Genomic DNA, 56,542 nt, shown 5'->3' with positions numbered 1-56,542 from the left:
TTTTGATTTGACAAGAAAATTATGCCCGGTAAATGAAAAACGCCCGCTGTGGCGGGCGTGATGGTGAGCAGGGCTGGGGCCGGTGTCAGGCCGTCAGGGTGGCCAGTACCTCGAAATAGTCCGGGAAGGTTTTGGCCACGCATTTGGGGTCGTTGATGATGACCGGCACCCCCAGCAGGGAAACCAGCGAGAAGCACATGGCCATGCGGTGATCGTCGTAAGTGTCAATCTCGGCATCGGCAAGCAGTTGTGCTGGCGGCGTGATGCGGATGTAGTCCTGGCCTTCTTCCACGGTGGCACCCAGCTTGCGCAATTCGGTGGCCATGGCCGACAGGCGGTCGGTTTCCTTCACGCGCCAGCTTTCGATATTGCGCAAGGTGGTGGTGCCATCGGCCGCCAGCGCGGCCACGGCAATGGTCATGGCCGCGTCGGGGATGTGGTTGAGATCCACATCGATGGCCTTGAGCTTGCCCTGTGCTGCCGCTTCGATCCAATTGTCGCCCATGGTGATGGATACCCCCATCTGGCGCAGGGTGTCGGCAAATTTCACATCACCCTGAATGCTGTTGTTGCCCACGCCTTCCACCCGGACCGGGCCTCCGGCCAGTGCGCCTGCAGCCAGGAAGTAAGATGCGCTGGAGGCATCGCCCTCGACATGTACCTCACCCGGAGAGATATAGTGCTGGCCGCCGGGGATGACGAAGCGCTGCCAGCCCTGGCGTTCGACGCGTACGCCAAAACGCGACATCAGGTTGAGCGTGATTTCGATATAGGGCTTGGAGATCAGCTCGCCCACCACCTCGATGGTGGCGGTGTCGCCGGTCAGCGGCAGCGCCATCAGCAAGGCAGTCAGAAACTGGCTGGAAACATTGCCTTTCACCGGAATCACTTCTCCGGCGCGCAGCTTGGCCGGACCGATGGCCAGCGGCGGATAGCCGGGATTGCCCTGGTAGCTGATATCAGCACCGGCAATGCGCAGTGCATCCACCAGATCGCCAATCGGACGTTCATGCATGCGTGCCACACCGGACAATTGGTAGTGGCCCTGCATCAGTGCCAGTGCAGCGGTCAGCGGACGAAAGGCGGTACCGGCATTGCCCAGGAACAGGTCGGCGCTTTTTACCGGGAACTCGCCGCCCACGCCTTGCACGCGGAAGTCGCGACTGTTGCCGATCTGTTCCACCTGCACGCCCAGCAGGCCTAAAGCAGCCAGCATGTGACGGATATCATCCGAATCCAGCAGGTCACGCACCAATGTGCTGCCGCTGGACAGTGCGGCCAGCAACAGGGTGCGGTTGGAAATGCTTTTTGAGCCGGGCAGCTTGATGGTGCCGGCAAGGTGCGGAGTCGGAGTAAGGCGGAGCTGTTCCATGGCGTTGCGTCGGGTCTCTGTAGTGTCTGGGTAAGTTGTCCGGGTTTTCTCTTCACGCACAGCGTCTTGCAGACTGGGATTGTGCGTTGCGGTCCATCACTGTAAAGGGCGTCGGGGTAACGTGCAAACTACAATCTTGCCGATTGGCGGCATTTTTTATCGAATCCGGCCAGAAAATCCGCCCACAACCGTTCCTGATGCGAAGGGGCTGCGGTAAAATCAGCATTTTGGCCAAGCGCCTGTCGCCGCCTGCCTCTGGATGCAAACCAAGCCCATGTCTGTCCCTGTCATTACCATTGATGGTCCCTCTGCTTCCGGCAAGGGTACTGTCGCCGCCATTGTTGCCCAGCGTCTGGGTTTTCATTATCTCGATTCGGGCTCTCTGTATCGCCTGCTGGCCCTGCATGCGCGCAGACAGGGCGTGGCCTGGCACGATGAGCCGGCGCTGGCAGAACTGGCCGGTTCCTTGCCTGCTGCATTCGTGCAAGGGGCGGTGTTGCTGGATGGCAACGACGTCAGCATGGAGATCCGTGCCGAAGAAATCGGCATCGGTGCATCTAAAGTGGCAGCCTTGCCCGCCGTGCGTGCTGCGCTGTTGCAACGCCAGCGCGCTTTTGGGGTGGCACCGGGCCTGGTAACGGATGGCCGTGACATGGGTTCGGTGGTGTTTCCGCAAGCCGCCGTAAAGATTTTTCTGACCGCCAGTGCCGATGAGCGTGCATCTCGCCGCTATAAGCAGTTGATCGGCAAGGGAGAATCTGCTAACCTCCCGCAGATTAAGCAGGACATTATCGATCGGGACAGCCGCGATGCGGCCCGGGCGGTAGCGCCGCTGCGCCAAGAGCCGGACGCCTTTCTGCTCGACACCACGGAGCTGACCATCGACCAAGCGGTTGATACGGTTCTCCGCCGCTTCGGGCAGTACCAGGCCTCCGGCATATGATTTTTTAAAGGGGCATCTTGCTGCATTGCAAGAAAAGCTCTGTGTTCAACCCTAACCCCGCACGCCGCAAGGTGTGCACCGAGAGTAAGCTTGATGACTACCCTCTCCATGGAAAACTTTGCCCAGCTGTTCGAAGAAAGCCTGACCCTTCACGACATGCGCGTGGGCGAGGTGATCACTGCCGAAGTCGTTGCAGTTGATTCCAACTTCGTAACTGTAAATGCCGGCCTGAAGTCCGAATCCCTGATTCCGGCCGAAGAATTCAAGAACGACGAAGGCGTTGTTGAAGTTGCCATCGGCGACTTCGTGACTGTTGCCATCGACGCGCTGGAAAACGGCTTTGGCGAAACCAAGCTGTCCCGTGAAAAAGCCAAGCGTCTGGCTGCATGGGTTGAGCTGGAAGAAGCGCTGGAAACCGGCAAGATCCTGTCCGGCCTGATCTCTGGCAAGGTCAAGGGTGGCCTGACCGTTATGGTCAACGGCATCCGCGCCTTCCTGCCGGGTTCCCTGGTTGACGTACGTCCGGTGAAAGACACCACCCCGTACGAAAACAAGAACATCGAATTCAAGGTTATCAAGCTGGATCGCAAGCGTAACAACGTGGTTGTTTCGCGTCGTTCCGTTCTGGAAGAAACCCTGGGCGAAGAGCGCAAGGCTCTGCTGGAAACCCTGAAAGAGGGTGCCGTTATCAAGGGTATCGTCAAGAACATCACCGACTACGGTGCGTTTGTTGACCTGGGCGGCATCGACGGCCTGCTGCACATCACCGACCTGGCATGGCGTCGTGTGAAGCACCCGTCCGAAGTTCTGGCTGTTGGCGACGAAGTAGAAGCCAAGGTTCTGAAGTTCGACCAGGAGAAGAACCGTGTATCCCTGGGTCTGAAGCAACTGGGCGAAGATCCGTGGGTTGGTCTGTCCCGTCGCTACCCGGCCAGCACCCGTCTGTTCGGCAAGGTAACCAACCTGACCGACTACGGTGCCTTCGTTGAAATCGAACAAGGTATCGAAGGCCTGGTACACGTGTCCGAAATGGACTGGACCAACAAGAACGTACACCCGTCCAAGGTAGTTCAGGTTGGTGACGAAGTTGAAGTCATGATCCTGGAAATCGACGAAGACCGTCGTCGTATCTCCCTGGGCATGAAGCAGTGCCTGGCCAACCCGTGGAACGAGTTTGCCGACAACTTCCACAAGGGCGACAAGCTGAAGGGCGCGATCAAGTCCATCACCGACTTCGGTGTGTTCGTTGGTCTGCCGGGCGGCATCGACGGCCTGGTTCACCTGTCCGACCTGTCCTGGAACGAAGCTGGCGAAGAAGCCGTACGCAAGTTCAAGAAGGGTGACGAGGTTGAAGCCGTTGTTCTGTCCATCGACGTGGAAAAAGAACGCATCTCCCTGGGCATCAAGCAACTGGAAGGTGATCCGTTCAACAACTACGTTGCCATGAACGACAAGGGCGCCATCGTCAAGGGTACCGTGAAGACTGTTGATGCCAAGGGCGCTGTTGTGGCTCTGGACATGGACGTTGAAGGTTACCTGCGTGCTTCCGAGCTGTCCCGTGACCGCGTGGAAGATGCCCGTACCATGCTGAAGGATGGCGACGAAGTGGAAGCCGTGATCATTGCCGTGGATCGCAAGTCCCGCAATATCAGCCTGTCCATCAAGGCCAAGGATGCTCAGGAAGACAGCACCGCCATGAAGAACCTGTCGGTTGACAGCGCTTCTGCCGGTACGACCAACCTGGGTGCCCTGTTGAAGGCCAAGCTGTCCGGCTCCAACGAGTAATTGCATCATGACCAAGTCTGAGCTGATCGCGCGGCTGGCAGAACGTCTTGCCGAGCGCAATTCTCAGTTGGTCTACAAAGATGCTGAGCTGGCCGTCAAGACCATTCTGGATGCGATGGCCAGCAACCTGGCACAGGGTAGCCGCATTGAAATTCGCGGTTTTGGTAGCTTCGACCTGAACTACCGTCCGCCCCGCGTGGGCCGGAATCCGAAATCAGGTAGCAGTGTCTCGGTTCCTGAGAAATATGTGCCGCATTTCAAGGCCGGTAAGGAGTTGCGTGAACGGGTTGATCTGTCCCTGCTGGAGCAGACCCAGGCCTGATTGACGTGACCACTGGTCTAGCAAGCCAAATCAAAGCGCCGCTTTTGCGGCGCTTTTTCTTTGTTTGACCCTGCTGTTGCTTGGGTTGCAGCAGACTATCGTTTAAACTTGCACTCCGGTTACCCTCTCCGAGTAAAAAGCATGCGCTACATCGTGCGTATCATCGAATTGGCCCTGCTGGTTTTCCTGATTGCCGTTACCGTGCAAAACAGCCACATGGTCGAATTCAAGCTGTTCTTCGGCCAGTCCTGGTCGGCACCGCTGATTGTTTTTTTGCTGGTGTTCTTTATTGCCGGTGCTGCCGTCGGATTACTGGCTACCTTCTCTTACTACCTGCGCATGCGCAAGGAGCTGTCCCAGCTCAAAAAGGAACTGCGCAGCCGTCCGCCCAGCAGCAAGGTAGCCGTTGATCCCAGCGATGCACTGGCCGACTAGGCCGGACCTCTCCTGACCCCCGCCCGTTTTGTGCCGCGGTGGGGATTCTTACTCTCCTTGAAGGAAGTTTTCTTTGGAACTGGATTTGTGGTGGCTGCTGCTGTTTCCGGCATTCTTCGGTCTGGGCTGGCTGGCAGCGCGGGTGGACATGCGTACTGTGCTGAAACAGGCCAAATCGGTCCCAACCGGTTTTTTCCGCGGCCTGGATGCCCTGGTGGATGACAAGACCGACATTGCAGCCCAGGCCTTGGCCGAGGTGTCCCGGCAGCAGGGCTCTGCGCCCGAGCTGCAACTGACACTGGGCAAGCTGTATCGCAAGCGTGGTGAAAACGACCGCGCCATCCGCCTGCATCAGCGCATGCTGGAATCATCCGATCTGCCGGCAGAGCAGCGCGATATCGTGCGCAACGAGCTGGCGCAGGATTTTCGCAAGGCCGGCCTGGTTGATCGTGCCGAGGAAATCCTGCTGAAACTGTTGAATGGCAATATGACGCTGGCTGCGCGGCGACAGTTGCTGGATATCTACCAGCAGGACCGTGACTGGAAAAAGGCCATTGAAACCGCCAAGGAGCTACGCAGCGATGCGCATTCCTTCCAGCACGAGGTGGCGCAGTTTTACTGTGAGCTGGCACAAGGCGAGCTGTACCGCTCCAATTATCCGGCTGCCCGCACGCTGGTGGCCGAGGCCATGCAGGTCAATCGCAAATGTGTGCGCGCCAGCCTGATTCTGGGTGATATCGAATTTGCCGAAGGCAAAATCGAAGCGGCTATTGCGGCATGGCAAAACATCGAGAAACAGAATTACGAATACTTGTCGATGGCGGCAGAGCGCTTGTTCGACGCCTACGAAAAACTGGAAAAACCGCAGGAAGGCATTGCTTTGCTGCAGGGCTATCAGAAGACCTTCCCGCAACTGGAACTGACCGACCTGCTGTATCAGAAGCTGTCAGCCTATGAGGGCGAGGAGCGCGCGCTGGAAGTGGCACGACAGTCCGTGCATGCCCGCCCCAGCCTGATGGGGGTGTACCGGCTGATAGAAGCACAGATGGACGAATTGTCACCGGAAGGACGCATGGACGCCGAAGTGGCGCGTGCGCTGATCCAGAAACATGCAGCGCGGCTGACGGTACACCGCTGCAAATGTTGCAATTTCCGCTCGCGGGCCTTCTTCTGGCATTGCCCCGCCTGCGGCGAGTGGGAAAGCTTTACGCCCAACCGCTCGGAAACTCATTGATTGTATTCAGGAAAAGACATGAATCCGCTAATTGCCGCCGGTCTGGATCTGCAACCGGCATCTCCTGTCGTTGTGGCACTGGACTTTGCCGATGCGCCATCGGCTCTTGAATTTGCTGCCCGGCTTGATCCGCAACAATGCCGCCTCAAAGTGGGCAAGGAGCTGTTTACCGCCAGTGGTCGCAGCCTGGTGGAAAGCCTGGCAGCGCGTGGTTTTCAGGTATTTCTTGATCTGAAATTCCATGATATTCCCAATACCGTGGCCCATGCCTGCAAAGTGGCAGCCGATGCCGGTGTCTGGATGGTGAATGTGCATGCTTCCGGTGGCCGCCGCATGATGGAAGCCGCGCGTGAAGGGCTGGCGCATTACAGCCAGCGTCCGCTGCTGATTGCCGTTACCGTGCTCACCAGCATGGAAGCGGCTGATCTGGTGGATATCGGTATCACCGCCTCGCCGCAGGAGCATGTGCTGCGCCTGGCCACGCTGACCCGTGATTGCGGCCTGGATGGCGTGGTGTGTTCGGCACAGGAGGCCCCCATGCTCAAGTCGGCACTGGGGCAGGATTTCAAGCTGATCACGCCGGGCATTCGCCTGGCCGACAGTGCTGCAGACGACCAGCGCCGCGTGATGACGCCGGTGGCTGCGCTGCAGGCGGGGGCTGATTATCTGGTAATCGGCCGTCCGATCACTCGTGCCGATGCACCGTTGGATGTGCTCTGCAAGATCAACGGCGATATCGCCAGCTATCGGGCGGCCCTGTCATGAAAATCACTGTTGTTGGTTCCGGCTACGTTGGCCTGGTGACCGGTACCTGCCTTGCCGAAGTGGGCAACCATGTGCTGTGTCTGGATGTGGATCCTGCCAAGATCGCCACGCTGCAACAAGGTGGCATCCCCATTTATGAACCCGGCCTGGAAGACATGGTGCGGCGCAATGTTGCCGCTGGCCGTCTGTCCTTCTCCACCGATATTGCCGCCACCGTGGCGTTTGGCGAAATCCAGTTCATTGCCGTCGGCACGCCGCCGGATGAAGATGGTTCCGCCGATCTGCAATACGTGCTGGCCGCCGCGCGCAATATCGGCCTGCATATGACTGAGCCCAAGGTGGTGGTGGATAAATCCACCGTACCGGTGGGAACAGCAGACAAGGTCAAGGCGCAGATTGCCGCCACCCTGGCCGAGCGCGGTGCCGACATTGCTTTCAGCGTGGTGTCCAATCCCGAATTCCTCAAGGAAGGTGCGGCCATCGAGGACTTCATGAAGCCCGACCGCATCGTGGTGGGCGCTGAAGACGAACGTGCCATCGAGCTGATGCGCCGCTTGTATGCGCCGTTCCAGCGTAATCACGACCGTATCCTGTTCATGGACGTGCGCTCTGCCGAGCTGACCAAATATGCTGCCAACGCCATGCTGGCCACGCGGATTTCCTTCATGAACGAGCTGGCTAACCTGGCCGAAGACCTGGGGGCCGATATCGAACTGGTACGCCGTGGCATCGGTTCCGACCCACGCATTGGCTACCACTTCCTCTACCCCGGTGCCGGCTATGGCGGCTCCTGCTTCCCCAAGGACGTCAAGGCACTGGTGGCCAGTGGCCGCGAACAGGGCCACGCCATGCGCGTGCTAACGGCAGTGGAAGAGGCCAACGAGGCGCAAAAGCGCCGCTTGGTGGACAAGCTGGTCAAGCGCTTTGGCGAGGATTTGCAGGGCCGGCATTTTGCCATCTGGGGTTTGGCATTCAAGCCGAATACCGATGATATGCGTGAGGCTTCCAGCCGAGTGATTGTTGCCGAACTGGCCCGCCGTGGCGCAACCGTGGCCGCCTATGACCCGGTTGCCGCAGAGGAAGCCAGACGTGTGATGGGCGATACGCCCGGCCTGGGTTTTGCCGATGACATGATGGCTGCGCTGCAGGGGGCGGATGCTTTGCTGATCGTCACCGAATGGAAGATGTTCCGCGCGCCGGACTTCGACGCCATCAAGGCCAGCCTCAAGCAGCCGGTGATTATTGATGGCCGCAATATGTACGACCCCGCCTGGCTGCGTGAGCTGGGCTTCGACTATCAGGCGATAGGACGCTGAAGAGCATGAATCTGTTGCAACAACTTGGACTGGATCGCAGCAAGCTGGCTGCCGACCTTGCAGCTGCCCGCGTCTTGGTGGTGGGGGACGTGATGCTGGACCGTTACTGGTTTGGCGATGTGTCACGCATTTCACCGGAAGCGCCGGTGCCGGTGGCGCGTATTGGCCGCATGGAAGAGCGCGCCGGTGGCGCTGCCAATGTGGCGCGCAATATTGCCAGCCTGGGCGGCAAGGCTTCCATTTTGTCGGTGGTGGGCGATGACGAGGCTGCCACCGCGCTGGAACGCCTGATGAAGGACGATGGCATCACCACCTTGTTCAAAAGGGATGCGGCCATCTCCACCACCATCAAGCTGCGGGTGGTGGCGCGCCAGCAGCAGTTGATCCGGCTGGATTTTGAAGATGCACCCAGCCATGAAATCCTGGCTGACAAGCTGGAACAATACCAATCGGTACTGGCCAGCCACGATGTGGTGATCCTGTCCGATTACGGCAAGGGTGGTCTCACCCATGTGGCGCGCATGATAGAACTGGCACGTGCTGCCGGCAAACCGGTGCTGATCGACCCCAAGGGCGATGACTATGCCAAGTACGCCGGTGCTACCCTGCTGACGCCCAATCGCAGCGAATTCAAGGAAGTGGCAGGCAGTTGGCACAACGAAGAACAGTTGATTGCCAAGGCGCAGGCCCTGCGCAGCCAGTTGCAACTGGATGCGCTGCTGGTGACGCGCAGCGAGGAGGGCATGACCTTGTTCCGCGCCGATGGCGCGCTGCACCAGCCCACCTTCGCCCGCGAAGTATTCGATGTCTCCGGTGCCGGCGATACGGTCATCGGCACCCTGGGCCTGGCCCTGGCTGCCGGTCTGCCCCTGCCGACCGCCATGAGCCTGGCCAATGCCGCTGCCGGCATCGTGGTGGGCAAGCTGGGTACCGCTGTTTGCACCCAGCAGGAGCTGTTTGCCAGCTGATTGGCACGACACCGCATCATGCAGCCGGATGACAGGAGTGATCCCTGCCGGCTGCAAACAGAAAAAGGATGAATCATGACTATCGTGGTGACCGGCGCCGCCGGCTTTATCGGTTCCAATATCGTCAAGGCGCTGAATGCGCGCGGCATTACCGACATTATTGCAGTGGACAACCTCACCTCCGGTGATAAATTCCGCAACCTGGTGGACTGCGAAATTGCCCATTATCTGGACAAGCATGATTTTCTCAATCTGCTGCTGGAAGGCGAATATGAGGGCGAGATCAGTGCCATCCTGCACCAGGGCGCTTGCTCGGACACCATGAACCACGACGGCAAGTACATGATGGATAACAACTATCAGTACACGCTGGCCCTGTTCGATTACTGTCAGCACGAGGAAATCCAGTTCCTGTTTGCTTCCAGTGCGGCTACCTATGGCAAGGGCACCATCTTCAAGGAAGAACGCCAGTACGAAGGCCCGCTCAATGTCTACGGTTATTCCAAGTTCCTGTTCGACCAGGTGCTGCGCCAGCGCATGCAGGAAGGCCTGTCCGCCCAGGCGGTGGGATTCCGCTATTTCAATGTCTACGGCCCGCAAGAGCAGCACAAGGGCCGCATGGCCTCGGTGGCCTTCCACAACTTCAACCAGTACCGCGAACACGGCAAGGTCAAGCTGTTCGGCAGCAATGATGGCTGGGGCAATGGCATGCAAAGCCGGGACTTTGTCTCGGTGGAGGACGTGGTCAAGGTCAATCTGTACTTCCTGGACAATCCGGGCAAGAGCGGCATCTTCAACCTGGGTTCCGGTCGCGCCCAACCCTTCAATGACGTTGCCGTGTCCACCGTCAATGCCTGCCGTCGGCACGAAGGCAAGCCGGCGCTGAGCCTGGACGAACTGGTGGCCCAGGGCATCATCGAATACATCGAATTCCCGGAAGCACTGAAGGGCAAGTACCAAAGCTTTACCCAGGCAGACATCGGCAAGCTGCGCGATGCCGGTTACAGCGCGCCCATGCTGACGGTGGAGCAGGGTGTCGATCGTTATGTAGACTGGCTGATCAGCCGCTAAGGCTTGTTCACCCCGCCAAAACCGCCAGGCTGTGCGCTGGCGGTTTTTTCATGGCTGGAGTGGGCAGGCCGGAATTGGTTATTTGATTAGAAATAACGGTTCGACTGGAAGATAGCGCCAGGTCGTATAATGGCGCTCTCGCAAGGAGACTTCACCGTGTACAAGTATCTGGAAGATTTCGTCGGCCACACCCCCCTGGTACGGCTCAAGCGCATGCCGGGCGACAGCAGCAATATCGTGTTGCTCAAGCTGGAGGGCAATAACCCAGCCGGATCGGTCAAGGACAGGCCTGCGCTGTCGATGATCCGCCGGGCCGAGGCGCGCGGCGATATCAAACCGGGTGATACCCTGATCGAGCCCACCAGTGGCAACACTGGTATCGCGCTGGCCATGGCGGCGGCGATGATGGGCTACAAGATGATTCTGCTGATGCCCGAAGGCTCCAGTGCCGAGCGGGTGCAAACCATGCGCGCCTACGGTGCCGAAGTCATCCTGACCCCCAAGGAAGCCTCCATGCCCGGTGCCATTGACGAGGCACACCGCATGCAGCGTGCCGGACTGGGAGTGATTCTGGATCAGTTTGCCAACCCGGATAACCCGCTGGCGCATTACGAAAGCACCGGTCCGGAAATCTGGGCCGATACCCAAGGTCAGATCACCCATTTTGTTTCCAGCATGGGCACCACCGGCACCATCATGGGCAATAGCCGTTTTCTCAAGGAAAAGAATCTGGCCATCCAGATCATTGGCGTACAGCCGGAAACCGGCAGCCAGATTCCCGGCATCCGCAAATGGGAAGATGAGTACCTGCCCAAGATTTGTGATTTCAGCCGTATCGATCAACTGATTCATGTGTCCCAGCAAGAAGCGGAAGAGACCGCGCGCCAACTGGCACGCGAAGAAGGCATTCTGGCCGGGCCGTCCTCTGGCGGGGCGCTGGCAGTAGCGCTGCGGCTGAACCAGCAACTGGAAAACGCGGTGATTGTGTCCATCGTCTGCGATCGTGGCGACCGCTACCTGTCCACCGGCTTGTTTCCCCTGTAATACCGGCGGTGCAATAGCAAAGCCGTTTCCTGTGGGAAACGGCTTTTTGTTGCCTGCGTGGCGCTTCAGCGGTGAATATCGTGGCTGATAAAAGGCTGCTCAGCACTGGGCATGTTCAGCCAGCCAGGGCGGTGCAGGCTGTTGCGGATGTCCTGGTAGCCGCTATGCCAGTGCTGGCGCATGGTAGGCATGCCGAACTGGTAGTCCTTGTAGTGATCGTCGTAAACCTTGTCCTGGTAAATCAGATGTACCACGTTCAGACGCTGGCAGTTGGCGGCGTGCCGGGCAGCCAGAAAGGCTGGTGAATCATGCGCGTGTTCTGGAACCAAGGCCATCAGCTCGGACAATAGTTCGCGGTATTGCAGCTCCTGGCGCAGCACATCGGTCACCATGCGGGTGCGGCTGGAATACTGGATATCCTTTTGCCGCATGGCTACTTCTTTCATATTGCCGGGCAAGTTGCCGCGTGCGCTCCACAAGTCCACCTGGAAGGCCAGGGTGTTATGGCGGTTTTCCTTGCTGATCAGCTGGCTTAGCGGGGTATTGGAGACGACGCCGCCATCCCAGTAAAACTCGCCGTCTATCTCCACCGCCGGAAAGCCGGGCGGCAGCGCACCGGAGGCCATGAAATGCTCAGGTCGCAGTTGTTGCCGGGTGTTGTCGAAATAGATGAAGTTGCCGGTGCGTACATTGACTGCGCCCACCGATACCCGCATCTGCCGGCTGTCGTTGATCCGGTCGAAATCGGCCAGTTGTTCCAGCGTTTGCTTGAGTGGGCTGGTGTCATAAAAACTGATGTCTGCCGGACTGTTGGCATGTTGCAAGGCCCAGGGCAGGCGTGGTCGATAAAAGCCGTTTTGTCCCTCCAGCATTGAACGCCAGGCTTCCCAGCCGGCCAGCATCTGCTGCATGCTGGTCGGCCAGCGCTCTGGGTCCAGCATGGCCAGTGGCGTGGCGGGCAGAATGGGCGGCTGGCAGATGGTTTCCCAGAAGCGGCGCAATTGGTCCACGCGTTTGCCCGGTGGATTGCCGGCGATGATGGCAGCATTGAGCGCCCCAATGGAAATACCGGCCACCCAGTTGGGATGCAGCTCGGCTTCAGCCAGGCCCTGGTAAACCCCGGGCTGATAGGCACCGAGGGCGCCGCCGCCTTGCAACAGCAGGGCGACAACATGGTATTGATGGCCTTTGGGCAAGCTGGGGCTGTGGTAAAGGCGGTGTTGCGGATCGTAGCCAACGCTCATGCGATACTCCGTCTGCACATCGGTGTGCGGCTGTTGCTGGTTTGCCGTATAGAGGGGAGCCGCCTGCAGCCAAAAGCAGGGGCTCCGCTCATTGCTTGGTGTGCGCTTATTGCATGTACCAGCCGTGGCTGACCACCACCGACTGGCCAGTCAGGGCCGCGCTGGGGAAGGCGGCCAGGAATAGCGCAGTCTGGGCGATATCGTCCACCGTGGTGAATATCCCGTCCACCGTGTCGCCCAGCATTACATGCTTGATGACTTCCTCTTCGCTGATGCCCAGTGTGGCCGCCTGTTCGGGAATCTGCTTTTCCACCAGTGGTGTGCGGACAAAGCCAGGGCAGATCACATGGGAGCGCACATTGAATTCCGCCCCTTCCTTGGCCAGTACCTTGCTCAGGCCCAGCAGCGCGTGCTTGGCGGCGACATAGGCGGATTTCAGCTTGGATCCCTCATGCGAATGCACCGAGCCCATGTAGATGACGGTGCCGCCGCGCTTGTCCTTGTACATGTGGGGCAGGGCGGCGCGCGTGGTGAGGAAGGCACCATCGACATGGATGGCCTGCATTTTTTTCCAGTCGGCAAAGCTGAAATCCACCAGCGGGCTGATGATCTGGATGCCGGCATTGGAAATGAGAATGTCCAACTGGCCAAAGGCGTCCACTACTGCCTGGGTACCGGCATTGACGGCTTGCTCGTTGGTGACATCCATCGCCACGCCCATGGCCTTGCCGCCTGCGGCTTCAATTTCCTTTGCCGTGGCCTGCGCCGCTGCCAGATTGATGTCGGCGATGGCTACTGCAGCCCCTTCACGGGCATAGGTTTCGGCAATGGCACGGCCAATGCCGCTGGCGGCACCGGTAATCAGGGCAACTTTTCCTTGCAGCTTCATGAGGCTTCTCCTGTTTCAGACCAGATAATCAAACTCGACCTTGCCCAGACCCAGGGTCAGATCGGCAACATAATGTTTGGCACCCAATACTTCCAGCACCGGCAGCTCGGCTACCGGTGCCAGCGCATGGGCAAACAATGACAGCGCGGCCGGGCCGCTCCAGGCACCATGTACGGTGACATCCAGCATGGGAAAGCTCACCAGCTCGCAGATGCGCGCCGTGCCATCAACATGGGGGATGATTTTCAGCAGGTAGTTCGGGGTGGTACGCAGGCTTTCGGCAATGGCCTGCCCGTCCAGTTCCCGGTGTTTGTAACCCATGGTGCCGGTGGCCACGCGTACCGGGCCGTAGTTCAACTCGCCCACCAGGGTGTCGGTATGCACTTGCAGACGGGGGCTGGCCATCTTCTTGGGAAAACCCCACAACTCGCGGCCGCCGGCGGTTGGCGGATGGTCGTTCAGGTACATGGCATGGGTGTAGTTGCCCGGCTTGCCCTGATAGGAAACCGGAATCACCTGGCCGCTTTCGGTGTAGTCGCCAAAGCCGGTGGAATCCGGCATGCGGATGAATTCGAAATTGACCACCGGCTCGGACATTTGCAGTGGTTCGGGAATGATGGCGCGTAGTTTTTCCGGATCAGTACGGTAGCTGATGATGAAGAACTCCCGCTGGTAAAAGCGGTAGGGGCCGGGTGGAAAGGCCGGGCTGGTAAATGGCATGGCAAAGGCGTGCTGGCGAATCTGTTCGATATTCATGGCCGTACCTGTAAGGGTGTGTGCGTGGCTGATTGCATGCCGCCATGGTTCGCTGGCGACAACCCGTAAAGGATGTCTGGCGGGGTGGCGCACAGCCAGATGCTGTTGACCGGTCTACCTGTTAGGTATGAGGGATTGCACTGGCATGTCCTGCCCTGTTTTTCACTTGACCGGCAATGCGTCGATTCGGGTTATCATGCGCTATTAATCGCCGCTCGGGCAGGGCTCGCGGTATGGCTTCATTGCGCCGGTGCCAGCCTGCGCCAAAAACCAACAACAGAACAGCACACATCATGTCCCAGCATACCTTTTCCCCGGATGGCAACGCGCTGACCAGTCCCAAGGCCTGGTATCAGGCTGCCAGTGAAAAGCCCGGTTTCATTCACGATGCCGCCCAGGCCGCGGCGATCGAGCAACTGGATGCTTTGTGGCATCAACTGTTGGAGTTCAAGGACAAGCGCAACCGCTTTCTCGGGCGTAGCCTGCGCAGCCCGGATGTGCCGCGCGGCCTGTATTTCTGGGGTGGGGTGGGGCGCGGCAAGAGCTTTCTGATGGATGCCTTCTATGCCTGCGTGCCGTACCGCCGCAAGCGTCGTATCCATTTCCACAATTTCATGGCCGAGGTGCATCGCGAGCTGCGCCAACTGGCCGGTAGCAAAGACCCTTTGCTGGCTTATGCCGACAAGATTGCCCGCGAAACCCGTTTGCTGTGTTTTGATGAGTTCCATGTCAGCGATATTGCCGATGCCATGATGCTGGGCCGTCTGCTCAGTGCCTTGTTCGAACGTGGCGTGGTGTTGGTGACGACTTCCAACTATCCGCCGGACGGCCTGTATCCCAATGGTCTGCAGCGGCAGAATTTCCTGCCCACCATCGAACTGATCAAGCGCGAGCTGGATGTGTTGAACGTGGATGGCGGCAATGATTACCGCCTGCGCGAGCTGACCCGCGAGCCCTTGTTCATGGTGCCGGACGACGCGGCTGCCCAGGCGCGCATGGAAGGCATGTTCACCCGCCTGAGCAGTGAAGAATTGATTGCCAAGCAGGAAATCGAAGTGCTGGGGCGGCAGATTCTGGTGAAGAAACTGGCACCGGGCATTATCTGGTTTGATTTTTTCGCCATTTGCGACGGTCCGCGTGCGCAGACTGACTATCTGGAAATTGCCACCGAATTTCATACCGTGTTCATCAGCGGCATTCCCAAACTGGCGGCCAAGGATGCCTCCATTGCCCGCCGCTTTACCTGGCTGGTGGATGTGTTTTACGACAACCGGGTCAAGCTGATTGCCTCTGCCGCCGTGCCGATTGACGATATTTATACCGACGGTGTGCAGGCCAGCGAGTTTTTCCGCACGGCCAGCCGGCTGACCGAGATGCAATCCAAGAGTTATCTGGAGCTGCCGCACCAGAGTGCCGGCCAGACGCACGATCAGCCGCCGCCGGGTGTGGTGATCTGAGCGGGCGCTGCCTGCATGCAAGGGCCAGACAGTGTCTGGCCGTTTTGCGGTCAGGCTTCCGGAATGTCGTCGATCAGCACAATCAGGTCGGTGACACCGACATCCTCGCCCAGTTGGCACAGCAAGGTGGTGGCCTGGCCGCGGTGGTGGGTCTGGTGGTTGAAGAAGTGCAGCAGCAGCGCATGAAAGTTCTTGCGCTGCGCCACGCCGCGGGTGTTGTGATAGGCCAGCGGCTGGTCAAGATCGCTATCCTTAAGCTCGCTACATAGCCGGATGATGACCTCGTCCAGCAGTTGTCGCCGCGCAGCCAATGCGGGCAGTTGGTCAAACAGCAGGCCGTTCAAAGAGGTGGGCGCTGCAATCGCCTGCAGCGGCTGCAAGGCGGTAAAACCGGCCGGATGCTGGCCAAAGCGTTGCAGCCACAAAGTGTCGGCTACCACGATGTGATTGAGCGTGCCGAACAGCGAGCCAAAAAACGCGCCGCAATCCTGCTGCAAGGCGGCCACCGGCAAACGGGCGGCTGCCTGGTAAAGCTTGTCATTCATCCACTGGTTGTAGCGGGCTTGCAGCGCAAGCTGTTCGAGTCGGTTCATCGTCTCCTCCTGAAAACAGCACGATAACGCAGCATTTGCCGGAATGACAGGCAAAACAAAAGCGGCCATCAGGCCGCTTGTTGCACAGCATTCAAACAGGCGATCAGGCGCGCTTTTTGAATTCGCCGGTGCGGGTGTCGATTTCGATCTTTTCGCCAGTGTTGACGAAGGCCGGAACCTGAACTTCGAAAGTGGTGCCTACCAGCTTGGCCGGCTTCAGAACCTTGCCCGAAGTGTCGCCACGTACGGCCGGCTCGGTGTATTCCACTTCGCGGATCACGGTGGTCGGCAGTTCCACGGAGATGGCCTTGCCATCGTAGAAGGTGACCTGGCAAACATCTTCCATGCCGTCAACGATGTAGCTGATGGTGTCGCCCAGGTTGTCGGCTTCTACTTCGTACTGGTTGAATTCGCTGTCCATGAACACATACATCGGGTCAGCAAAGTAGGAGTAGGTGCAATCCTTGCGGTCCAGAACCACGACGTCGAACTTGTCGTCAGCGCGGTAAACGGCTTCAGAGCCGGCGCCGGTCAGCAGGTTCTTCATCTTCATCTTCACGACGGAAGCGTTACGGCCGGATTTGCTGAATTCGGCTTTTTGCACGACCATCGGGTCGTTGCCTACCATGAATACGTTGCCAGCGCGGAGTTCTTGTGCGGTTTTCATTACGTGTAAAGTCCCAAACTCTTGATTGAACTCGGAAAACGGTTTCCGAAAAACGGGCTATTTTAGCCGGTTTTGTATGAATTGCACCAGCCGCATCCCCAAGTCACCGTGTTGCAGCAGTTTGTCGGGCCAGTGGCGACTGTGGCGGTGCCATTGCGGCAGCCGTTTTTCCAGTTGCTGCCAGGCGGACACCATGCCCCGGCCGTGGTTCCAGGCATGGCTGGCGGCGCGCAGGGCCGTGGCGGTCTCTGCATCCAGCGCGGCGCAATAGTGTGACAAAAAGGCATCAAGCTTCACCAGGTGCGCTGCGTCGTCTTGCGGATAGATGTGCCAGATGAAAGGCCGGCCAGCCCATTGCGCGCGCACGAAGCTGTCTTCGCCGCGCACGAAGTTGATGTCACACGACCACAAGTTCAGGTCGTAACTGTCCTGATCGGTCATCGGCAGCACATGCACGGTGAGTGAACCTTGGCTGACATGCTGTCCGGCCTGTAGTCGCTGTCCCATCACCGCTTCCACATCGGCCAGCACCTTGCCTTCCGGCACCATGCAATGTACCGGCAGCGCGCTGTGCTTCCAGTAATCCAGCAATTCGCGTGCCGCCGGGTTTTCGTAGGCAAACAGGCTGACGCGCCATTCTTCCGGCTGTTTCTCCGGGATATCGAACATCTGCCAGAAGGCGCGCTGCGCCAGGCTGTCCTGCTGCCACTGCTGGCGGGTGTCGATCAGGCCGTCCTCGCACAGCAGGCCGCCGGTGCGATCGGTAAAGCCGGGAAAGAAGAAATGCTTGGTCAGCGGCAGGCGCGGGTGGGGTGAAGCCATGCCATGGCAGCCTTCCACCCAGTCTTCAGCCGACAGGTATTCCAGATTGATCCAGACCGGTTTGACGTCAGCCCGTGCCATGGCTTGTTCCACGGCATCGGGCAGGCGGCAGCCAAAGGCTTCTATCACCACCTGCGCCGGTTGATAGTCGACAAATGCGTCATCTGCGCACCATTGGCATATGCGGATGCCATCCAGCTCCTGGCTGGCCAGGCCCGGCTCCAGCAGCGGGGCAATGCGGCCAAAGCTGGCCAGGTCGTTCACCCACAGGCGGACTGTGTGATCGAAGTCATGTGCCAGCCGGCGTGCCAGCCGCCAGGCAACGCCGATATCGCCGTAGTTGTCGATGACAGTACAGAAAATGTCCCAGCTCAGGGGTTTGGAATAGGGCATGGCATACCGGTGGTTGAAGTGGCTGGCGCAGCATAGCATGTGATGCTGCGTGCTGCTGATGGCTGCCATGCTTGTTGGTAGTCATGACAACTTTGCTAACAACATGTAACTAACGCCATGTGATAAAGCAGTTAAAATGAAAGCTGCTGTTAAACAGAAGATTGTCATGAGCGCAACTGATCAGAGTACTGGAAAATCCACCCCTTCCCGCCCGTCTCGCCGCTGGCGGCGCTGGCTGGCCGGCATTGCCGCCGTGCTGTTGTTGCTGTGGGGGTTTCTGGCGGGTATTGCGCCGGGCATTGTGCAGAGCCAGGCAGCCAAATGGGCATCAGGTATCGGCCGCAAGCTGACGCTGGGCGAGGTATCGATCAATCCCTGGCGCATGGCGGTGGAAATCCGCCAGCTCAAGTTGGCCGAGGGCAAGGGCAGCCCCTTGTTTGCCGCAGACCGGGTGTATGTGAATCTGGACCCCTCCGCCTTGCTGCTGGGGCGCTGGCAGTTGTCGGAATTCAGCGTTGATGCCCCGCAGCTATGGGTGCAGCGTGACGCCCAAGGCCACTGGAACTGGGCGCGTTTCATCAGTGATGCCAGCGGCCCGGCCCAACCGAAAAAAGACGATGGTTCGCCGACCAAATTCCTGCTGCAGGCATTGAACATCCGTAATGGCCAGGTCATGTTCCAGGACCAACTGGCCGGTAGCGACAGCTTCAAGGTGTCGCCGCTGAATCTGGCGCTGACCGATCTTTCCACCTTGCCCGAAGCCGGTGGCTATCGCCTGCATGCCGCGCTGGGCGACGGCACGCAACTGGATTGGAAAGGCAGCCTGCAATTGCAGCCCTTGCAATCCAGCGGCGAGGCCAGCATCCGTGGCTTTACCCTGGCCAGCATCTGGGAATACGTCAAACCGCATTTCAATATTGCCAGGCCGCAAGGCACGCTATCGGTACAGGCCAGCTATCAGTTCGACCTGAAAGGCAAGCAGCCGCAGTTGCAGATCAGCCCCTTCAGCGCCGAACTCAAGGGCTTGCAGATGCAGGCTCCGGGTACCCAGCATCGCTTTGTGCTGCCTTTGTTGCAGCTCAAAGGGGGGCGTTTTGACCTGCAACATAGTCAGTTGAGCCTGCAACAGATCGCGCTGGATGGCGGCAGCCTGGAAGCTCAGCGCATGGCGGATGGCAGCCTGGACTGGCTGGCAGCCTTGCCGGCCAGCCCGGCTGCGGGTGCTACATCCACTGCAAGCAGCAAAGCAGCCCCTGCGCCGTGGCAGGTGAAGGTGGAAGACATCAAGCTGGCTAACTGGCAATACCGCTTTGGCGATGCCGGTTTTGCCACCCCGCTGCAAGTGGCGGCCCGCCTGCCGCTATTGCACGCCCGCTTTGAACTCGACCCTAAACGCGGTTTTGCGGTGGACAAGCTGGCTGGTGAACTGGCCGACATCACACTGGGCAATGCCGCGCAACCCGCCCAGATTGCCCTGGCCAAGCTCAGTGTGCAGCCCTCGCGCATTGTGCAGCAGGGGCGGTTGATTGAACCTGGCAGCGTCGATGTACAGGGTCTGCGCGTAGCGCTGGAGCGCAACAAGCAGGGGCAGTTGAACCTGGCCCAGCTATTTGCCCGGCGTAAGCCAGGCACTCCGGCAAGCCAAGCTGCCACAGCGGCAAGCGAACAGGACAAAACCGGCTGGACCCTGCATTACCCCGTGCTTACCCTGGCTGATGGCGAAGTCAGTTGGAGCGATTACACCTTGTCCCGCCCGGTAAGCGCCAGCCTGCGTGCGCTCAATGCCCGAGTGGAGACGAGTACGCCGCAACAACTGGCGGTGACGCTGGATGGCAAGCTGGAGAATGGCCAGTTGCAGGCGGCACTGCAGTTGGATCCGAGCACGGCAGCCCTCAAGGGGCAGATCAAGGCCGATGCCTTGCCATTGGCCCCGTTTGCGCCTTACGGCCTGTCCACCACCCCCTTGCGCCTGCGTGGCGGTTTGCTCAGTGCGGCGCTGGACGTGGAGTCTGCCAGCAAGGGCTGGAAAGTGGCCGGCAGTGCCGGCATCAGCAGCCTAGCCATCATGGAGCCGGGCGAAAAGCTGCCGCTGCTGGGCTGGAGCAATCTCAAGGTCAACGGCATCAAGGCCCAAAGCACCGCCACCCTGCCGCTGAGCGTGGCGGTGCAGGATGTCCGGCTGGAAGCCTTGTCGGCCCGACTGATTCTGGATGCCAAACGCCAGCTCAACTGGCAGCGCATTTTTGCCGCCAGGTCCGCGGCCACTCCGCCGTCGGCCAAGCCAGTCACGCCAGCGAAGGCCAGTGCGATGCCGCCGGTGGATATTCGCAGCATCCACCTGAACCGCAGCAAGGTGCAGTTTGCCGACCAGAGCATGAACCCCAACTTTGCCACTCAGATGCACCATCTGCGCGGTTCGATTCAGGGCCTGTCCACCCGTCCGGGCCGTACTGGCACCATCACGCTGGATGGTGATGTCGATCAGTACGGTGATGTGCGTGTGCGTGGCGCGCTGGCCCCGATGGCAGTGACTGACAATACCGATGTCACGCTGTCTTTCCGCAATATTCCGCTCAACAACCTCAACCCCTATGCCACCACCTTTGCCGGCTGGCGCATCAATGACGGCCGCCTGACGGTGGATCTGCATTATCTGCTGGACCATCGCCAGATGAAGGGTCAGAACCGGGTGGTGATCAACACCATCCAGTTGGGCGAGGAGGTGCCGGACTACAAGGGTACCCACCTGCCGCTGCGGCTGGCGGTGGCCTTGCTGGAAGACAGCGACGGCAAGATTGATCTGGATTTGCCGGTATCCGGCAGCCTGGATGACCCGCAGTTCAGCTATGGCCAGCTTGTGTGGAAGGCACTGGTCAATGTGGTGAGCAAGGTGGTGACGGCCCCGTTCCGTGCGCTGGGAGCCTTGCTGGGCGGCGAGGGCTTTGACAATGTGTTCTTCATTCCGGGCGAAGCCAATGTGGCACCGCCGGAGCGGGAGAAGCTGGAAAAAGTGGCGGGCTTGATGAGCAAGCGTCCCAAGATGCAATTGCAGCTTGCCGGTAGCTACGATCCGGATGTGGACAGCAAGGAACTGGCACGGGCACGTGTCGACAGTGCCATTCTGCAAGCTGGCGGACGCAGCCTGTTGCCGGGAGAACCGCTGCCGGTGCCGGATATGGCCGACCCGGCCATGCTGGATGCCATCAAGACGGTCTACGCCCGCGAACTGGGCAGGCTCAAGCTGATGTCGCGCACCCTGAATCCGGGTGGGCCATCCGGGGCAGCACTGGCCAAGCAGCTGCGCACCGAACTGATTGCCGCGCAGAAAGTGGACGATGCTGCCCTGCATCTGCTGGCGCGCCAGCGGGCGGAAAATGCCCGCAAGGTAATGATGCGCAATGACAACACTCTGGCCGATCGCATCACGCTTGGCGACCCGGCCAAAACCCGCGCCGAACGGGACGGTGTGGCACTGGGGATCAAGCTTTCCAGCAAATAGTTTCTGAAATGGCTTGATGTCCATCAATAAACGGCGTAACTACATATAGTGTAATACGCCGTTTTCTTTTGCCAGATATTGTGAATTTGTCGCGGCGGCCTGCTGTGGGAAGCAGTGTGCAATGCCCGCCGAACAGGCGTAAAGTTCATGGGTTGCCGAAATGGCAAGGCTTCGGCAGTTGGGAAAATTCTCAAAAATTTCAGGAAATCGAGGGGCCGGAATGAAGCGTGAAAATAGTGCCGTCATGCTGGAGCAGGATATCTCGCGCGAGGTATTGCTGGAAAAGTATGCCAAGGGTGACGAACAGAGTGTCAGCGAAGTCAGGCAGCGGGTTGCCCGCGCCTTGGCCGCGCTGGAACAAGACCCGGCCCGTTTCGAGCCGCTGTTTTTCCAGGCACTGGACAATGGCTTCATTCCCGGTGGCCGCATCAACTCCGCCGCCGGTACCGAGCTGCGCGCCACGCTGATCAACTGCTTTGTGCAGCCGGTGGGCGATTCGGTTTCCGAGCCTTCCAATGGCAAGGCCGGCATTTACGAAGCCCTGTTGCAGGCCGCCGAAACCATGCGCCGTGGCGGTGGCGTGGGCTACAACTTCTCGCGCATCCGGCCCAAGGGCGCGCGGGTAAAAGGCACCAATAGCCGCGCTTCCGGGCCGGTATCGTATATGCGGGTGTTCGACCGCAGTTGCGAGACGGTGGAATCCGCCGGAGCCCGCCGTGGTGCGCAAATGGGTGTGCTGGATGTCAGCCATCCGGATGTGGAAGACTTCATCCACGCCAAGGACAAGGGCGACCTGCGCAACTTCAATATTTCGGTTGGTGTATCCGACGATTTCATGCGTGCGGTGGAAGCCGATGCCGAGTGGGAGCTGACCCACAGTGTGGAACCGGCCACCGATGCCTTCCCCGGCCACTACCAGCGTGCCGACGGCCTGTGGGTGTACCGCAAGGTGTCTGCCCGTGCGCTGTGGCAGCAGATCATGGAATCCACCTATGACCACGCCGAGCCGGGCGTGCTGTTCATGTCCAAGATCAACCAGGACAACAATCTGTCCTATTGCGAGGTGATTGAATCCACCAACCCCTGCGGCGAACAACCGCTGCCGGATTACGGCTGCTGCGACCTGGGTTCGGTCAATCTCACCAAATACGTGCGTCAACCGTTTGGCGCCAAGCCCAGCTTTGATTTCAAGGCCTTCGAGAGCGTGGTGCGCATGTCCATCCGCATGCTGGACAATGTGCTGGACCTGACCGTGTGGCCGTTGAAGGAGCAGGAGCGCGAAGCGCAGTCCAAACGCCGCGTCGGTCTGGGTTTTACCGGCCTGGGCGATGCGCTGATCATGCTGAAAATTCGTTACGACAGCGAAGAAGGCCGACGTTTTGCCGCGCGCATTTCCGAATCCATGCGCGATGCCGCCTATGATGCCTCGGTGGACCTGGCTATCGAGAAGGGCGCTTTCCCGCTGTTTGATGCCGACAAATATCTGGCCGAACCGCATTGCGCCAGCCGCCTGCCGGACAGCATCAAGGCCCGTATCCGCAAGCACGGCATCCGCAACTCGCACCTGCTGTCGATAGCTCCTACCGGCACCATTTCGCTGGCCTTTGCCGACAATGCCAGCAATGGCATCGAGCCGCCTTTCTCCTGGTTCTACACCCGCAAAAAGCGCATGGCCGATGGCACCACCCAGGAATACCTGGTGGAAGACCATGCCTATCGCGTCTACCGCATGCAGGGTGGCGACACCCAGGCGCTGCCGGACTACTTTGTCTCGGCACTGGAAATGAGTGCGCTGGACCATATGCGCATGGTGGCTGCCGTGGCCCCGTATATCGACACTGCCATCTCCAAGACGGTGAACGTGCCGGCGGATTATCCGTTTGCCGATTTCGAAAGCCTGTATCTGGAAGCCTGGCGTAATGGCCTGAAGGGCATTACCACTTACCGGCCCAACAGCGTGCTGGGTTCGGTATTGTCCATCGAGCCGGCCAAGGAAAGTGCCAAGGAAGCGCCGCAAGACCTGTCGGCCAGCCAGGATGGCGACCCGGACCGCCGCATCACCCTGAATACTGCGCCCAGCCCGGCGCTGGCCAGCCTGAAATGGCCGAACCGGCCCAAGCTGAAAGAAGGCAACCCCTCCTGGACCTATATGGTGGAAGGCCCGGCCGGTGACTTTGCCGTGGTGGTGGGTCATGTGGAAAATGGCCGCATCACCCCCTTCGAGTGCTGGGTGAATGCCACCGAAGAACAGCGTGGCTTGGGCGCGATTGCCAAGACGCTGTCGATGGACATGCGCTGCCGCGACCACGCCTGGCTGTCGGCCAAGCTGGAAGCCTTGTCGCATACCAATGGCGACAAGCGCTATGTGTTCGAGCTGGGTGAGCGCACCGTGTATGCCACTTCCGCTGCCGCCGCGCTGGGGCAGGTGGTACGTCATCGCGTGGAACAACTTGGCGCACTGACCGCCGACCAGCACGAACCCACCCCGGTGATGGATGCGCTGTTTGCCCGCAAGGAACCGAAATCCGGTACCGATGGCACCATGAGCTGGTCGGTGGATGTGGCCAATCCGCAAACCGGCGATGATTTCGTGCTCTTCCTGAAAGAACTGGTGTTGCCCAATGGCCAGCGCCGCCCGTATTCGGTGTGGCTGGCCGGCAACTATCCGCGCGAACTGGATGGCCTGTGCAAGATGCTGTCGCTGGACATGCGGGTGATCGATCCGGCCTGGATCGGCATGAAGCTGCGTAAGCTGTTGACCTATGCCGAGCCGCAAGGTGACTTCTTTGCCCGCATTCCGGGTCAGGAAAAATCGCAAAGCTGGCCGTCCACCGTGGCCTATATGGCACAGCTGATGATTCACCGCTACGCCATGTTGGGGGTGCTGACCCAGGATGGCGTGCCGCTGGAGGAGATGGGGGTGATGGTGCCGGAGCAGAGCGATCTGTTCAGCCCGGAAACCGCCGCCCAGCCGGCACTCAAGCCCTTGTCCGGCAAACCCTGCCCGGAATGCGGCAACCATGCGCTGATCAAGAAGGACGGCTGCGAATTTTGCACCGCCTGCGGCCATGTAGGGGCTTGCGGTTAATACCGGATAACAAAACCCCCGCTCCAGCGTTGCGCCGCCCTGCCGTACGCCATGTACAGTCTGCGGCGGCGCGTCTTGCTCCGGGTACTCGATGAGGTTTTGTTAGCGCTTCTGCGCAGAGGTTGGCGCGGGTGGGGACTGGCAAGCTGGCCTGTCAGGCATCGTCCCGGTAACGGTGTTCCGGCAGGCCGCAGTGGCCGGTGTCGATGGCCAGTACCGCACCATCCTGCGGGCTCGGCTGGCTCAGGCCAAAGCGGGCGGAAGTAATCAGCAGGGTATCCAGTTGTTTACCGCCCTGTGCATTTCCAAAGGTACAACTGGTCGGGTTGCGGACCGGCAGCGGGATGATGCGGTCGGTTTTACCTGTTGGTGTGGTACGCACGATGCAGCCACCGCCAAAGCGGGCCGTCCACAGGCAGCCATCCTCATCCACGGCCGAACCATCGGGAATGCCCGGCCCGCCTTGTTGCAACACTCGGCGCTGGCTGATGTCGCCGGATGCTGTGTCGTAATCCCACACCCAGATGGCATTGCGCTGGCTGTCGCCAGCATAAAAGTAGCGCTGGTCGGGCGACCAGGCCATGGTATTGGGGCAGCCGAATTCGGCTTCGCTCAAGGCGATGGCCCTCTCCCCGCTGGTGCGCCACAGGCGACCGGCCATGCGGGAGGTGGCGCGTGGCTGGCCATGGTGGTCCAGATTGTTTTCCATGCTGGCTACCCAGAAACGCCCTGCCGGATCACACTTGCCTTCATTCAGCCGTAGCTCTGGGTCGGTTTCCGGCCGGGTGAGCCAGTGCAACAGCCCTTGTGTGGGCGTCCACAGCGCTGTGCCGCTGGCAAACGCCACCACCGCCATGTCGCCCTGCGGGTTCAGCGCCAGTGCGGCAGGCAGTTCGGCAGTGGGAAAGCTGTCGGTGCGGCCATCGGGCCAGCGGCGGCGGATGGCCTGTGCCGTCATGTCCACCGACCACAGGCAGCCGTGTACCGCATCCCAGAACGGGCTTTCGCCTACGTGGTCGCGTTGCCGGCCCCAGATGGCTATCTTCATGGCTTTGACTCGGCAAAATAATGCGGGAACAGCGCTTGGGCCTGCTCCAGAAAAGAGAAGATCCGCCGTAGATGCAGCTGCAGGCAGGCTTCGGCTGCCATGCCGTCGCTGCCGGCAATGCTGTCGCGTATGGCCTGGTGCTGGGCAATCACCATGGCCAGATCCTCCACCGAGGCCACCGTCAGTTGCCGGAAGCGGTCCATATGCACCTTGACGCGGGCAATCTCCTCGATTACCGGCCCGCAGCCGGCAAACAGGGCGATATGGCGGTGGAAATCCTCGTCCGACTGATAAAAGCGTTCCAGATCGCCCACTTGCAGATAAGTACGTTGCAGAGTGATTTCCCTGTCCAGTTGCATCAGCAAGAGGTGGCGATCCGCAATGGCCATGACTTTGCGCAGCATGGCGGTTTCCAATGCTTCGCGCATGAATTGCGATTTTTCCAGGTCGCTGCGGCGCAAGGGCTGCACGCGGCTGCCGCGCTGTGGCAGGACTTCCACCAGTCCCTGTTCTGCCAGTCTGGCCATCGCCTCGCGCACCGGGGTGCGGCTGACGCCCAGGGTGGCGGAAAGCGAGGCTTCGGAAATCAGCCGGCCCGGTTCCAGCTCGAAGCGGCAAATCCGCTCCAGCAGCAACTGGTATAGCTGGCGTGCCAGCGGCTGGCGCGGATCCGGCACAAAGGGTTGGCACGTGGCCAGGGCAGCAGGCTGGCTCATCACACCCGCAGCCCTTGCATGAACTGGCGGCGCAGCAGCACAAACAGCAATAAGGTGGGCAGCGAGGCCAGCACGGCGGCGGTCAGCATGATATTGGGCCCGCTTTGCGCGTAACTGCCCTGGAACACCAGCAAGGCATTCATGATGGAACGGGTTTCCGGGCTATTGCCCAGTACTGAGGAAAACAGCATGTCGTTCCAGATCCAGGTGAATTGCAGCAGGAACACCGCCGACATCGGACCGCGCAGATTGGGCAGGATGATGCGCCAGAACAAGATGAATTCCGACGCGCCATCCAGCCGTGCCGCCTGATCGATTTCCAGGCTGAGGTTCTGCATGTAATTGCGTAATACCAGCAGCGGGAATGGAATGCAGATGGCGGTATACAGCAGGCACATGCCCAGATGCGTATCCAGCAGCTCAGCCCACTGGAAGCCGAAGAACAGTGGAATCAGATACATCTGGAAGGGAAACACCGTGCCGGCAAACAGCAGCAGGAACCACAGATTGCGATGCCTAAATTGCATGCGCGCCAGTGGATAAGCGCCCATGGCGGCCAGCAGTACCGCCAGCGAGGCTCCCACTGCGGCATACAGGCTAGAGTTGAGCATGGCCTGTGCCATATCGCCCTGTTGCCAGGCCATGCGGATATTCTCCAGCAAGGGGGACACACCCTCGGGCAGGGATAGCGGAGCGGTGGCGGCATACTCGGCGGTGGATTTGAAGATGGCCAGCAAGACATAGCTGAAGGGCAGCAGCCACAGCAAGGCGAGTGCTAATCCGCACAGGGCCTTGCCCCAGCGTGGCGGAGATGCCGGCGGCGGCAGGGCCAGCCATTTGGCTTGTTGCGACGATAGGTTTTGCATCAGCGGACCATCCTGTCTACACGGGCTTGCAATAAGGTCTGGAGCCAAGTAACAGCCAGCACCACGCCACCAATCACCACGGCGGTGGCGGCGGCAAAGGCCCAGTTGTTTTTCTGGAAGGCTTCGAAGTACATGAACACCGCCAGCGACAGGGTGCGCTGTTGCGGATAGTTCGCCCCCATCACCCACAGCAGATCGAATACCGTGAAACCAGCCAGTACGGAGAGAATCACCACCATCAGCAAGGTGGGTGCAAGCAAGGGCAGGGTGATGTGGCGAAACACCTGCCAGGGCCGGGCACCGTCCATGCGGGCGGCCTCCAGCGGATCGCGCGGTAGCGCGGCCAGCCCCAGCAACAGCAGGACCATCACCAGCCCGCAGCTTTGCCAGACAAAGGTCAGGATGATGGCGGGTGTGACCAGTTGTTCTTCAAACAGCCAGCCGGTTTCCACCGGCATGCTGCTGAACTGTCCCAGTACCTGATTGAGCATGCCTTGTGGCGCGTACACGTAGTACCACATCACGCCCACCGCCGTCGGGGCCAGGATGCGCGGCAGGAAGATGATGGATTTGAACCATTCCTGACCGGGCATCTGGCGGAACAGCAGCGCCAGTCCCAATCCTGCCGTGAGTGGAAACAGCACCGAGGCCAGCACCCACAGCGCGGTATTGCCCAGTGCCTCGTCAAAATAGGGGCTGGACCACAACTGGCGATAATTCTGCCAGCCGGCGAAGTCGTCCCGGCCCTCAAACAATTGCCATTGGGTAAAACTGAGCCAGATGTTGTACAGCACCGGCAGTAATAGCAGGGCTGTCACCAACAGCAGGGCGGGGGCCATGAAGCGCAGTGCCAGGCGAAACTGACGCCCTTGTCGGGCGCGTTCGCGTGCCTTGATTTGTGCCAGGCCGATGCGGGCCAGCAGTTGTTGATCATGCTGCATGAGCGGGTTCATGCCGTTCTCCATTGAAGTGCAGGTGGCTGGCCTGTTGCCAGGCGATGCGTCAGGACTTTTTTCTGCTGCTCCAATAAGCCGTATTCAGGCTTTGCATGCGCTGCATGACGTTCTGGGCGGTGTTCATGTCCGGTTTGAGCATGAAGCGGTTGAATTCCGCCACCATCTCGCCTTGCAGCGCGCTGGGTACGTTTTCCCACCAGCGCAGGAACATGGTGTGGCGTGTTTGGGCCAGTTGCGTATTCACCTGGCTGACAATGGCATTGGGCGCGGCAATCTTGTTATTGCCGATATAGTTGCCCGAGGCCTTGCCCCAGGTTTGCGCACCCTGGTTGGAAACCCAGAAGCGCAGCGTCTTCATTACATCGGGGTTGGCCAGCCCCTTGCGGGAAACCACGATGGGTGCGCCTTCCACAATGATGGCCGGCTGCTGCACGCCAGGCGCATTGGGCAGGATGAACACCCCTAGCTCCTGGAGTGGAAAGCCGGCCTTGCCCAGCAGGCCGACCGCCCATTCCCCAAACAAATACATCACGCCCTTGCCCCGGACGAAGTCGTTGATTTCTTCATTGGAGCGCGGGTCGGAAAACCAGCCTTTGGCATACATGTCGGACCATATCTTGAATACATTGCGCACCGCCGGGCTGTCATAGGCCACGCTGCCATTGTTCAGGCCGACATAAGCCTTGGGATCGGTGCGCAGCAGCAGTTCCTGAAACCAGATAAAGCCGCGCCAGCCATCCTGGGTGGTAGCCAGAAACGGTGTCTGGCCAGCGGCTTTGATCCGCGTGGCCACGGTTTGCAGCTCGGCCCAGTTGGCGGGTGGTTTCAAGCCCAGGCGGGCAAAGACGCGTTTGTCGTACAACACCACCCAGCGCGACAGTTGCAAAGGGATGGCATAGGGCTGACCGCCCACGCTGAACAGGTCTTTGACGCCTGGTTGAAAGCGGCCATCAGCTTCCATTTCCTTCCACAGCGCGCCCAGTGGTGCCAGTTGGCCGGTAGCAGTCAGCGTGTTCAGTGATGCGCCGGTCCACCAGGTAAACAGCTCCGGCGTGCGGCCAGAGGCCACCGAGGCCTGAATGAAGGTTTTGTACTGTTCTGCATTGGCATAAGGAGAAATCTTCAGGCTGATGCCCTCGGCGCGCGCGGCATTGGCCACCGTCTGCAGTGGGGCGCTCCAGAAGCCTTTGTCATTGAATAGCTGTACCTCCTTGGCCAGGACAGCAGTGCTGTGCAGGCAGCAAGTGAGCAGGGTAATACGGAGTAAGGCGCAAGGTGTCATGGTGCAATGGTCTCCTGAGACTGCGGACGGTCGGCACGTAGCGATATGCCGCTATCGGCGTCGAACAGGTGCAAATTAGCGGAACGGATGGCAAAACGCAGGGTCTGGCCATCGGCTACCGGGCGCGGAGGCAGTTGACGGGCAATCAGCGGCCCGCTGGCGGATTCGGCAAACAGCAGGGTTTCATTGCCCAGCATTTCCGACAGCGTGATGGTGGCGGCAAAGGTTTCTGCCGCTGGCGGCGCTTCATCCGGCCAATGCGGCAGGATGTCTTCCGGACGCAAGCCGGCGCAGACGTGCTGTCCATGCGTCAATGCCGGGCCAAAGCGTGTCCGGTCCAGTGGTATGCGCAGCGCCGGCGAGGCGAAGTAGAAGTGTTCTCCCTCCTGCTGCAGCGTGCCGTGGAAGAAGTTCATTTGCGGCGTGCCGATGAAGCTGGCGACAAAGTGATTGGCCGGATTCTGGAATACCTCCAGCGGGCTGCCTTGCTGCACAATGGCCCCGTCTTTCATCACCACCATGATGTCGGCCAGGGTCATGGCTTCTACCTGATCATGGGTGACATAGACGGTAGTGACCTTGAGCCGGTGTTGCAGGCGCTTGATTTCCACCCGCATCTGGTTGCGCAGCTTGGCATCCAGATTGGACAGCGGTTCGTCAAACAGAAATACCCGCGGTTCGCGCACGATGGCCCGTCCCATGGCTACCCGCTGGCGCTGGCCACCGGATAGTTCTGCCGGCCTGCGGTTCAGGTAGGGGGCCAGTTCCAGTGTTTTGACGGCGACATCAATCCGCTTTTGTCGCTCTGCAGCGGAAATACCCGCCAGCTTCAGCGAAAAAGCCAGGTTTTCCTGCACCGTCATGTGCGGATAGAGCGCATAGGACTGGAACACCATGGCCACGCCGCGTTCCTGCGGGGGCAGCTCGTTGGCCAGTTTGCCATCAATCAGCAACTGGCCATGACTGATGCTTTCCAGTCCGGCAATCATGCGTAGCGTGGTGGATTTGCCGCAGCCGGAAGGGCCGACCAGCACCACGAGGGCCCCATCTGGTATCTCGAGATGGATGCCACGCACCACCACTTGCTGTTCGTATACCTTGACCAGATCGCGCAGACAGACTTCAGCCATGGTATACCCCCACCTGCTGTTGGCTAGGGTCGGCCCAGCGCCGCTCCGGCAGGATGCCATACCAGCCGGGTCGGCCCGGATCGCGGTCATAGGCATAGCCACCCACGCTGCGGTAGTGCTCGGCATACTGCGCCAGCTTGTCACGGCACACCTCAACCCCCAGCCCCGGTCCTTGTGGCAGGGCAATGGCACCGTCCTGATAGCTGAATTTGCCGCCTGCCAGAATATCGTCGCTCAGGTGATGGTAATGGGCATCGGCGGCGAAATTGAGATTGGGCAGGGCCGCGCCCAGATGCAGCATGGAGGCCAGTTGGATGCCCAGTTCGCCGGAAGAATGAATGGCGGCGGAGTGCTGGAAGGTTTCCAGCACGGTACCCGCCTTGTAAGCCTGACGCAGCCCGCCCCAGAAGGTGGTGTCCAGCAAGATGACATCCACCAGGCTGTGGCGCATGCATTGCGCCAACTGTTCAAAATTCACCACCACCATATTGGTGGCGGTGGGAATGGGCTGGCGTTCGCGTACGCGGCGCATGCCTTCCAGCCCCCAGGTAGGGTCTTCCAGATAATCATTCGGCAGATGGGCGATGGCGCGACCGACGCGCAGGCTTTCTTCCACCGACCAGGTGGCGTTCGGGTCCAGTCGCAGCCGGTCGCCTGGCAGGGCGGCGGCCAGCGCTTCCATGACGGCGATATCGTGGTCGGGTGCAAAATGTCCGCCCTTGAGCTTGTGTACCCGGAAGCCATGGCGCTGCTTCAGTTCCAACGCATGGCGCACCATGTCTTCCGGCATGGTTTCACCGCCGCGGCCATTGTGTTCATAGCGGTAGAACAGGTAAGCGGCAAAATCGACCTGCTCGCGCAGCGCACCACCGAGAAAATCACAGGCGCGCATGCCAAGTTGTTTGCCGGCCAGATCCATACAGGCCATTTCAATGGCGGCATGCAGTTGCAGACGGTTGTTGTACAGGCTGGCAGTGGGGTTCATGATTTTCCAGCGCAATTGCTCGAACTGCAGCGGATCATGCCCCTTCAGGTAGGGCAGCAAGGCCTTGACGGCAGCTTCGGCACTTTCACCGCCACCGCCCAGTTCGCCCCAGCCAGACAAGCCGCTATCGTCGATGACTTCTACCACGGTGCGGACAAAGCGTTGCCAGTGTACGCCGGCGGAATGTCTGAGTGGCGCTTCCAGCGGAACGGCAACCGTGGTCGCCTTGATATCTACAATGGCCATGTTTCAGTCCTGTAAGGGTGAGCCGCCGATAAGGGCGAGCAAACCACCATCAATGCGGATGACTTCTCCGGTAATGAAGGTGGCACGGTCAGACAGCAAAAAAGCCACCAGCTCGGCAACTTCGCTGGCATGACCAGCGCGGCCCAGCGGATGCATGGTGTCGATTTCTTTGCGTAAGGCAGCGGGGGAGGGCGCACTGGCGATGGCATCGCGCAGCATGGGGGTGTCGATGGAACCTGGGGCGATGGCATTGGAGCGCACGCCCTGGCTGGCAAAGTCCACGGCAATGGATTTGCTCAGGCCGATCAGCCCATGCTTGGATGCCGTATAGGCAGCCACATTGCGCTGTGTGGCCAGGCCTTGTACCGAAGCCATGAATACCAGGGCCCCGCGCTTGGCGATGAGTTGCGGCAACAAGGCTTGTGCCAGCAGGAAGGCTGCGCCCAGATTGGTCGCCATGACTTCATCCCAGCATTGCTGCGAGGTGTCCAGTGCCGAGCCATAACGTTGGATACCCGCGTTATGGGATAAACCATGGGCACCGCCCAGTTCTTGCGCCGCTACCGCCGCAGCATCTGCGGTAGCACGGTCGGCAACCGAACCGATGACCAGTCGATGGGGAAGATTGCGCGGCAAGGCCTCTGCCATGCGCGCCAGCCCTGTGGCATCGATATCCACCAATACCAGCGGCTGACCTTCTGCCGCCAGTCGCATCGCGACCGCTTGCCCAATGCCATGGGCAGCCCCACTGACCACTACGCTCATCACCATCTCCCGCTTGGATTTGAGCGCTACCATACTAGTGGCCGAGAGGCTGAGTAACCGGTCAAAGGGTCAGCCGTGACTTGGTTTCTGGCTTATCCGGGCATGGGGACTGACAGGCTGCTGAGCGCGTGGATACCTGCTTCCGGGGCATTGCCAGCATGGTGGTAAGCAGGGCAGAGATGGAAAACAGTATTCTGCGCTTGGAGTGGTCTGACCGATGGGTCAGGAGGGCAGTGGGCAATCTGCGGGTACAGTCTCCCCGGCCATCACCAGCAGGACCACGTGCGAAGGGAGCAGCAGATGGGGTCATCCGGATATCTGGCAGAGGGCGCAGAGGCGAGTATGCGTCGCCTCTGGGAGCACTCAAACCAGTTTGTTGGTACGGGCAAAATCGGTGAGGTCCACCACATTGGAAATACCCAGTTTTTCAAAGATATTCACCTTGTAGGTGCTGACTGTCTTGTTGCTGATGAACAGGCGGTCGGCGATGTCCTTGTTGGACAAGCCTTGTGCCAGATGCTGCAGCACGGCCAGCTCGCGATCGGACAGTTTCTCGATCCGGCTGTCGATCTGGCTTTCCACATTGAGCTTGGCTCCTGATACCACATCACGCGGGAAGAAGCTGTAGCCGGCCATGATGGCATCCGATGCCGACAGGATGGCATTCAGGTCCTTGCTCTTGCTGACGAAGCCATCGGCACCGGCCTGCATCGAGCGCGATGCATACACCATTTCATCCTGCGCCGAGAGTACCAGCAGCTTGATGCCCGGATGCTGTCCCTTGATGCGCTTGATCAGTTCCAGACCACTGATGCGTGGGATGTTGAGGTCGATGATGATCAGGTCGACCTTGTGCTCGCGGACCAGTTCGATGACAGATTGGCCATTGTCGGTTTCGCCGATGATTGCGTATCGCCCCGATTTTTCCAGCACAGAACGGACAGCCAAGCAGATGGCGGGGTGGTCATCGACAATGATGGCGCTTTTCATTCTTAAGTCTCCGGAATGTTATGGATTAGAAATAATATTTTTCTAGCATTCAACTGCAGGAGAGTAAATGTGTTTCTTTAAAAATGTCATAAGAAAAATCTAGTATTCAATCAGAATTTTCCCATCAGCATTCAGTATATAGGTAAGGATAATGTGCCAATTATAAAAAACCAAGCAGAACCGTTTCAGGTAATTTGAATGCCTTCTTCATTATTGCGCGACACCAATTTCCCACTCAGGATATTGATTGTCGAGGATCACGCCATTCAGCGCATGGTATTACGCCTGTTGCTCCAGCAAAGCGGCGTTAGCCATATCGACGAGGCTGAAGATGGTTATCAGGCCTTGTCACGGCTGGAGTCTGCTTGCTATGACCTGATGATCTGTGATCTGGACATGCCCCGGCTGGATGGCATCCAGTTGATGCGCCACATGCGTTCGCTCGAACATGTTCCCCTGCTGGTTTACTGTAGCGCACAGGCCGAGGATATCTTGCATAGTGTGTCGCGCTTTGGTTTTCATCATGAGCTGTCCGTACTGGGCTGCCTGCAAAAGCCGGTGTCCCTGGCGCAGCTCAAACCCTTGCTGCATGCCTGTGTCAAGCAGTTGGATGGCCGGTGGCAAACCCTGTCCGGCAGCCCGCATGCCTTTAGTCGTCAGGAATTGCGCGACGCCCTGCGCAGCGGGCAGATTCTGCCCTGGTATCAGCCCAAGATTAATCCGCAAACGCTGGAAACGGTTTCGGTGGAAGCATTGGCGCGCTGGCAACATCCGGTGCATGGCCTGATTTCACCGGGCATGTTTCTACCCCGCATCGAGGAAACCGGCCTGGCGGAGGAACTGCTATGCACCATGCTGGAGCATTCGGTACGGGACTGCTGTGAGTGGGACAGCCTGTTTCCTGAAATGGATCTGGGTGTCGCAGTGAATATCAATGTCAGCGAATTCGATTTGCCTGACATGCCGGATAAACTGAATGCCATCCTCCGGGCGGCTCATCTGTCTCCGGCACGAATTACGTTGGAATTAACAGAAACCCAGCCGCTGGATAATCTGAGCTGCTCTCTGGAAAATGCGATTCGTTTGCGGGTGATGGGATTTAATCTGGCACTGGATGATTTTGGTGCCGGATATTCCGGATTTCATCATTTGCGAGAAATACCTGCCAATTCGGTCAAGATTGACCGTACCTTGGTGCATAAGGCGGCTGGCGATCCTGCCGCCGAAAAGCTGCTGGGTTTTGCCGTGCGCATGCTGCAAAGCCAGCATGTGTCCGTTGTGGTGGAGGGCGTCAGCCGGCAGCAGGATTTTGACCTGGTCAAGCAATTGCGTGTCGATCTGGTGCAGGGCTTTCTGTTGGCCGAACCCATGTCCCGTGAGCAACTGGCCGGTTTCATCCGCCATCCGCTGTTATTACCGCAGGTGGTGTCCTAGCCGCGCCGCAGCGACCACAGCGCAAGTCCCATCAGGCCAATACCGGCCAGTTGCCATCCATCCAGTGCATGCCGGTAGACCAGCCAGTCCACCACAATGGCCGTTACCGGATAGACAAACTGCAGTACCGCAAAACGACTGGTGCCAACCCGGCTCATGCCGCTGTAGAGCAAGGCATAGGCAAGACCGGTGTGCAGGCTGCCCAGCCCCGCCAGCCAAGCCCAACTGAGCGCCGTTGACGGCCAGCCATTGAGGAGTGGCCACCAGACCGTCAGTAGCACGCCGACGGCACATTGCCACCAGGCGAATGCAAATGAGCTGATGGCTGGGCGGCTTCTGGCGATGATGGGTAGTCCGGCGTAGGCCAGTGAGCCGGCAATACACATCAGCACCCCGTTCAGCAAACCCTCCGGCAGTGCTTCGCTGCGCCAGCCGGCCAAACCGCAGGCTAAGCCGAGGCCGAGCAGCGCGGTGAGGGCGGCCAGCAGATGTCGGCGTGACAGCGTTTCCCCCTGCCGCAGGCTTCCATACAGCATTACCCAGAATGGTTGCAGGTGAAACAGCACGGTAGCCAAGCCGATGGAGGTGAGCGGGATGGCTGCAAAAAACAGTCCCCAGTTTGCCACCATCAGCAGGCTGGCCAGCAGCACGGCCAGCAGTGCGCTGCCACGCAGGCGCAGTTCGCCTAGCTTGCCGCTGCCGGCACCCCAGGCAAGCAAGGCGATGGCACCGAACAAGCAGCGCATCAACACCGTCAAGAGTGGTGGCTGATGGGCTTCGGTGACAAAGATGCCCAGTGTTCCCAGTAGCAGTCCGGCCAGAATCATGTGCCGGCTTCCCGTGTCCTGCTGGCGCTCCCCGATCGTGGTCGCCGGGGGCAAGATGCTTGTCTGTTTCATCACACAATCATCGTGGCCGGTGCTTTTTTCGGTAAAGCGAATTTATGCTATGTTAATCATTCGTTTTTCGAATATTGGCGAGGGTGTCGATGCAGGACTTGCAACTGGACTGGTTGCGTGCTTTTGTCGCCGTGGTGGATGCCGGTTCGCTCAGTGCGGCTGCCGGCCAAGTGCATCGGTCGCAGTCGGCGGTCAGCATGCAGCTCAAAAAGCTGGAGCAGGCGGCAGGCTGTGTGCTGTTGTTGCGCAGCCCACGCGCGCTGGCGCTGACGGCTGCCGGAGCCGAGTTGCTGCCGCATGCGCGGCGGGTACTGGCGGCGCATGCGGCAGCGCTGGATACCTTGCATGCTGCCCAGGTGAGTGGCCAGTTGCGCCTCGGTGTGCCGGAAGATTATGCGGTTGCTTATCTGGGTAATGTGCTGCGCGATTATGCTGGCCGTTTTCCTGCCGTGGAAATCAATCTGGTTTGTGAACAGTCAACCGCCCTGATCCGCAAGGTGGAAAGCGGCGAGCTTGATCTGGCGGTGGTCAGCCGCGATGCGCCGGACCGCGGTGAGTATTTGTTTGACGAAGCCATGGTCTGGGTGGGGGACAGCCAGCATGCCGCCTGGCTGCGTGAGCCGCTGCCGATTGCCCTGTATGAGCTGGGCAGCCGGGCGCGCAGTGCCGTGCTGGACGCGGTGGAGGCCAGGCAGCGTGCCTGGCGTGTGGTGTACAGCAGCCCCAGCGTGGCCGGCCAACTGGCCGCGGTGCATAGTGGTATGGCTGTTGCAGTGCTGACCGCGTGCAGTGTGCCGGCGGGCATCCAGGTGCTGGGCAGTGCGCAGGGACTGCCTGCTTTGCCAGCCTTGCAGGTGGCACTGATACGCAGCCCGCACTCGCAAGGGGCGCGTGCCTGTGACGTGATGCAGCAGATGATCCGGCAAGCCCTGCGCAAGGAGCCGCCGGCATTCTGAGGCTGCTGGGTAAGGCGCTGGCAGAATACGGTTGGCAAAGTTGACATTATCAATCAATTAATTCATATTTGGTGATATTGTCAATTAATCTGTCCTGCTGGCCGGCGGTATAGGCCAGCCTGCGGGGCCGCAAGGAGTTGTCCATGGCTGAATCAAGCCTCCCGCGTGAGCGTGGCCTGCTGTGGCTGCTGGCGCTGACGCAGTTCACCATCATCATGGATTTCATGGTGATGATGCCGCTGGGACCGCAAATCATGCGTGCCTTTGCCATCAGTCCGGCAGCATTTGCCACCGCGGTATCGGCCTATTCCTGGTGTTCCGGCTTGTCCGGGCTGTTTGCCGCCACCTATATCGACCGCTTCGACCGTCGCCGCTTGCTGCTGGTGATTTATGGCCTGTTTGCTGCTTCCAACCTGGTGTGCGCCATGGCCGGCAACTTTCACATGCTGTTGCTGGCGCGTGCCTTTGCCGGCCTCAGCGGTGGCGTGCTGGCTTCCATCATCATGGCGATTGTCAGCGATGTGGTGCCGCTGTCGCGCCGAGGGGCGGCCACCGGCACCATCATGACGGCTTTTTCCCTGGCGGCCATTGCCGGTGTGCCTGCCGGCATCGTGCTGGGGGCTCATCTGGGCTGGTCATCACCGTTTTACCTGTTGACGGTGCTGTCCTTGCTGATCTGGCTGGTGGCATGGATGCTGGTCCCTTCGCTGCGCGTGCACCTGCAGGTGGCACCGCCACCGCTACGCGAGGTACTGCCCGACTTGTGGGGCCTGCTGAGTAATCCGCGCCACCTGCGGGCTTTCGGGCTGACCTTTCTCATGCTGGTGTCGCATATGATGGTGATTCCCTTCATCTCGCCGGTACTGGTGGCCAACCACGGGATTGCTCCGCAGCAGATTGCCTGGATCTACATGGCTGGCGGGGCGGCCACCTTCTTTACCTCCCGCCGTATCGGCCGGCTGGCCGACCGTCATGGCAAGCACCAGTTGTTTCGTCTCATGGCCTTGTTTTCCATGCTGCCGGTCTTGTTTGTCACCCATCTGCCGAGTTTGCCCTTTATTGTCATCGTGGCGTTCTTTCCGGTGTTCATGGTGGCCTTGTCCGGTCGCATGATTCCGCTGCAGGCTTTGCTCACCACCGTACCCCTGCCACAAAACCGCGGGGCGTTTCTCAGCGTCAACAGTGCCATCCAGTCGCTGGGCAATGGCTGCGGTGCCTGGCTGGGCGGCTTGCTGCTCAGTAGCGGTAGCGCCGGGCAGATTGTCGGTTATGGCTGGAATGGCTGGTGTGCGGTGGCGCTGGTGGGCGTGGCCGTGTGGTGGGTGGGACGGGTGCAGGCTCAGCCATCTATGAGCCCGGCTGCCGTTTCGCCCTGATGCGCTGATGGGCGGGTTTTCATCGCCTGCTGGCGCATTGCGCAAATTTAATCTGATGACGCTAGTGGCAGCCGGTAGCCAGCAGCTAGAATGCCGGGCTGGTTTGGCATGTTGTTGCGCACTGTCTGAGGGGCGGTGCAGTGCTTGATGACACATGTTGGACATTTCAGGCTGAACACTGGGCATTAGCGTAACAGGATGCAAAAAAACAAGAGAAAGACACGGCTGATCAGGCTGTGCAATGGTTGGGGCGGGTGGTGGATGGGGGCTGGGCTGGTGATGCTGTGCCAGCCTGTGCTGGCGGCGGAAGTCGTGAATGGCATAACCACCATCAAGCCGGAACTGGGTGCCGCCAGCGAACAGGCGGTGGGGGCTGCCACCCTGTCATGGCGTGGCTGGCTGGGTATGGGAACCGTGATCCGCGCCGCCAATCCCGATCCGGTGATCTCCGGCGCGTCGATGAACACGCTCAATGATGGCGATCTTAACTATCGCAGCGGCGATGCGGTCTCCACCGCGATCGAAAGCTATCTGCAGGCGGATGTGCAATATCACGGCCTGGGCATGCGGGTGGCCGGCAAGGCCTGGTATGACTACACGCAGGCACGGCAAGCGGTACTGCATGGCAATGTAACCAATCATTATCAGCCGGGTGCGGCACTGAGCGATGAGGGTTTTGTCCCGCTGGGGCGCTTTGGCAATGCGGTGCTGGATGATGCCTATCTTTATGGGACAACCCGTCTGGCCGGCTATCCCTTGCTGCTGCGCGCCGGCAGGCAGACCATTCCCTGGGGCAGTCCTACCTCCAGTGGCATGCTGTCACAAATCAACGCCATTGATTACGCAGCATTAAGCCGCGCCAGTTCGGTGGCGGCTGAAGCCGGGATCCCAGATTGGGCGGTCTATGGCAAGCTGAACCTGAGCGACCGCCTCAGCCTGGATGCCTTTTACCAGTTTGCCTACGCACCGAATGTTTATCCTGGCTGCGGTACTTTTTATTCCACCGGCGATTATGTCCAGCCGGGCTGCAACCAGCTTACCCTCAACGGTGCCTTGCTGTCGGCCATCAGCCAGCGCAACATCAGCAACAGCGACAGCCAGTCCATCAGCAATGCGCTGGATTACGTCAGCCGCAGTGCCGACCGCCTGCCATCCGGCGGGCAATACGGGGCTGGCGTGCATTATCTGCTGGATGGCGTGGGCCGATTCGGTTTTTACGCCGCCAATATCGACAGCAAGGTCGGCTATACCGGCGTGCAGCACAATAGTGCCGGTGTGCTCACTCCGCTGCTGGCCAACCGCGGCCTGGCGCAAGCTACCGGACTGAGCAGCCAGTATTACCGCAGCTATCCGGCCAATCTGCATCTGTTTGTGCTGAATTTTGCCACCCGGCTGCCCGATCAGACGGCAGCCTATGCCGAACTGGGCTATATCCCCGACCAGCCGCTGGCCTGGAACGGTTCAGACTTTCTCAACGGCTTGTTACTGGGACGCGGGCCACTATCCCGTCTTGCCAGCCTGCCTGTTGCGGGCTCTGCCGACGGTTATGACCGCTATCAGGTGATGAGTGTGAGCCTGGGCGCCACGCGGCCGCTGGGCAAGCTGGCCGGGGGGGAGGTCAAGCTATCGGCCGAGCTGGGCCTCAAGCATGTCTTTGCCTTGCCCGACCCCTCGGTGATGCGCTATGGCCGCGCAGGCTGGGGCATGGCGGCAAGCCAGGCTTATCCTAGCTGCAGTGGCGATGCAGCCACGTGCAGGCTGGACGGTTTCATCACCAGCAATGCCTGGGGCGCGCGGGTGCGGCTGGAAAGCCGATATGCAAGCATTTGGCCTGACTTGGTGCTTACCCCGGCGCTGACCGTGGGCCAGGATGTCCGCGGTTATTCCTACGATGGCCAGTTTTCCCAGGGCCGCTTTACCACCATGTTGAGTCTGGCGTTGCATGTACGGCGCGATTACCAGTTGGATTTGAGCTATCTGAAAACCGGCGGTGGTGATTACAACCTGCTGCGTGATCGCAGTCTGGTGTCGCTGGGGCTGGGCATGCGTCTGTAAGGCAGGTCCGCATTTGCCTGTACCGCTTCAGCCGCTTACACTTGCGGCCAGTTTTGCTTCACCAATCATCCGGATTGCCAGTCGTCATGAACCAGCAACTTGCACTCAACAAGATCAACCAGGCCATGCAGCAACTGCAGCAAGGCCAGCCTGCCGCTGCCAGGGATGGTTTGAGCCGTGTGTTGAAAGCCTTCCCCGACAGCCCGGAAGTGCATTTCCTGCTGGGCCTGGCACTGGTGCAACTGGCGCAGTCCAAGGGGGCGCTTGCCCATTTCAATAGCGCCATCGCGCTGGCACCGGACCTGGCCGAAGCCTATGTCAACCGCGGCATCCTGTTGAAAAACCAGCAGCAACTGAAACCGGCCTTGCAGGATCTGGACCGCGCCATTGCCCTGCGGCCAACCATGGCTGAAGCCTACAGCAACCGGGGTAATGTACTGGTGTTGCTGGAGCAGCCCGAGCGCGCCTGCGCCGACTTTGCCACGGCCATCCAACTGGACCCGCGCAATAGCGATGCGCTGGTGAATATGGCGGCGCTCAAGGCCGATAGCGGTGACTATGCAGAAGCGCAGCTGCTGCTGGAGCGTGTGCTCGCCCTGCAGCCGGACGATGCTCTGGCACGGCATAACCGTGGCTGGCTGTCACTACTGCAAGGCGATTACACCCGCGGCTGGCAGGACTACGAAGCACGCAAACTGGACAAGCAACTGTGCCAGCGTGCTGGTGTGCAGCGTTTTCCCCAGCCGGAATGGCAAGGCGAGGACCTCTCTGGCAAGACGCTGCTCTTGCATCAGGAACAAGGCCTGGGCGATGCCATCCAGATGCTGCGCTATCTGCCGCAGTTGCAGGCACAAGCTGCCCGAGTGCTGATCTTGCTTAATCCTGCGCTCTCGCCGCTGGCCAGCCAGTTGTTGCCGTCCGGGCAGGTGTTTACCCGGCGTGAAGCGCTGCCGGCGTTTGACCTGCACTGCTCGGTGATGTCGCTGCCCTTGCGCATGGCCACCACGCTGGACAATATTCCTGCGGCGCAGGGCTATCTCGCGGTGGATGAAGCTTGCCAGCAGCATTGGGCGGGCTTGCTGGGAGAGAAGAAACGCTTGCGTGTCGGGCTGGCATGGTCCGGTTCGGCAAAGCATCTGAATGACCGCAAGCGCAGCCTGACGCTGGCTGCGCTGTCCGGTCTGCTGCAGCCCGATCTGCTGCAACAGGCTGTCGAGTGGCACAGCCTGCAGCGCGAATACCGCGAAGACGCGGCAGAGCTGGCTGCCGCCGGCATCATCGATCATGCGGCGCAGCTGCAAACCATGCAGGATACCGCCGGGCTGATCAGCCAGCTGGATCTGGTGATTAGTGTGGATACCTCGGTGGCGCACCTGGCCGGTGCTTTGGGCAAACCGTGCTGGCTGCTGCTGCCGTTCAATCCGGATTTCCGCTGGGGGCTGGGCCGTAGCGATAGCCCGTGGTACGCCAGCATGCAGTTGTTCCGTCAGCCGCTGCCCGGTGACTGGGCCAGTGTGCTGGATGCTGTCGCCGGGCAATTGGCAGCGCAGTTGGCGCGCGCGGCCGACTGAAGTCTTTCAGTCGTCGCGGGTCAGCACTTCCAGCACTTCGATTTCGAACAGCAGATTGGAATGCGGCGGAATGCGCGTGCCAATCTGCCTTTCGCCATAGGCCAGCGCGGCCGGTACCCACAGCTTGCGCTTGCCGCCCACCTTCATGCCCATCAGGCCGATATCCCAGCCCTTGATCACCCGGCCGGTGCCGATCACGCACTGGAAGGGCCTGCCCTTGTCGTGGGAAGACTCAAACTTGCTGCCATCTTCCAGCCAGCCGGTGTAGTGGGTGGTGATCAGCGCGCCGCGCACCACTTCCTTGCCATTGCCGATGTGCAAGTCTTCGATTTTCAGTTGCTGGTCCATCTGTTCATTAACCGCTTCAGTTGCATATCAGGCGGCATTCTAGCCGCCTTGCGCCAGCGGGTGAAGCCAGATGCATCAGCCCGGCTGGCCGTCGCTGCGTGCCTGCAGGTAGAGCCGCACAAAACGCAGACTCCAGCCCAGCAACAGCAGCAGGCAGGCGCAGGCGCTCAGTGCATACAGGCTGGCGGCCCAGCCAGCCGGCAGGCAGTCGGTGGCCACGCGCAGCAAGGCCATGCCATGTACGGCCAGATACAGTCGCCACAGCCAGGCCGGCGCTTGCAGTGGCTGACCGGCATGGCCCAGCGATACCCGCGAGACAAAGGCAATCACCATGCTGATGAAAAAGCCGGTGGTGACGGCATGCAGCGGGGCCAGACCCAGCGACACCGGCAGCAGCCCGGCCAGGCTGTACAGCAAGAAAGCCAGCGGCAGCCAGGCAAAAGACAGATGCAGCATGCACAGCAGTTTTACCTTGCCGGTGCGCCAGCCCTGCCAGCGCTGGCAGGTATAGGTCAGCAGCAGGCAAAACGGCAAATCAGCCAGCAAGGTCGTCCACCCTGCAATCGACAGCAGGCCATGCAGCCAGCTACCGGCCAGCAGCGCCCATAGCAGCCAGTCCGGCTTCCAGGCTGGAATTTCCGGCATGGCGCTGACGGTGAAGAACGGCAGCATGCGGTGGCAGACAGTGAGAAACACCGGCAGCAGAAAGCCCCACAGCGCCAGGTCGCGCATCAGCAGCCAGCCGCTGGCATTGCCGCTGCACAGCCAGTACAGGCCAGCCAGCAAACCGGCAAAGCCCAATACAAAGCCGCACAGCACCATCCATGCGTGCAGGCGGTTTGCCTGCTGGCTACGCCGGATCAATTGGCCAAACGTGAGTGTCAGCCCGGCAAAACCGGCGCTGTACAGCAGTTGTCCGGCCAGCAGCCAGTCACGGCCAAGGCCGAGGCCGGCCAGCCACAGCAGCAATCCGCCGGCCAGCAAGGCCGGGACGCTCAGATAGGCGCGGCGGGATGGCGCAGGCACGCCCAGCCAGCGCGGCCCGGCGGTAAAAATGAAGCCGGTCATGAATAGCGGGAAGATGCCGTACAGCATCAGGAAACCATGGGCCATCACGGCGGGAACCGCCGGCAGGATGGGGTGGCTGCCCAGGCGCGAAGCCAGTTCGGCAAACCAGGCGGCAAACAGCAACAGCGCCAGCAGCATGCCAAACAGAAAGGCGATGCGGTGCGGCGCGCGCAGCAGGGGGGGCGGCAGTGCTTGGGTGTTCATGGCGGGCTCAATCGGGTGGTGATGGCCCAGTATCGCCAGTCATCCAGCTGGATGGGAATGATTCGCGTCAAGACAATCGGCCTTGCCTGCCGTATCCGCAGGCAAGGTGGACTGGCGTGTCGCAGCTAAGGGCAAGGCAGCGCCTCTGGGGCAGGGCGCGCGGATGCCGACAATGCAAGGGGCAGGCAAGAAAGTGCAACGCAGCGGGGTTTTTGTTGGCGGCTGTCATTGCTTGAACAGCACGGCAATCAGGTCGGACTGGGTGATCATGCCGCACAGTTGGCCGGCGGCATCGATGACCGGCATATGGTGCATGCCGCCATCGGAAAAGGCCAGCGCCAGTTCGCTGATGGGCTGGGTGGCCTGCAGGCTGTGTGCCGGTCGGCTCATGATGTCGGCCACCTGGCCATCCAGTTTGGCTGCATGCGGCAGGCCCATGGCCTGCTGATGGGGCAGGAAGAAGTCATGCAGTGACACCATGCCTTGCAACTGTCCGGCGGCATCGGTCACTGGCAGGGCTTTTACCTTGTGATGCGCCAGCTTGTCCCAGGCTTGCTGCAAGCTGGCATCAGGCCGGATGGACACCACATCGCGCGACATGATGTCGCTACAGCGGATGGCACCGAAGCGGCGCTTTTGTGCCTGTTGTTCTGCCGCGCTGAAAATGGCAGCCAGGTCGTCTTCGCTCACGTCCAGCACTTCGCCAAAGCTGGCCAGTGCCTGGTGCAAGTCTTGCTGGTTGAAGGCGCGGCGCTCGCTGGGCAGCGGGTCACGGGTGTGGTGGGGATTGCTGCTGTCAGCCGGCAAGTGCGGGTAGCGCCGCTGCAAGGCATTGTTGAACAGCAAGGCCACGCCCAAGAGCAGCAGGGAGTTGGCCAAAACCGGCCACAGCACAAACTGGAAGCCTATGGCCTGGATGGCCGGGCCACCCAGTACCGCGGTAATGGCCACGGCTCCGCCCGGCGGGTGCAGGCAGCGCAACTGGAACATGGCGGCAATGGCCAGCGCCCCGGCCATGCTGGCAGCAAGGCCGGGGTCGGCAATGGTGCGGGCGCAGGCTACGCCGATGACGGCGGAAACCACATTACCAGCCAGGATAGACCAGGGCTGGGCCAGCGGGCTGGATGGCACGGCAAACAACAGCACGGCGGAAGCGCCCATCGGGGCGATAAACCATGGCATGGCACCACCCAGGGCGGCACGGCTGATAAGTTCGGTGAGTAACAGGCCGATGCCGGCACCAAGGCAGCCGTACAGGCGTTCGCGCCGTCCGGCCAGCAGTTGGGCCGGCAGGAATCCGCGCAGCCAGCCATGGCGGCGTGTAGCAACAGATGCAGTCATGATGTGATGGGTGGGGTGGAGGTAGATTATTATATCGCAATACGATATTTATTGCCTGCCAGTGGCCGTTCGGGAGGCTGCGGTTTCAGTCCTGCAGGCTGCGGTGGATGTTCTGCAGCAGGTCCAGAGACTGGGCTCCACCCAGATTCTTCAGCAGCAGCAATTCCTCGCGGTGCAGCGCGGCCAGCTTGGCCACCAGCTCCTGCCCCTTGGGCAGCAGGCTGACTTCCACCTGGCGGCCATCCTGGCGACCGGGGGTTTTCTTGACCAGTTCCTGCTCCTCGCAGCGCTTGATCAGTCCCACCACGCTGTGATGGTGCGACTGCAGCCGTTCGGCCAGTTCCGCCACCGTGGCCCAGTCGCGGCCCGGATAACCCTGCACCTGCAATAACAGCAGGTATTGCAGCGGGGTGATGCCATGCTCTTGCGCCAGCTCTTCGCTGAAACGCAGAAACTGGCGCAGCCGATAGCGAAAATCGGCTAGGCGTTCGAAATCCTGCTTGCTCAGTACGGGAACAGTCATGGTGGACCAGGGACAGGGCGGGCTGACAAAGAAGTGATCCACCTTATCACATCAGCCCGCCGTTGCCGAACTGAGCCGCATAGCATACCGGCGAAGCATAGTGCGCGGGTGTCGCGTGCTGTTGCAGCAAAAACTGCTGTAGAGCGCGTGCCGCGCTCAGGCGGACATCGCCTTCGGCATGGACCAGCACGATGCCCTGGCCCTCTGCCAGGCGTGCTAGCCAGTCCCAGCGCGCCGGATTGTTGTGCAGTACCGCCCAGTAAATCTCACAAAATTGCTGCCAGCGCTCTTCGCGCAGTTGCAACCAGTCAGCCAGACCGGGAGCGGGCGACAGGGCCGGCAGCCAGCGCAGACTGCGTGTGGTGGCGGCAGGAACACCGGCAGCCGCTTCGCTGCCGATGAGGAAGGCCGGCGTATTGCCGGGCGTATAACGTTGCAGGGCTTGCAGCTTGATATTCACGTTGTGTACTCCGGTTTACAGCAAGGGCAGTAGCAGCAGGGCCACCACGAACAGCCATACCAGCGCCCCGATGGCGAAGATGGTATAGGCCAACGACAGGGTATGGACTGAATCATCGTGTTCGAACCAGGCATCCAGCCCGTGATACAGCAGGCCGGCAGAAGCGGCCAGGCCCAGTACGGCGCAGCTCATGTTTAATAGCGGATAAGGCAGCAACAAAGACAGTGCCGACAGCCAGATCGGCAGCGGTACCAGCGCGGCCAGCCGGTAGCAATCGGCAAAGGCTGGCCGACTGGCGGCATGCACCGACTGGCGGATGACCCAGCCCATCAGCGCCACGGCCAGCCAACTGGTCAGCAGCAGGATCAGGCTGGCCTGCTGCCAGTTTTGCATTGCCAGGCCGGGGGCATAGCTGTCAGCGTGATAAACCGCGGTGTATTGCACCATGCCTGCGGCAAACAGCGAGGCCGGCACTACGATTTTCACGAAACTGTGGGCAACCGAGGGATGGCGCTGGCCTAGCTGGTCCCAGCCATGGCGTGACGAATAAATCATCTGTAGCGGATGTTGCAGGTTCATGGCGTTCTCCTTGGCAGCAAGAGGCTGCCGTTCAAATATATATCGTAATACGATATAAATCCACAGCAAAATGTGTGCATGGCTGAGCATGCTGGAGTGGGGAGTGGGGAGTGGGGAGTGGGGAGTGGGGAGAATGCCGCCCGGTATTGGCGTGCCGGGCCGGGAGTCTGTCAGGTGCAGTGCGCTGCGGTTTTGCCCTCATGGTGTGCCAAACACACAGCCTTGACCCGGCGGTAAAGCCGCCACAGTTGCCAGCCATGCCAACTGGCGGTAGCGGCCAGCAGCAAGGTAGCGAGGCCCAGCGGGATTTGCCAGATGGCCGGCCAGCCGCACCAGGCCAAGGCCAGCAGCAGCCACCCGGCATGCAGCCCGCCTAGTCGGGCTACCGCCTGTTCGGAGAGAAAACCGTGGGTACGTGGCAGCACGCCACGCGGTGCTTGCAGGCTTTGCAAGTGCAGCCAGGCCAGAAAAGGTGCGATCTTGCCCAGCATGCCCAGCACGCAGGCCAGGCCCAGGCCGCCCAGCCACAGCACGCCGCAGAGTAGTGGCAGGCTGGTATTGTCCGGCCAGTACAGCGCGGCGCTGGCACACAGCGGGCTTAGCAACAGGCATAGCATGGCCAGCAGCCAACTGCGCCACAAGGGGTCCTGCCGGCGTCGGCTGGCGCGTAACTGGCGCAAGGTGAGCATGGCAAAGCCGACAGCAGGCAGAGCGGCCAGCGGCAACAGCCATGTAGCTGCCGTCTGCAATATCAGCAGCAGGCCGAGTCCTGCCAGCAAGACCAGTTGGCCGGGCAGCAGCCAGCGGCTGACAGGCGGAAACGCCGGGGTAAGCAGAAACATCGGCATGACGGTTTGGCTGACCGCCAGCAGCAGGGCCAGCAACCAGCCCAGGCCGGCCCACAGCACATGGCTGTGCAGCAATGGCATGAAGGGCAGGTTGAGCTGGCCAGTCAAGGTCAGCGCCAGCAGCAGGCCCAGAGTGAGCGCCATGGCCAGACCGCCCAGCGTCAGCCGCAGCCCCTGGCTGGTGGCATCGCGCGCCGGGCTGTGCCACAGGCCGTGGCCGGCATGCCATAGCAGTGCCAGCCCGGCCCCACACAGCAGCAGTGCGCCGCCGGCCAGCCAGTGCGGGGCAAAACCGTGGCTGAAGCCCCAGCACAGGCAGGCAACGCCAGCTTGCCAGGTGGGGAAGATGCGCCACCACAATGCCCGTGGGCGAGGCGTGCCCACGCCGGCGGCCACCGCCAGCAGTTGCAATAGCGCTCCTAACATGGTGTTGCCCAATACCCCGAGCGCCAGCAGGTGAGTCTGGGTGACGATGAGCGGATCGAAGCGGTTGGCTGCGACAGTGTCGCCCAGCAGCAGGGTGAGCCCGGCGATCAGCAGCCAGATGAGGCTGGCAGCAAAAAAGCCGCCCGGCAGCCATGGCGGCGGAGCAGCTTCATAAGACAGCCAGGCCTGGCTCATGGCCGGCTCAGAATAAGGATGACGCCGCCATCACCGGACAGTTCGAAACGGAAGTCCAGCCCCTGCTGTTGCAACAGCGGCAGCAGCGGGCTGGGGTGATGCGGCAGGATGTAGGCCGTTTGCTGGCCGGATTCCAGCAGATCGGCTTCGTCCAGGATGATTTCCATCGGCTGTGGTGCCGGCAGATGGCGCAGGTCGCGCGGGCTCATGCTGCGCTCCCGGCGCTGACCATGGCATCGAAGCCGGTGATGAGCTGGCTGCACATGGGGTAGAGAATGTTTTCTTCTTTCATATTGTGCTGCTGCATCAGGATCAGCAGGGTATCGGCACAGCTCAGATAGTCGGCGGCGTGTTCGGCGGACAGCAACTGGTCCATGTCCTGCATCAGCGCGCGCATCTGGCTGTGTTCGTTGCGCATCACGGCAGTCGGTCCCATATTGCTGCCGGTGGCGGCTTCAAAGGCCGGAAACAGGCTGTCTTCTTCCAGGGAAAAATGCTGCAGCATGGCGCGCTGGAAGGCTTGAAACACGGCTCGGGCCTTGGGCCAGTCCGCCTGACGGACGGCTTCTTCGGTCAGGGCGAAGTCGGCATCGCACAGGCGATGTTGCTGGGTAAGCTGTGAAATGGCGTTCATGGTGCGTGGTCTCGGGGTGTCACTGACATGGCTGCAGTATTGCCGGCTGGCGTGATGGCCTGAATGACCGGGATCAAGAAATCCTTGCCTGCTGGCGCAGGGCCAGCAACTGCCGGTGCAGGGACACCACTTTGCCGATCACCAGCAGGGCCGGAGTGCTGATGGTCGCATCTGCAATCAGCTGCGGCAGCTGGTCCAATTGGCCGCATACACAGCGCTGCGCGCTGCTGCAGGCTTTTTCCACGATGGCCACCGGCGTGGCCGGATCGCGCCCGTGCGCCAGCAACTGGCTGGCAATATGCGCCGCTTCGCCCAGTCCCATATACACCACCAGCGTTTGCTCCGGCTGGCTGTGCGCCGTCCAGTCCAGCGAGCCTTCACCCTGGCGGCGATGGCCGGTTACCAGCGTGCAGCCCTGGGCGTGATGGCGATCGGTCAGCGGCAGTCCCAGCGCGGCGGCGGCACCCAGCGCGGCGCTGATGCCCGGTACCACCTCACAGGGAATGCCGGCTTCAGCCAGCGCCAGCATTTCTTCGCCACCACGGCCAAATAACAGCGGATCGCCCCCCTTGAGCCGTACTACCCGCTGTCCGCTGCGGGCAAAGTCGATCAGCAGCCGGTTGATGTCGGCCTGCGGCAGGGTGTGGCGGCTGGCACGCTTGCCCACACAGATGCGGCTGGCCTGCGGTGGGGCCAGTCGCAGTATCTGTGGGTCCAGCAGGTGGTCGTACAGCACCACGTCGGCTTCGCCCAGCCGTTGGACTGCGCGCAGGGTGAGCAAGTCCGGGTCGCCGGGGCCGGCCCCCACCAGGCAAACGCTGCCGGGGGCAAGGCCGCTGCTGCTGGCGGCGGATGGGGGATTGCTGGCCGTATCGGGACGGGGCAGAGCGGGCAGGGCTGGGCGGTGCATGCGGACTCCCGGGCAAAGGTTTGCCGAATGGTGATGCCGCCAGTGTAGGGAGGAGGGTGGCCGGGAATCGTTGATTCGAATCAATGCTATCTGGATGCCCGAATCCGTACATTTCGCCCCAGGTACCGGACTTGCCGGTGCAAGCACTTTGAGGAGGACGTGATGAGCGCGAGCTTCACCAAATCGACGGCCCGCAACATCTTTTACGGTGGGTCGGTGTTCTTTTTTCTGCTGTTCCTGGGGCTGACGCTGGACACCACCATGGCTCTGCCCAGCCACAACGCCAAGGCCAAGCTCACCGATGCAGCCGTACGCGGCAAGAAGATCTGGGAGACGCGCAACTGCGGCGGCTGTCACACCCTGCTGGGCGAGGGGGCTTACTTTGCGCCGGAGCTGGGCAATGTGTATGTACGCCGTGGCCCCGACTTCATCAAGGGCTGGATGAAGGCGATGCCCACCAATGTGCCGGGTCGCCGCCAGATGCCGCAGTTCCACCTGAATGATGGCGAGCTGGACGACGTGGTGGCTTTCCTGAAATACACCTCCGAGATCAATACCAATAACTGGCCGCCCAATATCCAGGGCTGATCGCACCAGACCAATCGCTTACGGAGATAAACATGAGCAATGCAAGCGCGGCTGCGCTGGCGGCTGAACAAGCCCGCGCGCCAGCCCAGATCAAGTACCGCTCACAGGCGGTGGCCAAGCCCTATTTCATGGCAGCCATCGGCCTGTTCATCGGCCAGATCCTGTTTGGCCTGATCATCGGCCTGCAGTATGTGAAGGGAGACTTTCTGTTCCCGGCCATCAGTTTCAGCACCGCCCGCATGGTGCACACCAACCTGTTGATTGTCTGGCTGCTGTTCGGCTTCATGGGGGCGGGTTATTTCCTGATTCCGGAAGAATGCGAGCGCGAGCTGTACAGCCCGAAACTGGCCATCATCACCTTCTGGGTGTTTCTGGTGGCCGGTGCGCTGACCATTGTCGGCTACCTGGGCCTGCCCTATAACGTGCTGGCCCACCTCACCGGTAACGACTTGCTGCCCACCATGGGGCGCGGTTATCTGGAGCAGCCATTGATTACCAAGGTGGGCATCGTGCTGGTGGCGCTGTCCTTTTTGTTCAACCTGTCGATGACGCTGTTGTCCGGCCGCAAGACCAGCATCAGCATCGTGATGCTGCTGGGGCTGTGGGGCCTGGCCATCTTCTTCCTGTTCTCCTTCGTCAACCCCAACAACCTGGTGCTGGACAAGTACTTCTGGTGGTGGGTGGTACACCTGTGGGTGGAAGGCGTGTGGGAGCTGATCATGGGTGCCATGCTGGCCTTCGTATTGGTGAAGGTGACCGGGGTGGACCGTGAAATCATCGAAAAATGGCTGTACCTGATCATTGCCATGACGCTGATCACCGGCATCATCGGCACCGGTCACCATTATTTCTGGATCGGCACACCGGCTTACTGGCAGGTATGGGGTTCCATTTTCTCCGCGCTGGAGCCGGTGCCCTTTTTCATGATGACCATGTTTGCCTTCAATATGGTGAAGCGCCGCCGCCGCGAACATCCCAACCAGGCTGCCACGCTGTGGGCGCTGGGCACCGGGGTGATGTCCTTTCTGGGCGCGGGCGTCTGGGGCTTTCTGGGCACGCTGTCGGTGGTCAACTACTACACCCACGGCACGCAGCTGACGGCTTCGCACGGTCACATGGCTTTCTACGGTGCTTACGCCATGGTGGTGCTGACCATGATTTCCTACACCATGCCGCTGCTGCGTGGCCGTGAAGCCAATAGCCCGCAAGCGCAGAAGGTGGAAAAACTGGCGTTCTGGGTGATGACGCTGTCCATCGTCGGCATCACCTTGTTCCTGACTGCCGCCGGGGCCACCCAGGTGTGGCTGCAACGCATGTCCAGTACACCGCTGTCCTTCATGGAAACGCAGGACCACATCATGCCGCTGTACTGGGCGCGTCTGGTGTGCGGCCTGGGCTTCTTCAGCGGCCTGATGCTGTATCTGATCAGCTTTTTTGTCACCGGCAAGCGCGAAGCCTGAGTGAACCGAGCAACAAGCGGCCCGTAACGGGCCGTTTTTTCATTGGAGATAAATCATGCCTGCCGACAGCCTGTTGCTGGAAGACATACCGCACGACCGTCATGTGCCGGGCGACCTGGCCATGTGGTGTTTCATCCTGGCCGAGCTGGCGGTGTTCGGCGTGTTTTTCCTGGTGTACGGCTATCAGCGCTGGCGCGCGCCGGCACTGTTTTCCCACGGCCAGCAGCAGCTTGACCTGTTGCTGCCCACGCTCAATACCCTGCTGTTGCTGACCGGCAGTGCAGCCATCGTGGCCGCAGTGCGCGCCTTTGCGCTGAACCGTCAGCGCAGCGGGCGACGCTGGCTGATGTCCACCATGCTGGCCGGTGGCGGTTTTCTGGTGCTCAAGGCCATCGAGCTGGGCGGCAAGTTTGCCGCTGGCATCACCCTGTCCAGCGGCGATTTCTGGATGTTCTACCTGTCGCTCACCGTATTCCACTTTCTGCATGTGGTGCTGGGCATGGTGATTGTGGCCGCCGTGTGGTGGCAGGCGCGTGACGGGCGTTATGCCGGTGCGGCCATTGATGGCGTGGAAACCGCCGCTGCCTACTGGCATATGGTGGACCTGGTGTGGATAGTGCTGTTCGCGCTGATTTACGTGGCGCGTTAAGCGCCGCGGACAGTAGATGGCGTACGGCCAGGCGGCGCAAGGCTGGAGCGGGGGGGGATCGGGTCCAGGGCCTGCAGTTTGTTGGCGGGGCTTATCTGGAATCAAGGCCATGGCGGGGGAGGGCCGGTATCGTCAAGCACATGAACACACCTGCCCCCCTTACCCAATGGCTGCTGTGGGCCGGGCTCAGTGGCCTGACCCTGCTGGCCGCCGTGCTGGCCGAAACCGGCCGGCTGCCACAACACTGGCTGGCACCGCTGGTGCTGGGTTTTGCCTGGCTCAAGGGCTGGGCCGTCATTGAACATTACATGGGCTTGCGCCATGCGCCGCGCTGGCTGCGCGCCAGCGTACACGGCTGGCTGCTGCTGGTGACCGGTGTGCTGCTGTTGAGTTTTCGCTAAGGAAAAGCCATGAACGCACCGCTGCGTCCCGAATTGTCCGCCCCCTTCTATCAAGCGCAGGGCGATGAATGCCAGTTGTTTGAAGCCGCCTGGCAGCAGCAGTTGCCGGTGTTGATCAAAGGCCCCACCGGCTGTGGCAAAACCCGCTTTGTTGCCCACATGGCAGCCCGGCTGGGCCTGCCGCTGATTACCGTGTCCTGTCATGACGACCTGTCCGCCGCCGACTTGGTGGGCCGCCACCTGATTGGCGATGGCCAGACGGTATGGTGCGACGGCCCGCTCACCCGTGCGGTGCGTCAGGGCGGCATCTGTTATCTGGATGAAGTGGTGGAAGCACGCAAGGACACCACCGTGGTGCTGCACCCGCTCACCGACGACCGCCGCATCCTGCCCATCGAACGCACCGGCGAAGTACTGCTGGCCCCGCCCGGCTTCATGCTGGTGGTGTCCTACAACCCCGGTTACCAGCATGTGCTGAAAACCCTCAAGCCCAGCACGCGCCAGCGTTTTGTCGCCATGAGCTTCGATTTTCCGTCTGCTGAAGTGGAACAGCAGGTGGTGATGCAGGAATCCGGCCTTGCCGCGGCACAGGCGCAGCAGCTGGTGACACTGGCCGGCCAGTTGCGCCGCCTGTCCGGTTACGACCTGGACGAATCAGTCAGCACCCGCTTGCTGGTGTATGCCGCCAAGCTGATGGCATCCGGCATGCGCCCGGCGCTGGCCTGCCGCACCGCGCTGGCCGAACCGCTGAGCGACGAGCCGGACACCGTGGCCGCCTTGCTGGCCATCATCCACACCCAGTTTCCTGCCTGAGCGGGGTCTGTCATGGAAGATATCGTCGGCGGCTGGTGGGACAAGCTGGTACAGCGTGCGGCCTATCGCGGCCATCGCGCTGCTGCGGTGCGGCTGGAGCAGGTGGCGCCCATTGCGCCGGTGTTCTTCCGCGCCATGGGCGGCGACCCGGCACTGGCGCTGCGTTCCACCGTGGGGACCGAACATGGCGCACGCCGCCGCTGGCTGGAGCGTATTGCCGGCACCGGCGAGCGGGTGGAACTGGCCTGGTCCGACCAGCAGGCCTTTTATCTGCCGGAAAAAATCGAGCTGTTTGCCGATGCAGCGCTCAACCGCGAATTGTATTTCTGGCTGATGGCACTGGCCGCCAGCACCCGGCCTGCCGGCGACTGGCTGAATGCCAACCGACAGGCCGCTGCCGCATGCCTGTCCGCCATGCCCGGCCTGGCTGCCAGCTATCAGCGGCTGGTGGCTGCCCACCTGCCACAGCGGCCAGACCCGGCCCGCCTGCCACCGGCCGAAGCGGCCTGGGAGCGGGCCATCCGTCAGGCCTTGCTGCAGCCGCAGCAAGCGCTGGACACGCTGCCGCCAGCCCGAGCGCCTTATCCCTTGCCCCTGTGGCTGCACCCGGCCCCGCCCACGCTGGAGCATACCGCGCCATCCACCGCGCAGGACCCGCAGCAAAGCGGCCCGCGCAGCAAGCCGCAACAGCGCCAGCGCCGCCGTTATCGCGCCCAGCGCGTGGTACAGGACGAGCGCAAGAACGGCATGCTGATGATTTTCCGCGCCGAAAGCCTGTTTACCTGGGACGAGTACGTCAAGGTCAACCGCCATACCGACGAGGATGACGACGACAACGCCGCCGCCGCGGCCGAAGACATGAACCGCCTGTCGCTGGCGCAGGATGCCCACACCAAGGGCGGCAAGCTGAAGTTCGACCTCGACCTGCCCGCCGCCGCCTGGGACGACACCCCGCTGGGCCCCGGCCTGCTGCTGCCGGAGTGGAACTGGAAGCAGCAAAGGCTGGTGGACGACCACTGCCGCCTGCAACCCATGCTGCCGCGTGATGCCGTCCCCGCCGCCTTGCCTGCGCGTCTGCTGCCGCTGGCCCGCCGCCTGCGCCGCCAGTTTCAGGCGCTGGCACCGGAACGCACACGCAAGAGCGGCCAGGAGTGCGGGCCGGATATCGACATCGACCGCGTCATCCGCTTCATGGCCGAACGCCACAGCGGCGTGGCCCAGTCCGAACCCGGCCTGTACCAGGCCTGGCCACCGGGCGAGCGCAGCCTGGCCTGCCTGACCCTGGCCGACCTGTCGCTCTCCACCGAAAGCTGGGTAGGGGACGAGGCTGGCCGGGTGATCGACGTCATCCGCGACAGCCTGCTGTTGTTTGCCGAGGCCTTGTCCGCTGCTGGCGACAGTTTTGGCCTGTACGGCTTTTCCTCCATCCGTCGTCAGGAAGTACGCTTTCAGGTACTGAAAGACTTTGCCGAACGCTATGACGACAGCACCCGCGGCCGCATTCTGGCCATCCGCCCCGGCTATTACACCCGCATGGGCGCGGCCATCCGCCAGAGCAGCCGCATCCTGCTGCAACAGCCGGCCGCACGGCGCCTGCTGCTGATCATCTCCGATGGCAAGCCCAACGACCTGGACCACTACGAAGGCCGCCACGGCATAGAGGACACCCGCCAGGCCATTCTGGAAGCCCGCCGCGACGGCCTGCTGCCCTTCTGCCTGACAGTGGACCGTGAAGCAGGGGATTATCTGCCCCATCTGTTTGGCCACCGTGGCTATGTGGTGGTGCAACAGGCACAGATGCTGCCCAGCGTGCTCACCCGGCTGTATGCCCAGCTGACTGCCTGAGCTGCCTTACCGCAGGCGGTCCGGCTTAACCCGACTCCAAGGTGTAATCACCTTCTTCACCCGGCCTTGTGCCGGGTTTTTTTTGATATGCGGCAAGTCGCCAGCCAGCCCATGCCCGGACAATGGCAGGCTGCTGCTCGGCAGATTCAGACACTGGAAAGGAACACCTGATGGCCCGGAAATTTCCCCTGCACCCGGCGCACCCGGAGCGCATCTGCTGGGGCTGCGACAAATACTGCCCGGCCGACTCCCTGCAATGCGGCAATGGCTCCGGCCGTACCCAGCACCCGGCGGAAGTACTGGGCGAGGACTGGTATGAATACGGCGACTGGGGGCTGGAGGTGGAGCCGGAACAAAAATCGCTGACGCTGCCGGAGAAGGGCTGAACCCTGTTTTCGGGTGTTCCGGCTGCCAGCCAGGCAGCAGCCGTAGGCATCTGACAGCACGACTTGCTGCTTGTTTTCGACCCCTTTAATCCCATGGTTAAACCGTTGATTCGAATCAAGGAGGGGGATATGCCCGCGGGATGAAGATGCCGGCAACCAAGCATTACTGTCACGCTGGAGCCCTAACCATGAAGACCCCGCGCTTGTCCTGGCTGCCAAGAAGTGTGTTGCTGGCGGCCCTGCCTTTTTCCGTGTTGCAGGCCTGGGCGGATACTGCCGCCACCTCGACTTCCGCCCCGGAAGCCAAATACCAGGGAGCCGCCTCGCCGCTGGTTTCCGAGCCCATGCATCAGAACATCAACCCCAAGGCCCCGCCGATGACCGAGGCGGAGTTCAGCCACGCCAAGCAGATTTACTTCGAGCGTTGCGCCGGCTGTCACGGCGTGTTGCGCAAGGGCGCCACCGGCAAGCCGCTGACACCGGACATCACGCTGGGGCGGGGCACCGAATACCTCAAGACTTTCATCAAGTACGGCTCGCCAGCCGGCATGCCCAACTGGGGGACTTCCGGCGAGCTGAGTGATGCCCAGGTGGACCTGATGGCACGCTATGTGCAACAGGAACCGCCCACCCCGCCGGAATTCGGCATGAAGGACATGCTGGGTACCTGGAAGGTGCTGATTCCGCCGGAAAAGCGGCCAACGCATAAAGAAAACAATCTGGATGTGGCCAATCTGTTCTCCGTCACCCTGCGCGATGCCGGCCAGATTGCGCTGATAGACGGCAATAGCAAGCAGATTGTCAGCGTGCTGAAAACCGGCTACGCCGTGCATATTTCGCGCCTGTCGCAGTCTGGCCGCTACCTGTACGTGATTGGCCGCGACGGCAAGATCAACCTGATTGACCTGTGGATGGCCAAGCCGGAC

53 protein-coding genes (1 of these 53 running past the window's edge) are annotated in these 56,542 nt (G+C 60.8%); 26 read left to right on the top strand and 27 right to left on the bottom strand.

What is annotated here, in order from left to right:
• Positions 1 to 85: 85 nt before the first annotated feature.
• A complete protein-coding gene (gene aroA, locus DLM_RS14220) occupies positions 86 to 1,372 on the bottom strand; it encodes a 3-phosphoshikimate 1-carboxyvinyltransferase (RefSeq protein WP_089084683.1) in 1,287 nt (428 codons plus the stop codon).
• A gap of 274 nt (positions 1,373 to 1,646) precedes the next feature.
• On the opposite strand from aroA, the gene cmk reads away from it, so the two are divergent.
• From cmk to cysM, 10 genes are all read left to right on the top strand, one after another.
• The gene (gene cmk, locus DLM_RS14215) at positions 1,647 to 2,315 is read left to right on the top strand and encodes a (d)CMP kinase (protein ID WP_089084691.1); all 669 of its coding nucleotides are present in this window, start codon (positions 1,647 to 1,649) and stop codon (positions 2,313 to 2,315) included.
• 108 nt (positions 2,316 to 2,423) lie between these two features.
• Positions 2,424 to 4,100 carry a 30S ribosomal protein S1 gene (gene rpsA, locus DLM_RS14210; protein WP_089084684.1) on the top strand — a complete coding sequence of 559 codons (1,677 nt, stop codon included), beginning with the start codon at positions 2,424 to 2,426 and terminating at the stop codon, positions 4,098 to 4,100.
• 7 nt (positions 4,101 to 4,107) lie between these two features.
• Positions 4,108 to 4,422: an integration host factor subunit beta gene (locus DLM_RS14205; protein WP_045846200.1), complete on the top strand. Its 315-nt coding sequence runs from the start codon at positions 4,108 to 4,110 to the stop codon at positions 4,420 to 4,422.
• Between the two features lie 141 nt (positions 4,423 to 4,563).
• On the top strand, positions 4,564 to 4,857 hold the full coding sequence (locus DLM_RS14200; protein ID WP_089084685.1) for a LapA family protein: 294 nt from the start codon (positions 4,564 to 4,566) through the stop codon (positions 4,855 to 4,857).
• A 73-nt stretch (positions 4,858 to 4,930) separates the two neighbouring features.
• Positions 4,931 to 6,091, top strand: coding sequence for a lipopolysaccharide assembly protein LapB (gene lapB / locus DLM_RS14195; RefSeq protein WP_089084686.1), 1,161 nt, complete (start codon positions 4,931 to 4,933; stop codon positions 6,089 to 6,091).
• An 18-nt stretch (positions 6,092 to 6,109) separates the two neighbouring features.
• On the top strand, positions 6,110 to 6,856 hold the full coding sequence (gene pyrF / locus DLM_RS14190; RefSeq protein WP_197715419.1) for an orotidine-5'-phosphate decarboxylase: 747 nt from the start codon (positions 6,110 to 6,112) through the stop codon (positions 6,854 to 6,856).
• Positions 6,853 to 8,172 (top strand): UDP-glucose dehydrogenase family protein, encoded by a 1,320-nt coding sequence (locus DLM_RS14185; RefSeq protein WP_119313250.1) that lies wholly within the window; start codon positions 6,853 to 6,855, stop codon positions 8,170 to 8,172. The genes pyrF and DLM_RS14185 overlap by 4 nt, the downstream gene beginning before the upstream one ends.
• Before the next feature lie 5 nt (positions 8,173 to 8,177).
• Complete coding sequence (gene rfaE1 / locus DLM_RS14180) at positions 8,178 to 9,140, top strand: D-glycero-beta-D-manno-heptose-7-phosphate kinase (RefSeq protein WP_089084615.1); 963 nt, start codon at positions 8,178 to 8,180, stop codon at positions 9,138 to 9,140.
• A gap of 75 nt (positions 9,141 to 9,215) precedes the next feature.
• Complete coding sequence (rfaD, locus tag DLM_RS14175; protein ID WP_089084614.1) at positions 9,216 to 10,211, top strand: ADP-glyceromanno-heptose 6-epimerase; 996 nt, start codon at positions 9,216 to 9,218, stop codon at positions 10,209 to 10,211.
• Between the two features lie 129 nt (positions 10,212 to 10,340).
• A complete protein-coding gene (gene cysM / locus DLM_RS14170) occupies positions 10,341 to 11,255 on the top strand; it encodes a cysteine synthase CysM (RefSeq protein WP_089084613.1) in 915 nt (304 codons plus the stop codon).
• Positions 11,256 to 11,320: 65 nt separating this feature from the next.
• Here cysM and DLM_RS14165 read toward each other — a convergent pair whose 3' ends face one another.
• The 3 genes from DLM_RS14165 to DLM_RS14155 all read right to left on the bottom strand — a co-directional run bounded on the left by DLM_RS14165 (position 11,321) and on the right by DLM_RS14155 (position 14,144).
• Complete coding sequence (locus DLM_RS14165; RefSeq protein WP_089084612.1) at positions 11,321 to 12,499, bottom strand: DUF3734 domain-containing protein; 1,179 nt, start codon at positions 12,497 to 12,499, stop codon at positions 11,321 to 11,323.
• Positions 12,500 to 12,605: 106 nt separating this feature from the next.
• A complete protein-coding gene (locus tag DLM_RS14160; protein WP_089084611.1) occupies positions 12,606 to 13,388 on the bottom strand; it encodes a 3-hydroxybutyrate dehydrogenase in 783 nt (260 codons plus the stop codon).
• Positions 13,389 to 13,403: 15 nt separating this feature from the next.
• Positions 13,404 to 14,144, bottom strand: a complete 741-nt coding sequence (locus DLM_RS14155; RefSeq protein WP_089084610.1) for an acetoacetate decarboxylase — start codon at positions 14,142 to 14,144, stop codon at positions 13,404 to 13,406.
• 293 nt (positions 14,145 to 14,437) lie between these two features.
• On the opposite strand from DLM_RS14155, the gene zapE reads away from it, so the two are divergent.
• The gene (gene zapE, locus DLM_RS14150) at positions 14,438 to 15,601 is read left to right on the top strand and encodes a cell division protein ZapE (protein ID WP_089084609.1); all 1,164 of its coding nucleotides are present in this window, start codon (positions 14,438 to 14,440) and stop codon (positions 15,599 to 15,601) included.
• Positions 15,602 to 15,651: 50 nt separating this feature from the next.
• On the opposite strand, the gene DLM_RS14145 is transcribed toward zapE, so the two are convergent.
• The 3 genes from DLM_RS14145 to earP all read right to left on the bottom strand — a co-directional run bounded on the left by DLM_RS14145 (position 15,652) and on the right by earP (position 18,145).
• The gene (locus DLM_RS14145) at positions 15,652 to 16,194 is read right to left on the bottom strand and encodes a DinB family protein (RefSeq protein ID WP_089084608.1); all 543 of its coding nucleotides are present in this window, start codon (positions 16,192 to 16,194) and stop codon (positions 15,652 to 15,654) included.
• Between the two features lie 103 nt (positions 16,195 to 16,297).
• The gene (efp, locus tag DLM_RS14140; protein WP_089084607.1) at positions 16,298 to 16,861 is read right to left on the bottom strand and encodes an elongation factor P; all 564 of its coding nucleotides are present in this window, start codon (positions 16,859 to 16,861) and stop codon (positions 16,298 to 16,300) included.
• 57 nt (positions 16,862 to 16,918) lie between these two features.
• Positions 16,919 to 18,145, bottom strand: coding sequence for an elongation factor P maturation arginine rhamnosyltransferase EarP (gene earP, locus DLM_RS14135; RefSeq protein WP_231959857.1), 1,227 nt, complete (start codon positions 18,143 to 18,145; stop codon positions 16,919 to 16,921).
• A 97-nt stretch (positions 18,146 to 18,242) separates the two neighbouring features.
• Between earP and DLM_RS14130 the strand changes: the two genes are divergently transcribed.
• Both DLM_RS14130 and DLM_RS14125 read left to right on the top strand, forming a co-directional pair.
• Positions 18,243 to 21,575 (top strand): DUF748 domain-containing protein, encoded by a 3,333-nt coding sequence (locus DLM_RS14130; RefSeq protein ID WP_089084627.1) that lies wholly within the window; start codon positions 18,243 to 18,245, stop codon positions 21,573 to 21,575.
• Between the two features lie 220 nt (positions 21,576 to 21,795).
• The gene (locus DLM_RS14125; protein ID WP_089084606.1) at positions 21,796 to 24,663 is read left to right on the top strand and encodes an adenosylcobalamin-dependent ribonucleoside-diphosphate reductase; all 2,868 of its coding nucleotides are present in this window, start codon (positions 21,796 to 21,798) and stop codon (positions 24,661 to 24,663) included.
• Between the two features lie 154 nt (positions 24,664 to 24,817).
• Here the strand turns inward: DLM_RS14125 and DLM_RS14120 are convergent, their stop codons facing one another.
• The 9 genes from DLM_RS14120 to DLM_RS14080 all read right to left on the bottom strand — a co-directional run bounded on the left by DLM_RS14120 (position 24,818) and on the right by DLM_RS14080 (position 33,647).
• A complete protein-coding gene (locus tag DLM_RS14120) occupies positions 24,818 to 25,711 on the bottom strand; it encodes an SMP-30/gluconolactonase/LRE family protein (protein WP_089084605.1) in 894 nt (297 codons plus the stop codon).
• The gene (locus DLM_RS14115) at positions 25,708 to 26,427 is read right to left on the bottom strand and encodes a GntR family transcriptional regulator (RefSeq protein ID WP_089084604.1); all 720 of its coding nucleotides are present in this window, start codon (positions 26,425 to 26,427) and stop codon (positions 25,708 to 25,710) included. The genes DLM_RS14120 and DLM_RS14115 overlap by 4 nt, the downstream gene beginning before the upstream one ends.
• The gene (locus tag DLM_RS14110) at positions 26,427 to 27,293 is read right to left on the bottom strand and encodes a carbohydrate ABC transporter permease (protein WP_089084603.1); all 867 of its coding nucleotides are present in this window, start codon (positions 27,291 to 27,293) and stop codon (positions 26,427 to 26,429) included. Before DLM_RS14110 ends, DLM_RS14115 begins: the two co-directional genes overlap by 1 nt.
• The gene (locus DLM_RS14105; protein ID WP_167467117.1) at positions 27,293 to 28,246 is read right to left on the bottom strand and encodes a carbohydrate ABC transporter permease; all 954 of its coding nucleotides are present in this window, start codon (positions 28,244 to 28,246) and stop codon (positions 27,293 to 27,295) included. Before DLM_RS14105 ends, DLM_RS14110 begins: the two co-directional genes overlap by 1 nt.
• A 49-nt stretch (positions 28,247 to 28,295) precedes the next feature.
• Entirely contained in the window at positions 28,296 to 29,531 is a 1,236-nt protein-coding gene (locus tag DLM_RS14100) for an ABC transporter substrate-binding protein (RefSeq protein WP_089084601.1), read from the bottom strand.
• Positions 29,528 to 30,661 (bottom strand): ABC transporter ATP-binding protein, encoded by a 1,134-nt coding sequence (locus DLM_RS14095; protein WP_089084600.1) that lies wholly within the window; start codon positions 30,659 to 30,661, stop codon positions 29,528 to 29,530. The genes DLM_RS14100 and DLM_RS14095 overlap by 4 nt, the downstream gene beginning before the upstream one ends.
• On the bottom strand, positions 30,654 to 31,892 hold the full coding sequence (locus DLM_RS14090) for an enolase C-terminal domain-like protein (RefSeq protein ID WP_089084599.1): 1,239 nt from the start codon (positions 31,890 to 31,892) through the stop codon (positions 30,654 to 30,656). The genes DLM_RS14095 and DLM_RS14090 overlap by 8 nt, the downstream gene beginning before the upstream one ends.
• Positions 31,893 to 31,895: 3 nt before the next feature.
• Positions 31,896 to 32,657, bottom strand: a complete 762-nt coding sequence (locus DLM_RS14085) for an SDR family NAD(P)-dependent oxidoreductase (RefSeq protein WP_197715418.1) — start codon at positions 32,655 to 32,657, stop codon at positions 31,896 to 31,898.
• Positions 32,658 to 33,020: 363 nt separating this feature from the next.
• Positions 33,021 to 33,647: a response regulator transcription factor gene (locus tag DLM_RS14080; protein WP_089084597.1), complete on the bottom strand. Its 627-nt coding sequence runs from the start codon at positions 33,645 to 33,647 to the stop codon at positions 33,021 to 33,023.
• Between the two features lie 198 nt (positions 33,648 to 33,845).
• On the opposite strand from DLM_RS14080, the gene DLM_RS14075 reads away from it, so the two are divergent.
• Positions 33,846 to 35,081, top strand: a complete 1,236-nt coding sequence (locus tag DLM_RS14075; protein ID WP_089084596.1) for an EAL domain-containing protein — start codon at positions 33,846 to 33,848, stop codon at positions 35,079 to 35,081.
• Here the strand turns inward: DLM_RS14075 and DLM_RS14070 are convergent.
• Positions 35,078 to 35,908 carry a DMT family transporter gene (locus tag DLM_RS14070; RefSeq protein WP_089084595.1) on the bottom strand — a complete coding sequence of 277 codons (831 nt, stop codon included), beginning with the start codon at positions 35,906 to 35,908 and terminating at the stop codon, positions 35,078 to 35,080. The two genes, DLM_RS14075 and DLM_RS14070, sit on opposite strands and share 4 nt — an antisense overlap.
• A 161-nt stretch (positions 35,909 to 36,069) precedes the next feature.
• Here DLM_RS14070 and DLM_RS14065 point away from each other — a divergent pair, with 161 nt between their 5' ends.
• From DLM_RS14065 to DLM_RS14050, 4 genes are all read left to right on the top strand, one after another.
• Positions 36,070 to 36,936 (top strand): LysR family transcriptional regulator, encoded by an 867-nt coding sequence (locus tag DLM_RS14065; RefSeq protein WP_197715417.1) that lies wholly within the window; start codon positions 36,070 to 36,072, stop codon positions 36,934 to 36,936.
• A 143-nt stretch (positions 36,937 to 37,079) separates the two neighbouring features.
• Positions 37,080 to 38,312, top strand: a complete 1,233-nt coding sequence (locus DLM_RS14060; protein WP_089084593.1) for an MFS transporter — start codon at positions 37,080 to 37,082, stop codon at positions 38,310 to 38,312.
• 312 nt (positions 38,313 to 38,624) lie between these two features.
• The gene (locus DLM_RS14055) at positions 38,625 to 40,367 is read left to right on the top strand and encodes a DUF1302 family protein (RefSeq protein ID WP_167467116.1); all 1,743 of its coding nucleotides are present in this window, start codon (positions 38,625 to 38,627) and stop codon (positions 40,365 to 40,367) included.
• Between the two features lie 86 nt (positions 40,368 to 40,453).
• On the top strand, positions 40,454 to 41,938 hold the full coding sequence (locus tag DLM_RS14050; protein ID WP_089084591.1) for a tetratricopeptide repeat protein: 1,485 nt from the start codon (positions 40,454 to 40,456) through the stop codon (positions 41,936 to 41,938).
• 6 nt (positions 41,939 to 41,944) lie between these two features.
• Here the strand turns inward: DLM_RS14050 and DLM_RS14045 are convergent, their stop codons facing one another.
• From DLM_RS14045 to cobA, 10 genes are all read right to left on the bottom strand, one after another.
• Positions 41,945 to 42,286, bottom strand: a complete 342-nt coding sequence (locus tag DLM_RS14045) for an FKBP-type peptidyl-prolyl cis-trans isomerase (RefSeq protein WP_089084590.1) — start codon at positions 42,284 to 42,286, stop codon at positions 41,945 to 41,947.
• Positions 42,287 to 42,361: 75 nt separating this feature from the next.
• Positions 42,362 to 43,558, bottom strand: a complete 1,197-nt coding sequence (locus DLM_RS14040; RefSeq protein ID WP_089084589.1) for an NnrS family protein — start codon at positions 43,556 to 43,558, stop codon at positions 42,362 to 42,364.
• Positions 43,559 to 43,783: 225 nt separating this feature from the next.
• Entirely contained in the window at positions 43,784 to 44,899 is a 1,116-nt protein-coding gene (locus DLM_RS14035; protein WP_089084588.1) for an HPP family protein, read from the bottom strand.
• 85 nt (positions 44,900 to 44,984) lie between these two features.
• The gene (locus DLM_RS14030; RefSeq protein ID WP_089084626.1) at positions 44,985 to 45,422 is read right to left on the bottom strand and encodes a MarR family winged helix-turn-helix transcriptional regulator; all 438 of its coding nucleotides are present in this window, start codon (positions 45,420 to 45,422) and stop codon (positions 44,985 to 44,987) included.
• Between the two features lie 46 nt (positions 45,423 to 45,468).
• Entirely contained in the window at positions 45,469 to 45,882 is a 414-nt protein-coding gene (locus DLM_RS14025; RefSeq protein ID WP_089084587.1) for a DUF488 domain-containing protein, read from the bottom strand.
• A 15-nt stretch (positions 45,883 to 45,897) separates the two neighbouring features.
• Positions 45,898 to 46,461 (bottom strand): YIP1 family protein, encoded by a 564-nt coding sequence (locus tag DLM_RS14020; RefSeq protein WP_089084586.1) that lies wholly within the window; start codon positions 46,459 to 46,461, stop codon positions 45,898 to 45,900.
• Positions 46,462 to 46,631: 170 nt separating this feature from the next.
• Complete coding sequence (locus tag DLM_RS14015; RefSeq protein ID WP_089084585.1) at positions 46,632 to 47,930, bottom strand: hypothetical protein; 1,299 nt, start codon at positions 47,928 to 47,930, stop codon at positions 46,632 to 46,634.
• Positions 47,927 to 48,139 carry a DUF2249 domain-containing protein gene (locus DLM_RS14010; RefSeq protein ID WP_089084584.1) on the bottom strand — a complete coding sequence of 71 codons (213 nt, stop codon included), beginning with the start codon at positions 48,137 to 48,139 and terminating at the stop codon, positions 47,927 to 47,929. Before DLM_RS14010 ends, DLM_RS14015 begins: the two co-directional genes overlap by 4 nt.
• Positions 48,136 to 48,564: a hemerythrin domain-containing protein gene (locus DLM_RS14005; RefSeq protein ID WP_089084583.1), complete on the bottom strand. Its 429-nt coding sequence runs from the start codon at positions 48,562 to 48,564 to the stop codon at positions 48,136 to 48,138. Before DLM_RS14005 ends, DLM_RS14010 begins: the two co-directional genes overlap by 4 nt.
• 73 nt (positions 48,565 to 48,637) lie before the next feature.
• Positions 48,638 to 49,474 carry a uroporphyrinogen-III C-methyltransferase gene (cobA, locus tag DLM_RS14000; protein ID WP_089084582.1) on the bottom strand — a complete coding sequence of 279 codons (837 nt, stop codon included), beginning with the start codon at positions 49,472 to 49,474 and terminating at the stop codon, positions 48,638 to 48,640.
• A gap of 162 nt (positions 49,475 to 49,636) precedes the next feature.
• Between cobA and DLM_RS13995 the strand changes: the two genes are divergently transcribed.
• From DLM_RS13995 to DLM_RS13960, 8 genes are all read left to right on the top strand, one after another.
• Positions 49,637 to 50,062: a c-type cytochrome gene (locus DLM_RS13995; RefSeq protein ID WP_089084581.1), complete on the top strand. Its 426-nt coding sequence runs from the start codon at positions 49,637 to 49,639 to the stop codon at positions 50,060 to 50,062.
• 32 nt (positions 50,063 to 50,094) lie between these two features.
• Positions 50,095 to 51,522 carry a cbb3-type cytochrome c oxidase subunit I gene (locus tag DLM_RS13990; RefSeq protein ID WP_089084580.1) on the top strand — a complete coding sequence of 476 codons (1,428 nt, stop codon included), beginning with the start codon at positions 50,095 to 50,097 and terminating at the stop codon, positions 51,520 to 51,522.
• A 55-nt stretch (positions 51,523 to 51,577) separates the two neighbouring features.
• Positions 51,578 to 52,171: a cytochrome c oxidase subunit 3 gene (locus DLM_RS13985; RefSeq protein WP_089084579.1), complete on the top strand. Its 594-nt coding sequence runs from the start codon at positions 51,578 to 51,580 to the stop codon at positions 52,169 to 52,171.
• 140 nt (positions 52,172 to 52,311) lie between these two features.
• A complete protein-coding gene (locus tag DLM_RS13980) occupies positions 52,312 to 52,572 on the top strand; it encodes a cytochrome C oxidase subunit IV family protein (RefSeq protein WP_089084578.1) in 261 nt (86 codons plus the stop codon).
• 9 nt (positions 52,573 to 52,581) lie between these two features.
• A complete protein-coding gene (locus tag DLM_RS13975) occupies positions 52,582 to 53,385 on the top strand; it encodes a CbbQ/NirQ/NorQ/GpvN family protein (RefSeq protein WP_089084577.1) in 804 nt (267 codons plus the stop codon).
• A gap of 12 nt (positions 53,386 to 53,397) precedes the next feature.
• Positions 53,398 to 55,230 (top strand): nitric oxide reductase activation protein NorD, encoded by a 1,833-nt coding sequence (locus tag DLM_RS13970; RefSeq protein ID WP_089084576.1) that lies wholly within the window; start codon positions 53,398 to 53,400, stop codon positions 55,228 to 55,230.
• 170 nt (positions 55,231 to 55,400) lie between these two features.
• Positions 55,401 to 55,616: a DUF3079 domain-containing protein gene (locus tag DLM_RS13965; RefSeq protein ID WP_045846238.1), complete on the top strand. Its 216-nt coding sequence runs from the start codon at positions 55,401 to 55,403 to the stop codon at positions 55,614 to 55,616.
• Between the two features lie 188 nt (positions 55,617 to 55,804).
• A protein-coding gene (locus DLM_RS13960; protein WP_089084575.1) for a nitrite reductase crosses the window boundary here: on the top strand, positions 55,805 to 56,542 show its beginning. Its footprint extends 990 nt past the window's final position; only the first 738 of its 1,728 coding nucleotides appear in the window; it begins with the start codon at positions 55,805 to 55,807; the stop codon falls past the right edge of the window.

Origin of the sequence: Aquitalea magnusonii (assembly GCF_002217795.2) — a bacterium.
In the GTDB taxonomy this organism is placed as follows: Bacteria; Pseudomonadota; Gammaproteobacteria; order Burkholderiales; family Chromobacteriaceae; genus Aquitalea; species Aquitalea magnusonii_B.
This window is presented reverse-complemented; position numbering and strand designations above follow the sequence as displayed.

Bases quoted from the DNA above. Each gene is read 5' to 3' on its own strand.
- aroA (WP_089084683.1), bottom strand. From the start codon at position 1,372: ATGGAACAGCTCCGCCTTACTCCGACTCCGCACCTTGCCGGCACCATC.
- cmk (WP_089084691.1), top strand. From the start codon at position 1,647: ATGTCTGTCCCTGTCATTACCATTGATGGTCCCTCTGCTTCCGGCAAG.
- rpsA (WP_089084684.1), top strand. From the start codon at position 2,424: ATGGAAAACTTTGCCCAGCTGTTCGAAGAAAGCCTGACCCTTCACGAC.
- DLM_RS14205 (WP_045846200.1), top strand. From the start codon at position 4,108: ATGACCAAGTCTGAGCTGATCGCGCGGCTGGCAGAACGTCTTGCCGAG.
- DLM_RS14200 (WP_089084685.1), top strand. From the start codon at position 4,564: ATGCGCTACATCGTGCGTATCATCGAATTGGCCCTGCTGGTTTTCCTG.
- pyrF (WP_197715419.1), top strand. From the start codon at position 6,110: ATGAATCCGCTAATTGCCGCCGGTCTGGATCTGCAACCGGCATCTCCT.
- DLM_RS14185 (WP_119313250.1), top strand. From the start codon at position 6,853: ATGAAAATCACTGTTGTTGGTTCCGGCTACGTTGGCCTGGTGACCGGT.
- rfaE1 (WP_089084615.1), top strand. From the start codon at position 8,178: ATGAATCTGTTGCAACAACTTGGACTGGATCGCAGCAAGCTGGCTGCC.
- rfaD (WP_089084614.1), top strand. From the start codon at position 9,216: ATGACTATCGTGGTGACCGGCGCCGCCGGCTTTATCGGTTCCAATATC.
- cysM (WP_089084613.1), top strand. From the start codon at position 10,341: ATGGCGCTCTCGCAAGGAGACTTCACCGTGTACAAGTATCTGGAAGAT.
- DLM_RS14165 (WP_089084612.1), bottom strand. From the start codon at position 12,499: ATGAGCGTTGGCTACGATCCGCAACACCGCCTTTACCACAGCCCCAGC.
- DLM_RS14160 (WP_089084611.1), bottom strand. From the start codon at position 13,388: ATGAAGCTGCAAGGAAAAGTTGCCCTGATTACCGGTGCCGCCAGCGGC.
- DLM_RS14155 (WP_089084610.1), bottom strand. From the start codon at position 14,144: ATGAATATCGAACAGATTCGCCAGCACGCCTTTGCCATGCCATTTACC.
- zapE (WP_089084609.1), top strand. From the start codon at position 14,438: ATGTCCCAGCATACCTTTTCCCCGGATGGCAACGCGCTGACCAGTCCC.
- DLM_RS14145 (WP_089084608.1), bottom strand. From the start codon at position 16,194: ATGAACCGACTCGAACAGCTTGCGCTGCAAGCCCGCTACAACCAGTGG.
- efp (WP_089084607.1), bottom strand. From the start codon at position 16,861: ATGAAAACCGCACAAGAACTCCGCGCTGGCAACGTATTCATGGTAGGC.
- earP (WP_231959857.1), bottom strand. From the start codon at position 18,145: ATGGCAGCCATCAGCAGCACGCAGCATCACATGCTATGCTGCGCCAGC.
- DLM_RS14130 (WP_089084627.1), top strand. From the start codon at position 18,243: ATGAGCGCAACTGATCAGAGTACTGGAAAATCCACCCCTTCCCGCCCG.
- DLM_RS14125 (WP_089084606.1), top strand. From the start codon at position 21,796: ATGAAGCGTGAAAATAGTGCCGTCATGCTGGAGCAGGATATCTCGCGC.
- DLM_RS14120 (WP_089084605.1), bottom strand. From the start codon at position 25,711: ATGAAGATAGCCATCTGGGGCCGGCAACGCGACCACGTAGGCGAAAGC.
- DLM_RS14115 (WP_089084604.1), bottom strand. From the start codon at position 26,427: ATGAGCCAGCCTGCTGCCCTGGCCACGTGCCAACCCTTTGTGCCGGAT.
- DLM_RS14110 (WP_089084603.1), bottom strand. From the start codon at position 27,293: ATGCAAAACCTATCGTCGCAACAAGCCAAATGGCTGGCCCTGCCGCCG.
- DLM_RS14105 (WP_167467117.1), bottom strand. From the start codon at position 28,246: ATGAACCCGCTCATGCAGCATGATCAACAACTGCTGGCCCGCATCGGC.
- DLM_RS14100 (WP_089084601.1), bottom strand. From the start codon at position 29,531: ATGACACCTTGCGCCTTACTCCGTATTACCCTGCTCACTTGCTGCCTG.
- DLM_RS14095 (WP_089084600.1), bottom strand. From the start codon at position 30,661: ATGGCTGAAGTCTGTCTGCGCGATCTGGTCAAGGTATACGAACAGCAA.
- DLM_RS14090 (WP_089084599.1), bottom strand. From the start codon at position 31,892: ATGGCCATTGTAGATATCAAGGCGACCACGGTTGCCGTTCCGCTGGAA.
- DLM_RS14085 (WP_197715418.1), bottom strand. From the start codon at position 32,657: ATGAGCGTAGTGGTCAGTGGGGCTGCCCATGGCATTGGGCAAGCGGTC.
- DLM_RS14080 (WP_089084597.1), bottom strand. From the start codon at position 33,647: ATGAAAAGCGCCATCATTGTCGATGACCACCCCGCCATCTGCTTGGCT.
- DLM_RS14075 (WP_089084596.1), top strand. From the start codon at position 33,846: ATGCCTTCTTCATTATTGCGCGACACCAATTTCCCACTCAGGATATTG.
- DLM_RS14070 (WP_089084595.1), bottom strand. From the start codon at position 35,908: ATGATTCTGGCCGGACTGCTACTGGGAACACTGGGCATCTTTGTCACC.
- DLM_RS14065 (WP_197715417.1), top strand. From the start codon at position 36,070: ATGCAGGACTTGCAACTGGACTGGTTGCGTGCTTTTGTCGCCGTGGTG.
- DLM_RS14060 (WP_089084593.1), top strand. From the start codon at position 37,080: ATGGCTGAATCAAGCCTCCCGCGTGAGCGTGGCCTGCTGTGGCTGCTG.
- DLM_RS14050 (WP_089084591.1), top strand. From the start codon at position 40,454: ATGAACCAGCAACTTGCACTCAACAAGATCAACCAGGCCATGCAGCAA.
- DLM_RS14045 (WP_089084590.1), bottom strand. From the start codon at position 42,286: ATGGACCAGCAACTGAAAATCGAAGACTTGCACATCGGCAATGGCAAG.
- DLM_RS14040 (WP_089084589.1), bottom strand. From the start codon at position 43,558: ATGAACACCCAAGCACTGCCGCCCCCCCTGCTGCGCGCGCCGCACCGC.
- DLM_RS14035 (WP_089084588.1), bottom strand. From the start codon at position 44,899: ATGACTGCATCTGTTGCTACACGCCGCCATGGCTGGCTGCGCGGATTC.
- DLM_RS14030 (WP_089084626.1), bottom strand. From the start codon at position 45,422: ATGACTGTTCCCGTACTGAGCAAGCAGGATTTCGAACGCCTAGCCGAT.
- DLM_RS14020 (WP_089084586.1), bottom strand. From the start codon at position 46,461: ATGAACCTGCAACATCCGCTACAGATGATTTATTCGTCACGCCATGGC.
- DLM_RS14015 (WP_089084585.1), bottom strand. From the start codon at position 47,930: ATGAGCCAGGCCTGGCTGTCTTATGAAGCTGCTCCGCCGCCATGGCTG.
- DLM_RS14010 (WP_089084584.1), bottom strand. From the start codon at position 48,139: ATGAGCCCGCGCGACCTGCGCCATCTGCCGGCACCACAGCCGATGGAA.
- DLM_RS14005 (WP_089084583.1), bottom strand. From the start codon at position 48,564: ATGAACGCCATTTCACAGCTTACCCAGCAACATCGCCTGTGCGATGCC.
- cobA (WP_089084582.1), bottom strand. From the start codon at position 49,474: ATGCACCGCCCAGCCCTGCCCGCTCTGCCCCGTCCCGATACGGCCAGC.
- DLM_RS13995 (WP_089084581.1), top strand. From the start codon at position 49,637: ATGAGCGCGAGCTTCACCAAATCGACGGCCCGCAACATCTTTTACGGT.
- DLM_RS13990 (WP_089084580.1), top strand. From the start codon at position 50,095: ATGAGCAATGCAAGCGCGGCTGCGCTGGCGGCTGAACAAGCCCGCGCG.
- DLM_RS13985 (WP_089084579.1), top strand. From the start codon at position 51,578: ATGCCTGCCGACAGCCTGTTGCTGGAAGACATACCGCACGACCGTCAT.
- DLM_RS13980 (WP_089084578.1), top strand. From the start codon at position 52,312: ATGAACACACCTGCCCCCCTTACCCAATGGCTGCTGTGGGCCGGGCTC.
- DLM_RS13975 (WP_089084577.1), top strand. From the start codon at position 52,582: ATGAACGCACCGCTGCGTCCCGAATTGTCCGCCCCCTTCTATCAAGCG.
- DLM_RS13970 (WP_089084576.1), top strand. From the start codon at position 53,398: ATGGAAGATATCGTCGGCGGCTGGTGGGACAAGCTGGTACAGCGTGCG.
- DLM_RS13965 (WP_045846238.1), top strand. From the start codon at position 55,401: ATGGCCCGGAAATTTCCCCTGCACCCGGCGCACCCGGAGCGCATCTGC.